Below are 45,235 nucleotides of genomic sequence, written 5' to 3' on the forward strand. Positions count from 1 at the left end.
AGGAGATCCTACATATATTAGCAATATTGCCCCACTTGTATCTTTTGTAAAAAAATTTAAAAATCTATTTCCCACAAAAGATATTTGGATTTGGTCAGGCTTCACTTGGGAAGCAATTATTGAAAATCCAAGGCTTTTATCTCTTATAGAACTGTGTGATATTTTAATAGATGGAAAGTTTCTTATAGAAGAGAAAGATTTGAATCTTAAATGGCGTGGCAGTAAAAACCAAAGAGTCATCAATATAAAAAAAAGTTTAGAACTAAATAAAATCGTTAAATATATAGAATAAAAAAACTCTAGGGGGATTGTATCTCCTAGAGTTTTTTGTTCTTATTTTTTCTTTACATATTTCAAAGTATCCAAAGCTACTGCCATAACTATTATCAATCCCTTTATTATATATTGCCAATATGGGTTTACTCCAATAAAAGTCAATCCATAGTTTATTACTGTAAAAATTATAACCCCAATCAATACTCCGGGAACTGTCCCCACTCCCCCTGAAAACGAAACTCCCCCTACAACACAGGCTGCTATGGCATCCATCTCATACATATTTCCAAGGTTATTTGTAGCACTTCCAACCCTTCCAGCTTCTAACATTCCACCAAAAGCATAAAATATTCCAGACAATGTATAAACTAAAACTAATGTCTTCTTTACATTGACACCCGATACTTTTGCCGCTTCAGGATTTCCTCCCACGGCAAACAAATTTTTTCCAAAAGTTGTCTTATTCCATAGAATCCATATAAATAACACCGCTAATGCTGCATAGATTATTAAATAATTAAATCTAAATCCAGCTATTGTAAAATATCCCTGAGCAAAATTGGTGAAACTCTTTGCAAACCCCGCTATCGGTGATGCTCCCACATGGTCATAATACAGAGAGTTCGCTCCATATATTATAATCATTGAACCTAAAGTTGCAACGAACGGAGTTACACGTAAATATGCTACAACAAAGCCATTTAAAAACCCAACAAATGCTCCAATAATCCCAATTATAACTATAACAGCCGGAATTGGCAAAGTATCCAAACTTGGAAACACCTTATTTACATTAGTTACTGCTTGTAACAATGTCGCTGAAATCACAGCTGATAGTCCAACTTGTCTTCCAACCGAAAGGTCCGTTCCTTGAGTAACTATTATTCCAGCTACCCCTAAAGCTAATATAGTTCTAACTGATGATTGAGTCAATATATTTCTCATATTTCTAAAACTTAAAAAAGCCGGTTCTTTTATAATTATTCCTGCTATAAGTATCAATAATACTATATATAACGCCCCATCTAGTAGAAGCTTCTTTGTGCTCTTCCCTTTAAAAAATTCCATTTTGTCCTCCCATAACTTATAAATATAATGATGCTAGTTTTAAAATCTCTTCTTGAGTTGTGTCTTTTGTATCAACAATTCCAGCTACTTTTCCATTGCTCATAACCAATATCCTATCTGTAACACCTAGAAGTTCAGGCATTTCAGAGGATATCATAATTATCCCTTTTCCCTTATTTGCTAAATCTAGCATCAATTGATAAATTTCATATTTAGCTCCCACATCTATCCCTCTTGTTGGTTCATCTAGCATCAATATATCTGGACTTGTCAAAAGCCATCTTCCTATTATTACTTTTTGCTGATTTCCACCTGATAAATTGCCTATTGGAGTTTTTTGATTCGGTGTTTTTACCCTCATAGAGTCAATAACCCATTTTGTATCTCCATACATCTTAGATGAATTTAGAATTTTATTTTTTCCTTCATAGTTAGTCATATTGGATATCAATGAGTTAAACTCAATATTAAGCTGTGGAAAAATACCTGTCGCCCGTCTTTCCTCTGTCACCAATGCAAAACCGTTTCTTATAGCTTCTAGACTACTTTTATTTTCTATTTCTTTCCCATTCACTACTACTTTTCCACTTTCTCTCTCTCTAATTCCAAATATAGTCTCAACTATATCTGTTCTTTTAGATCCAACCAATCCCGCTACTCCTAATATCTCTCCTTTTCTCAGCTCAAAACTTACACCTTTTATAGACGGCTGATTTTTAGCTGTCAAATCCTCTACTTGTAGAATTACTTCCTGCGGAACATTTGTTTTCTCAGGAAACCTTTGAGTTAAAGACCTTCCGACCATCATGCCTATTATTTCATCAGTCGACAACCCTTCTAAGCTAGCTGTAGTAACCCATTGTCCATCTCTTAAAATAGTTATATCATCACAAATCTCTTTTATCTCTTCCATTTTATGAGATATATATACAACTCCACAACCTCTATCTGTAAGTTTTTTGATAATCTTAAAAAGATGTCCAACTTCCTTTTCTGTCAAAGAGGATGTAGGCTCATCCATCACTATTATTTTAGAATTATATGAAAATGCCTTCGCTATCTCGACCATTTGCATTTGTGATACAGATAATGTCGAAACCTTAGCTTTTGGATCTACATCTATTTCTAACTCCTTAAATATTTTCTTTGTATCTTCATACATCTTTTTATGATCTACAAATATTCCCTTTAAAGGATATCTCCCTAACCAAATATTATCCATTACTGTTCTTTGTAAAACTTGGTTTAACTCTTGATGGACCATTGATACTCCATTTTCCAAAGCATCCTTAGCTGAAATAAAATTAACTTCTTTTCCATCTAAAAAAATTTTTCCTTCATCTTTTGAATAGATTCCAAATAAACACTTCATCAAAGTTGACTTTCCTGCACCGTTTTCTCCCATCAAAGCATGAACTGTTTGAGGTCTTATTTTTAAATTCACTTTATCAAGAGCTTTTACTCCAGGAAAAGACTTTGATACTTCTATCATCTCTAGTAAATATTTCTCCATATCCACTCCTTAAAATCTAAATATTTTATAAAGAAAGGGAGGCATATACCTCCCCTGCATACTACTTTTTAAAATCTTTTAAGTTTTCTTTATCCACTCCTACATAAGGTACTCTCAATATTTTATCTTTTAATTCCCATTTAGTTCCCTCTGTCGGTTTTTTTCCTTCAGCTAAATTCTTTGCAATTTCATATGTTGCTTGCCCTTGATTCATTCCATCATTAAGTACTGTTCCAGCAATATCCCCATTTTCGACCATAACTAGAACTTCAGCTAAAGCATCTACTCCAAACACAGGTGTTTTTGCTCTACCGTTAGCTTTCAATGCTTCAACAGCCCCCATAGCCATTCCATCATTATTTGCAATTACAACTTCTATTTTTTCTCCATTTGGACCTGATAACCATGCTTCTATTTTATCTTTTGCCATTGCAGCATCCCACATTGCAGTATCCATATGTAACTCTTGTGTTTTTATTCCTTTTTCATTTAAAGTTTCTATTACATAAGTTGTTCTAGCTTCTGCATCTGGATGTCCAGGCTCTCCCTTTAAAAGAACGTACTGTATCACTCCATCTTTATTTAAATCCCAAGCTGGATTTGCCTTCCAATGTTTTGCAATCACTTCTCCTTGAATAACCCCTGACTCTTTAGAATCAGTTCCAACATAGTACGCTTTATCATAGCTTTCCATATCCGCTTTAGATGGTTCTTTATTATAAAATACAACTGGAATATTTTCAGCTTTAGCTTTTTGAATAACTGTTGAAGCTGCTGCTGGGTCAACTAAGTTAATTGCTAGTGCATCCACACCTTTTGCAATTAGAACATCTACTTGGTCATTTTGTTTAGATTGGTCATTTTGTGAATCATTCATTAAAACTTCGACATTTTTATCTTTTTTTGCAACTTCCTCAATTTTTTGTCTAACTGTTGACATAAAATTGTCATCATAACGATAAACTGTCACTCCAATTTTTGTTGGTGCCGCTGATGCCATTGTCGTAAGAGCTAATGCTCCCAGTAAAACTGAAACTTTTTTCATAAATTCCCTCCGCGATTGTAATTATATGAAACATAATGTTGATTATACATCATAATTGAATCCAATGTCAAGCATATAAAGAAAACTAAAAAAGAAGTTTTTTTCCTAAGTAAAAAAACTTCCTCTTTTCGATTATTTTTGTCTTGACTTTTATTTTTTTATATGATATATTCAATTCAGAAAGTGTATCTGTAGCTCAGTTGGATAGAGCAACTCCCTCCTAAGGAGTAGGTCATGAGTTCGACTCTCGTCAGGTACACCATATGTGTTTATTATAAGTCATACATTGATACTTACTACATGGGTAGTAAGTATTTTTTTTTAACCTTTTCCAATTCCATTTTTAATCTCTCTATATGATTAAAGTCTGTCCCACAACATCCGCCAACAATATCAACTACCCCTAATTTTAATAGACTACTGATATCTTTTACAAATTTTTCTATATCTCCATTAGAATTTGGATGAAAAGAGACTTTTAAGTTCGTTTCCTTTTTCATTTTTTCCAATATATCCACAACTTTTTCTGTTAGTTCACTGCAATTAATACCAATAGATACGACACAATCATCTAAAAACTTTGTATATACATCTTGAAGTTTTTCTCCAGAATAAAGTTTTCCTTCTCCATCAACTGCAAACGAAATCATCACAGGTTTTACTAACTTCTTCTTTTTTAGTTGTGTTTTGAGTAATTTTAAGCTTTCTAACCCCTTATCTAAATTATAGATAGTTTCAATCATGACCATATCTATATCACTATCCAAAATTCCATCTATCTGATCCCTATCCGGTAAACAAAAAGTTCCAATACTTTTCTTATTATATTTATCAGCGACAGCTTTACAAATTTTCCCCCCTAAAAATGCATATTCATAAGCCCACACCTCATTTTCACCATAGCTTCTCAAAGCCTCTTTAGAACAGTTAAAAGTATTAGCTTTTAAACAATCCACTCCTGCTAACACATATTTTTCATGTATTTCATTTACTATCTCTGGTTGAGTACAATTTAATTTTTCTCTACATCTCTCTTTTATTTTATATATATTTGAAATCGTTGTTCCCATAGCACCATCTAGTAATATCACTCTCATAACACCTCCATCCAATATACTTTTATTATACATCAGGAGAATTCAAAAGTAAAAAGAGTATTTGGTTTAGATGTTAAAATCTTAATCAATTTGATATCTGAATAAGAACTTATAAATGTGACTTTAGATATATTTTTTAAATTGAATACAGTTTGATTTATTTTTATATTTCTGATATAAACACGTTTTTTTTCTAAAAAAGCTACTTTTAAAGTTGTCATGGTTCCCCCTTTTCTTCCTGTCTCTAAAATTAACAGCTCCTCTGCCAAATAAGCTTGAAGTCTATTTCTTTGAAGGAGATATACACCTTTTATTTTCAAACTGGGCGGTATTTCAGATACAATTGTCCCTCCGTTCCCCAAAATTTCCTTTGCTAAATCCATATGTTCTTTTGGATATATTTCACTCCCCAATCCTTGCCCTAGTACAGCTATATTTTTTATACCATATTTTAACGTGATTTTATGCCCAATGAAATCACATCCTAAAGCTAAGCCACTTATGTTGTACTTTAAATCAGCTTTCATATTTTTAACTAGCTCTTCTGTAAACTCCTCTATTCCCTGACTTTCTGGTTTTCTTGTTCCTACTATACAAATTGATTTTTCTAAGTTATCTTCATCTAACTCTCTTCCTTTGTAATACAGCACAAAGGGAGGGATTTTATATTTTCTCAACTTTTTAGGATAATTAGAGCAAAAATAAGTAATAAATTTTATTTCATTTTTCTCCATTACCTCCTTCTCTTTTTCAATCTGTTTTCTTAAATTCTGTAATAATCTAAAATCTCCAAAAAAATTTTTAATTTTTTCTTTTTCCATCCCATCTTTTAAAGTTCCTATAACCTCTAATACTTCATTATAATTCTCATTTAATATATTTACTCCCAATTCGCTAGATTTTTTGAAAATCCTAAATAAATATTCAGGTGAAAAAGCTAAAACCTCTATTTTCCCGATATCTATAACCATAGAACCTATCATTGACCATAAAATCATATCATCTTTTGAGTACATAATTTTTCTCACCTCATATCTTTTCTATTTATAAAAATAACTACTAAAAATTTTATTTTAACCTTTTTATTTATTTTATTTTTTTCTTTACATTCTATTTTATTTCATGTATACTTAACTAACAATTTAAAAAGAGGTTAGTTCATTTATATGTTTTGAGCCTAAGGCCGATGGCGATGACGACATGTTCCTATGAATTAAGTATTACGAAGCTGCCATAGTAATACGCTTAATAAGATAAGTTCTCAATTCAGGCATACTTTTTTTAAGTATGTTTTTTTATTTGGCAGAAATTTTATAATTTCTGGAGGTGCTTTATGGCAATATTAAAATTTGGGATTTATTCTTTTATAGGACTTTTAGCGTTTTTAACTCCTATTACAATTGGTGGTGAATCATCTATTATAATGAGCCATCTAAAAAACTTTGTTCTAAATAATTTTTCAAACTGGGTTAATTTCTTAATAATATTTTGCTCAGTTGTCACTATTTTTGGAACGATAATTGGTTTTATCAAAAAAGATTTAAAAAAACAGTATTTAAATGATCTATTTGTCACAGATACGTTAAGCACTGTTTTAAGAATTAGTGGCTCTTTAATGTTTATTTTAATTTCATTTGGACTTGCGCCAGAATTTTTAAGCAATGAAAATACTGGTGGACTGATGGCAGGAGATATGATTCCTCCTCTTATGGTAACTTTTTTTATAGGAGTCATCTTAATGCCACTTCTTACATCTTTTGGTTTGGTTGAATTTATTGGAACTCTAATTGCTCCAATTATGAGAAAAGTCTTTAAAGTTCCCGGATATGCTGCTATAGACGCCCTTGCCTCTTTTCTTGGAGACGGAACTATCGGAATTGTAGTTACTGATCAGCAATATCAAAAAGGGTATTACACTCAAAGAGAAGCTGCTATTATTGCAACATCATTTTCAATTGTGGGAATATCTTTTGCCGCTGTTGTCGCTGATTTATTGAAGTTTTCTAAAATATTTTGGATATTTTATGGAACTATTGCTTTTTCAACGGTTGTCGCTGGATTTATAATCGCTAGATTACCATTGAAAAAATTTAAAAATGAATATTATGATGATAATAAAGTTGATGATAGTGGGGCTAAAAGTTTCGCGGAGGCTCTCCACCTCGCAACTACTACAGCTGGTAAAGCTTCTGAAAAAGAGATTATTGTAGATTCTCTTTTTAAAGTTTTAGTTATCTACGTAACTTTTATACCGGTTATAATGTGCGTTGGGTCTATTGGTTTAATTATTGCAGAAAATACAAATTTCTTTAATATTTTATCTATGCCTTTAATGCCTATTTTAAAAGGTTTGGGGTTCACACATGATGTGGCATCACAAATGGCACCTGCAATGATTGTTGGCTTCTCCGATATGTATCTGCCCGCTCTATTTATTGAAAATACAACAAGTGAGGTAGCTAGATTTATAGTCGGAACACTTTCTTTTGCACAATTAATATTTTTGAGTGAGACTGGTATGATACTTGTCAATTCAAAAATGGGATTCTCTATATTAGATGTTATTAAATTCTTTATTTTAAGAACTGTTATTACATTCCCTATTATTTACTCAATTGCGATAATACTTGTTAAATTTGGGGTTTTAAGCTATTAAAATTGTGAACTACCACCGCCCTAATAGAGGGCGGGGCTTCGTGGGAAGTTCTGACTCATGTCGGATATAATTAATCACGCTCTACGGATAGTTCCTACCCTGATATATATTTTAATAGGACAGTAGACTTCTACCAATTAAAGTTGAATTTTGGAGAGGGTTATTGTAAATTAATTGGAGATAATGAAAGAGTTGTATTTATTAGAGAAAAATATAAAATAGATTATCCTATACTGCCTTATAAGGACAAATTAAATCATATTGCTTTTGATGGTCCGTTTTATAATTATTTGAAAAATCTATACTCTTGTAATTAATAAAGTCCTTTGGTATACTTAAAGAAATAATTATAACAAAGAGGAGGAGTTAACTATGTTAAAAAAAGATTTATATTCTCATAGAAGTGAGATTTTAGAAATTTGTGAACATGAAGGTATAAAAAAACTTATGCTTTTTGGTTCTACTGCTAGAGAAGAAAGTAGTTCAATAAGTGATATTGATTTTTTAGTGGAGTTTAAAACAAATAAAAGTCTATTTAAAATAATAGCTCTTAAACATAAGCTTGAAGATCTTTTGCAAAATGATGTAGATTTACTTACTCCAGATTCATTAAGTCCTTATTTTAAAAATGATGTTTTGAAGGAGGCAGAAGTATTCTATGAAGCATAGAGATGACTTAGTATATGTTGAACATATGATTGACTCAATAGAGAGTGTATATAAATTTATTGGAGATAAAACTTTTAAAGAATTTAAAGATGACGATTTAGTTATAAGTGGTGTTATAAGGAAATTAGAAATTTTAGGAGAAGCTAGTAGCAAAGTTTCTGATAACATTAAGTTGAAATATCCTAATATAGAATGGCGAATTTTAAAAGATTTTAGAAATTATCTTATTCACCAATATTTTGGAGTTGATGTAACTACAGTATGGGAAGCTATTCAAATGGATATACCTATTTTGAAAGAAAAGCTTTTAGAACTTAAAAAAGTTCTAGTTCAAGAAAAAAATAATTAAATGGAGGAGTTATGGATACAGCTAACTTTATTATGAGTTTTTTTAAGATTTAATGAGTTTAATAAAATTTTATCATTAGAAGAATTCTGGACAAAAGTTTCTTCACCTCCCGAATGGAGAAAAGAGTTAAAAATAGAAACTCCTATATTTTAGTTTTAAATGACAAGAAAAGCTCTTGTCATTTTTTTATTTAACCATAACATTGAATCCCAATTTATTACCTACATTTTATTTCATTTATCAACTTATCATTGTCGTCCATGTTTTTGTGGCAATGCTCTTGATGAAGAACTTTGTGCGTGTACTCCATACGATATGAGAAGATATTCAAAAAAACTTTCTGGTCCAATAATTGACAGAATTGATTTATATATAGAAATCTATAAACTTAATGATAGAGAGATTTTGGATGAGGAACGAGGTGACACCTCTAAAGATATTAGAACTAGAGTGGTTAAAGCTAGGGAAATACAAAATCTTCGTTTTACTGATAAACTCAATCGTGATATGCACAACAGTGAAATTGAAAAATACTGTGTTTTGAATACTGATGAAAGAGTTTTCGCTGACGCGAAAGAACTACATGGAATGAGATATACACAATACAGAGGGTTAGCGAAAGTAAAAATGGAGCTCACTCTCAAATTTACGTGTATGAATTTAAAAAATTAGCAATGTGGAAGTTTAGAAAAGACTTCTTCAATGCTAATTTTTTTTAAAGTAACTATAAATTCATAAAAATAAAAAATGGCTATCGAATAATAAATATCTGATAGCCATTTGTCTACAGTCTGACGGATTTTTAAAAATCCGTTTTTTTATTTCTATACAAATCCCTTAGCCATCCATCTTTTAGTTTTCCAACGCCATAGCATTGCAAACCCTCTTATCCATTCATCCATTCCATTAGCTATCCAAACTCCAACTAAGGCCCATTCCATTCTTATTCCTAATAACCATGACAACGGTGCTGCCACTCCTAACATAACAATACATCCCATCATCATAGGAAATTTTATATCTCCCGCCGCATGAAGAGCATTTATAACAACTATATTAAATGTTCTACCCGTTTCTATGAAGATCAACCACGGAAAAACTTTTGCTGTTGCTTTCACAACTTCCATATCTTTAGTGAATAACTCCATTATTTGAAATCTAAAAAAATAAACTATAATAGAAACTATTGCCGCTGCTACAAAAGACAATGTCAAGCTTTTTAAACATTGACTATAAGCTTTTTCTTTATCTCTCGCCCCAACAAGCTGTCCAACCTGTATAGCAGTTCCATGTCCTAAAGCAATTGAAAAAATCATAATGAAAGAGGAGATTAATGCCAAGTATGTTCTCGCTGTAATCTCTATTGTTCCCATTGTATTTACCATGGCTAGAATTATAACCTGTGTTAAACTCCAAGTTAAATGTTCTCCTGCTGTAGGAATTCCAATAGATAAAATTTGTTTAACTCTTTCGTATGTGAACTTTTTCAAATCTTTAACAACTTTAAATTTACAATAATTTGTCATTACAAGAAGCGAGATTATTGCTCCTATAAATCTTGAAAAAACAGTGGATAGCCCTACACCTGTCACTCCCAAAATAGGTGCTCCTAACCAACCAAAAATAAACATTCCATTACCTAAAATATTTAACAAATTGATACCTACATTTACAAATAACATAGGTTTTGTATTTCCATAGCTTTTTAAAATTGCTCCATTTGTAAGCGATATCGCTTGAAAAATGCAAAGTCCTCCCACCAATTTGAAATAGTTCATACCAATCTCTCTAAGATTTGGTGGCAACTTTATCTTTATCAAAATCCATTCCCATGCAACGAAGTATATTAAGCCCAAAACTGTACCAATAACTACATTCATTACTAAAGACGCCGCTATTACCTCTTTTGTAGATCTATGGTTTTTTGCACCTACATACTGCGACATAAGAATGGTGGTTCCCAGACAAATAAAGCTCAAAATCGTATTTTGAATTAATAAAACCTGACTCATTCCTCCAACTGCACCAACAGCTTTATCGCTAAATCTCCCTAGCATTATGGTGTCAACATTTCCTACCACAGTAACTAATAACAGCTCTAAAAATATTGGAATTGTTATTGAAAATAATGATTTTTTTTGTTCTAACATTTATGTCCACTCCTATTGTGATTTATATTTAATATTTTGTATCTTTTCATTATACTATACCTTTAGCTCTGTGTAAATTTTTTATTGATTTTTAATGTATCATAATGTATAATTTAGTGTATATTAAAAATATTGCTATTGATAAAGGAGAATCTATGTTAAAAAAATTGATTGTCAGTATGCTCATTTTTTTTCTTTATTCATCTTTTTCATTCTCTATTGATAGGGACTTTCATATCCCGCATGAAATTAAATATAAAACTATTGAAGTAAAAACATTGAAAGATTTAGAGAATAAACCCAATGAAAATCATGTTTACTCTTTAGATGGATTAGACTTGAAAAAACTAAGCATACGTAGTAGAAAAGAAGTTTTTATCTCAATGCTTCTACCAAGCATTGAAATTGTCAACAAAGAAATTGATAGAGATATATCTATCATAAATATCTTATCTAAAAAAAATTCTCATACCCCTGAAGAGAAAAAAGAGTTAGATAGAATTTTTAACTCCTATAAGGTTTCAGCGTATAATTGGTCTGAACTAAAAAAAAGAATGATTAAATACCCAACTTCACTTATTCTTTCGCAAGCAGCTATCGAAAGTGGTTGGGGAACATCTAAGGTTTTTAAAGAAAAAAATAATCTTTTTGGTATGAATGCCTATAAGCACACAAATCGTACTTACAAAGAGTATGACTCTATTAAAGACTCCGTTAAAGATTTTGTTCTAACTCTTTCTAGAGTTAATACCTATAAATCGCTTAGAAGTAAAATTCATGCCGGTGAACCGCCGGAAAAAATCGCTCATGGTTTGATTGGTTATTCTGAATTAAAAGACGCATATATAAAGAAAGTGCAAACAATGTTAAGACACAATAATTTTCAAAAATATGACAATATATAAAAAGTCTGTGTAATTGCAGACTTTTTTTAATCTATTAAACAGTCTAGATGAATAGTAACACTTTTAACCAACAGAAAATCCTCTTTTATAGAGTTTTCTAAATCATCTGATATCTTATGAGCACTGTATACAGTCATATCTTTAGGCACTCTTATATGTAACTCTAAAAATATTTTATCCCCTGATTTTCTCATCATAACATCATGAACATTTTTTATGTCAGTATTTTCATATATATATTTTTTCAATCTATCAATAAATTCCATATCCTGCTTGTCCAAAATAGTATCAGTAGTCTCCAATATTACGCTCACACCCTCTTTAAATATCAACACAGCTACCAATATACTTATCAACAAATCGAATATTGGACTCACATAGATAGATAATAAAATTCCTAAAGCTACACCCAATGATGCAAATATATCGTTTCTACTATCCCTAGCATCTGCTATCAAAGCACTATTTTCAGTCTCTACTCCCACTCTTATCTTCTGTTTATACATAAAGTACTTTACAACAGACGAAAATAATGCCAAATAGACTGTTAACATCTCCGGAATCTCCCTTTTCTCTCCAGAAAAAAGAATCTCCATTCCACCCTTACCTAGTTCAAAAGCTGTAAGTATCATAAAAATTCCTATTATTACTCCAATCACACTCTCTATTTTTTCATGACCAAATGGATGCGATTCATCCTCTGGAATATTACTAAAATGAATCCCCAATAGAATACCACTTGATGTTACAACATCTGAAAGTGAATTAAATCCATCTGTTAATAGAGCTCTTGATCGACCTATATATCCAAATCCAATTTTTGTAACAGCTAATACTATATTCCAAAATATCGAAGCTACTACAGTTTTTTGTCCCTCTTTTTTTCTAAAATCCTTATTTTCCACACCCTCTATGGCAAACTTTCCATCCTCTTTCTTTTTAAATCCTATCTTTACTAAAAAATCCGAAATTGTATCTGCATTATCAACAATTAAACTTCCTTTTCTTATTTTTTTATTGATAACAAAAAGTAATAAATTTGTTCCATAGGATTTGAATCTCTCACTTTTTTTTACAAAAATTCTTTTTAACTCATAGTTATTTAAATCTTTCTCTAACAAAATATACGCTATTATTTCATTTTTATTTTCTATAGTATAGTATAGCCCCATCTCATTCAAAATAAAGTCGTTATCTAACTTTTGAAACTCTTCAAATCTACTCTTCACATCTTCATATATATAACTCTTATACATATCTCCTCCCCACAATAGCCTTTAAATAATTATATATAAAAAAGTCCTCTTTTACAAGTATAGGTGATTCTTTATTTTTTAGTTTAATTTTTAAAGGAAATTATAAATCTTTTTGTAAATCTGAATAGAAAATATTTTTTTGGAGGATACTTAAAACTATGATAAATTATAAAACTTTTTTTCTAAAACTACTAAACAGTATCAAAAATCTCAAAAATATCAGAAATCTCAATGACTTAAAAAAACAACAAATAAGAACTCTCTCTTTGATACTTTCAATCTTATTTACAGCTTGGGAGCTCTATAATTCAAATACAATAAATTCATCTAGAAAGTTTATCATCAGTAGCTTTATAATGGTGATATCAATGTTTTTTATTATATATCCATTTGCATACTTCTTTAGACCTAAATTAAAAAATTTTTTAAGTACTCACATATTTTTCTCCATTTTTTTAATTTTATATTTTATTGTACTAATCCCAATCTTAGGTGGAATTGACTACATATTTTTAAATATATTCCTAGATAGTTTTATTATTAAATTTTTGCATATTATCTCTATTCTAGTCTCTATGTCCCTAATAGTTATTATTGTATCTAGGCAATTTATCATGCTTATAAATAAAAAAAGACAAATTAGAGGTCTGGATATCCTTACAACATTTTTAACTTACATAACATTGGGATTAGCTTTTGGTTCTTTCTACTATATTTTAAATCTAATAGCACAAAATAATCTTTTTATTGGTGTGAATAAACCCTCTACATTTAATTTCGAAAATTTTTTAAATCATCTTTACATTAGCTTAGGAAGCCTTACAACAGTGGGTTCTGGAAGTATATCTCCGCTCAATGCGTACATACGATTACTTTGTGTTTTGGAAACTATCTTAGGTATTTTTTTAACAAGCTTTTCCCTCGGTTTTATTTTCTCTGCTCTTGGAAGCACAGTGCCATCGCCTCCTACTCAAGAAAATACCCCTGCTAGTACTGAAGTTTCTGTAAAAAGTCCCTCTGTATTTTCTAAATTCATAGATTTTCTAAGAGAACTAAAATCAGACTTAAATGAAGCTGAGAACTCAACGACAAATCAACCAAATCAATAGAAATATATTTAAAAGTAAAAAAATATGGGTATAAAATGTAAAATATTTTATACCCATTTATCTATTTATTATAAGGTACATCTTTAACATCATGGTGTGACTTATATCCCACTTTAAACATTTTTATCTCCCCTAATTTCATTTTCTTAAAAAATTATTTGCTAATTAAATAAACAGAATGCTGATTATAAATACTTAATTTAATTTTGTCAATTTAATTCATCAAATATTCATATATTAGCTCTTCAAAAAACAGTATTGTATTTCCAAAAAAATCATTTTTTTCTAAATTTCTATCATCTAATATATTGCTATTTTTTATTACGAAATTCAATTCAGCTAGACTTTCCATGCTACTGCTTTTTACTCCTGTCAACACTATTACAGGCACTTCTTTCCCCTTAGCTTTTTGGCAGAGATTTAATATCGCAGCTGTCTCTCCTGATTTTGAAACTACTATCAACAGAGGCTTTTCATCATAATCCCTCTCCACGTTCTCCATATACTCTGACATCATAGAAAAATATCCAAGTACCATTAACTTATCAGATATATATTTTGCAATTGGATTTGAAAATCCCACTCCATGAACAAAAATTGGCTTATTTTTCCCCTCTTTTAAAAGATTTCTAAACTTTATACCTTTTTGCGATGAAAAATCTAAACAATAATTTTCTGTAATACTTTTATTTTCTAAACTTGATTTTAAAGTTAGTTCCAGTCTGTATACCATATCTATAAAACCTTTATACCCTAACTTTTTAGATAGGTTCATAACCACTGAAGTTGAGGCAAAACACTCTTTTGCCACTCCTCTAACACCAATTTCCAAAGCCTTATCTATGTTGTTTACTATATAACTTAATGCTAACTCCTCCGATTCTGTTAAATTATATCTTTCCCCTAATTTATATATATCTATTTCCATTTTTTCTCCCGATTTTTTATTTTATTATACCACAACTTTTAAATACTTTTTTTCCATATTTTATGCTATATTATAAAAAGAAATTATTTAATAAATTTATGTGAGGTGTTGGTAATATGGAGCAAATTAGCTTAGAATGTGCCCTTGAAACTCTATTAGAAAAAATACAGCCTTTAAAAAATGTTGAAGAAAAATATATCTTAGATAGTTTAGGTTTTGTCTTAGCTGAAGATATATTATCCCCTTTGAATAATCCCCCATTCAATCGTTCCCCTTTAGACGGTTTCACGTTCAATAATACCGACACTATCGGAGCCACTAAAGATAACCCTATAGCCTTTAATGTTATATCTGAAATTCTTGCTGGAGATTTCTGTGACAAAAAAAATCTCTCCAAAGAAGCTTTTAGAATAATGACTGGAGCTCCTATTCCTGATGGTTGCAACTGCGTCATTAAACAGGAAGACGTAATTTTCAATGAGGAAACTAAAACTCTATATGTAGATAGAGAGCTAAAACCATTTGAAAATTTTTGTTTCTTAGGGGAAGATTTAAAAATTGATGACCTTGTTATAAAACAGGGGGAGATTATTACATATAACCACATTGGAGTATTAGCTTCTTTAGGAATCAACACCATTAAAGTTTTTAAAAAACCTAAAGTGGGAGTTTTAAGTTTGGGAAGTGAACTTACTATGCCTGGAAAAGATTTAGAAAAAGGAAAAATTTATAATAGCAATCTATTCACTATTGTTAGTAAACTGAAATATTTGGGAGTTGATGGTATTATATTCCCCCCAATGTGTGATGACTCTGTATCAGTCTCTAACTTTATATCAGAAGAACTTAAGAATATAGATTTTTTAATAACTACGGGAGGAGTTTCTGTAGGAAAAAAAGATATTATGCATGATGTGATAAAAAAGCTGGGTGCCAATAGACTTTTTTGGAAAATTAATATCCAACCCGGAACTCCCGTTCTAGCTTCTGAAAAAGATGGTAAATTAATACTTTCACTTTCTGGAAATCCTTTTGCATCTCTAGTTAATTTTGAACTTTTAGGAAGACCTGTTCTGTCTAAATTAAGTTCTAATGCTATAAAGAACACTACCCTTATAGAAGGAGTTGTTAGAGGCGGTTTTAATAAAAAATCTTCTAAAAGGCGTTTTATAAGAGGATACTTTAGAGATGGGTACATATATTTAAACGATAAAAAGCACTCTTCAGGAACAATTTCCTCTCTTATTGGAAAAAATGCTATTGTTGAAGTTCTACCAGGAACTCCGTATTTGAGTGAAGGTGATAAGGTCTCGGTGATTTTAATTGATTAAAATTAAAGATATCAATGTTCTAATTTTAGCAGGAGGTAAAGGTAGCAGAATGAACTACTGCAATAAAATTTTATTGCAGTACAATCATCAAACTTTTTTAGAACGTCTAAAAATTCTTTTTTCTGATTTTAATAACATCTATCTTTCACTAAATAGCGAACAAAATTTCCCAACAGATGGTTTTATTAGACTTGATGATGACTTTAAAGAGATTGGACCGATCTCTGGATTATATAAAGGTATTTTAGAGAGCGATTTAGATTATATTTTTACAGTTCCGTGTGATGTTCCAAATTTAACTAAAGATTTTATTGAGTATATTGCTAGTTTTGTATCTCCTTATCATGACGCATTTCTAATTAGAGATAAAGATGGATTTATCCATCCATTACTCGGCGTCTATACCAAAAAAGTTCTCCCTATCATCAAAACTGCCATTAAAAACAATGATTTTAAAATTTTAAATTTAGTGAATAAACTAGATGTTAAGTTCATAGACTTAAAATACACTATTTTTGACGATAAAAATATATTAAAAAATATAAATACTCCTGAAGATTATAGCTCTTTAGTTAAAAATAAAAAGACCAATTTTTTTGCAGTTTCTGGCATTAAAAATTCTGGAAAAACAACTTTAATCACCAAGCTCCTAAAAAAATTTACTGAAAATGGTTTCAAAGTAGGTACTATAAAGCATGATGGTCATGACTTTCAAATGGATAATCTTGACTCAGATACCGATAAACATATAAAGTCTGGAGCCTCTGGAACACTTATTTTTTCAAAAAATAAATACATGTTTTTAGAAAATTCACCTGAAAAAGATTTAGAGTTTTATTTAAAATTTTTTAAAGGTTATGATTTTATAATTTTAGAAGGTTTTAAACATAGTGATTACCCTAAAATCGAGGTTATTCGAAAAGAGATTTCTAATATTAGCCAATCCAATGAAAATAGTTTAAAGTTTTTAGTGAGCGATTTAAAATCTATTAAAAATAGAGAAAATTTAGATATTCTAGATATAGATGACATTGATAGTATCTTTAAAAAACTAATTGATGTGATATAATGTAATGAAAAAATGACCTAAATTTAATTAGGTCATTTTATTTATTTTCCTAAATACTATTAGTAAATATGTTAAGCTTACTCAGCTTTTCCTAAAACATAAAATTTATAAAATCTCCACATTGTGTAAAGAACAAATATGCTTGTAATAGTTATTGTGATATACCCTAAAAAGAAAAAACTAGGATAGAATCTTCCAAATCTAATAGCTGCTGTAGCTCCTATGGACAATGGGAATGTAAATGACGCAAAAGTCGGAGCAAATGGAAGTTTAGCACCTCTATAGGATTGTAGATACGCTACAAATGTTGCAGTAAAAGCTGCTATTGCAACCAGATTTAAAAGACTTTGATTAATTTCAAAAACACCACTTAGATATCCAGCTAAAAGTAGATTTACTGGTGCCGCAATAACAGGAATAGTAATTTTATATTTATCTTCAAATCTTAGTCTTGCTCCCCTATAAGTTATTATTGGAACAAGTATACACGTAGAAATTAAACCAATATACCAAAAAGCTCTTGCCCAAGGATTGAATCCCATAGGACCAGCCGTAACGGCAACAGTTACGATTCCCCCATAAGTTACGAACCATCCAAAATGAAATTCTAAAAGATTCCCCAATTTAATTCTATAATATGTAAATGTATACCAAATAACGAGATGCATAATAGAGGCAAAAAACCATAGTAATCTTCCAGCTTCAGGATTATACCTATGCACAAAAATCGAAATTGTTAAAAGACTCATATCTACAGATGTGATTACAGAACCATTCAAAGTATTTTGCGCATCCGCTACAAAAGCGGGAAAGCAAAAAATCATCTTTAAAACATAAGGGGTGAATAAACAAATTGAAATTATTATGGTTAAAAGAAATATCCACCAACCTATCTCAGGAGAAAATGAGTCCCAAGCAGCTCCTAAACCTACAATTCCCAGCCCGAGAGCTGAAGCACCAGATGGATATTTTGAAAGTCTTCCACCCCTATTACTATTATTATTTACAACACTGTTATTCTCCATATTTTATTCACCATCCTTAACTATTGAAATCGTTGCATATTTATAAGAGGGTTGTTTCGAGTATGGATCAAAAAGAGGGTCTGTAAGCCTGTTAGCTTCATGATAATGCATAGGTAAAAAAGCTTGCATCTCTTGAAGCGAATCATCCACTGTGACTTTTACGCTACACATTCCATTTTTTGATCGGACAATTACAACATCTTCATTTTTTACACCAAGTTTTCCAGCATCAATAGTATTGATATGAATGTGGCTCTCATGAGGATACATTTTTTCTACTATTGGAATATTTCTTGTACGAGTTAAAGTGTGCCAAAGTCCAATGCCACCACGTCCTGTTAAAAGAGTGTAAGGATATTTTTCGCAAGGTACCTCAGGATAAGCAGTAATATTTTGAAATATAAAGTTTCCTTTACCATCTGTATTATAGAAGTGATTATCTTCAAAAAGCCTTCTATTATCATCTTTTAAAATGTCACCAGTTCTAAATGGCCACTGGATTCCATGACTACCTTTTAACTTATCGTAATCTATTCCTGTAAATTCGCAAGGCATCCCTTTAGAAAGTAGTTTTAACAGATTAAAAGCGTCTTTTGGAGTTTTCCATTTATCAAGAGAAAGCTTTTCTTCAAGCCCTAGAGCTTTTCCAATATTCCATATAATTTCATAATCTGTTTTTATTCCTTCTGGAGGAGTTACCACCTGTTGAACCGCTCCAAACCTTCTCTCGGCGTTTATAAAAGTGCCCTCTTTTTCTAGAGATGATGTTGCGGGTAAGAAAATATCAGCTTGCAACGCAGTTTCAGTATCATAATAGATATCTTGTACAACCAAAAAATCTATCTTTGAATTCAAATCTTCAAAAACTTCATTGTGAGGAATTGTAACTACAGAGTTTGTAGCAACTACCCAAAGTCCTCTTATTTTTTTACTGCCAACTCCCTTGACAATCTCATCATATGGAATAGTTCCTCTAACAGGAATAAGTGAATCGTCAACTTCTAAAATTTCAGATGTAATCTTTCTATCTTCAGGAATATTGAATTTTCTCCCTGCATAAAGACACGTTTCCACACTATAAAGCCTAGAACCCATGGCATTACATTGTCCTGTTATAGAGTTTGGTCCTGATCCTATTTTCCCTATTCCACCAGTCATTAAAGAGATATTTATTATTGCTTCAGCAGTTCTTACTGCCTCATAACTTTGATTTACTCCCATTGTCCACCAAAAAGAAACATTAGTTTTAGAGTGTATCTTTTCTGCTAAATCTAAAACTTTTTGCGGATTAATCCCTGTATCTTTTTCTACATTTTCCAATGTAAATGCAGAGACAAACTTTTTAAACTCTTCAAAATTATCTGTGTAATCTTCAATAAATTTTTTATCAATATAATTTTTTTTAATAAGAACATTGGCTAAAGTGTAAAGAAGGTACATATCTGATTTAGGTTTTATTGAAAACCATTCAGTAGCTTGTTCAGCAGTTGTACATCTTCTTGGATCTATAACAACAGATTCAAGATTTGGATTTTCTTTTTTAGCTCTCCACCACGCAACAGGATGATTTTCAGCTGGATTTGCACCAATAAAAATAGCAAGATCTGTCTTCATAAGATCTTCCCATGTGTATGGTGGAGAATCAAAACCAAAAGCTTGATTATAAGCTACAACAGCTGTTGACATACACAATCTAGTATTCCCATCTCCCTCCATTCCAAGTCCAAATCTCCCCACAAGGCCCAAAAGAGCCATCTCCTCTGTTGTGATTTGACCAGTACTAAGAAATGCAAGAGATCCTCTTCCATATTTTTCATTAATTCCATTAAATTTTTCCGCAATTACCTCATATGCTTTTTCCCATGTGATTGGTTGCATTTTGCCATTTTTATCACGCATCAGTGGAGTCGTAGTTCGATATTCCATAGAATCAACAAATGCAAGATTTTTTCCTTTTATACACGCTAAACCTTTATTCACTGGATAGTTTGGGTCACCTGCACAGGATACTATCTTGTTATCATTCACAGTAAAAATAAGATTACACCCTGTTGCACAAAAACTACAGGTTGTTTGAATTTTCTCCATGACATTTTCCTCCTTATTTTTTAAACTTTAATCCAAAGGTAAGTTGATTTATATATTCATTAAAGCTTAATAACTTCCTTTAATACAAGGAAGTATTTTTTCAAATAAGTGTTGCATAGTAATCTATAAATGTGTAATCTTCCCATTTTCCTTTTATAACATTCAGAACTCTACTATTATTATATTGAATTAAAATCTCTCTATTTTTTATTAGTTTTTCTATGTCCTTTTCAAATTTCTTATTTATCTCTTCCAAAGTTTTTAAATTCAAAAATTTTATGTACTCTTTAAGTCGATAGATAGTTTCATAGTTTTGTGTCCCACCATACTCTTTTAAAATCCAATAATTTTCCAACTCTTTATCTAAGTTATAATCTAATTTTATATTTTTACTTAGAATAAAGTCTCCAATTTTATACTCCTCTTTATTTACTATATTTTTTTCTATAAACTCTCTTAGATTATCTTTTCCTCCATATCTTGTGTAGTACAAATAGCTTTGACTTATTTTTAAGTACTGTTCATTTCTATTCTTCTCCAATTCATTCTCTTGAAACATAATAAAAATAGGTAGATATACGTCTAAAATATAGCTATAAACTAGCTCTTTCCTTGTCAATAACTTATCTGCTTTTTTTCTGTAATATCTTGAATACCTTATACAGTCTTCAACTATCTCTTCTAAATTTAACCCTTCTAAATTCAAATTGAGCTGTTTGGATTTTAATATAATTTCACTCTTATAAAAATTATATACCTGTTCAAACCATCTCTGCATCCCAATAATAAATCCCGGAATATTGTTGACCAAATTAAATAAAGCAATCTCCCCAATTATTAATGTTTCTCTCCTAAATTGTTTTTTGGAATATTCTCTAATAGCCTTAATCTTTCCTTTTGTATCGTCTGTATAAAATATAATTTTATCTATATAGTACAATTTTCTAAAATCATCTATCAAAAAACTATCTAAATTAACATCCGTTTTTAAATTTTTTAGTAACAATATTTTATTTCTGTTTAAATAATCAATCAATGTATCTGTATAACCCCTTTGATATCTATTCCCCAATCTATAACTATTTTTGTATCTTAGATATTCTACAAAAATATCTCCATTATTTACATTTTCTAAATTTTTAAAATTTGAAATTAATATGTTTACTATTGGAGTGAAAACTCTTTGGTACCAGACTACGGCTTTTTCAAAATTTTCTTCTCCCAAAAAATATAATTCCAAAAACTTTCTAACTTCCTCTCTCAACTCTACATAATTTTCTACTTTTAAACATTCTATGTTACTTAATCCACTTTCTTTTTCAAAACTGAATCTCTCTCTTGAAAGTCTATCAATATCCTCGTTATTTTGAGAAAAAAACTCATAAACTTCTGCCTCTATCGAATGAAAATTTAGATTTTTAACAACAGAAACTCTGTGATTTCCGTCGTATACATAGTACTCTTCCCTTACTTTATATAAAGTAACAGGTGGTAAACTTCCATTTTCCAAATATTTTATATATACAGAGCTCCATCTTCCCTTGGATTCCTCCCTCAAAGGGTTAAAATCTTTATCAAAATCCTGAGCTTTTTCAACAGTTCCAACAATTTTTCCAAGTGGAACCTCTTTCACTCCCAAATAAATCCTATTGGAAAGTTGGTTTTCTCTCTCTACTGTTTTGAATTCTTTTATTTTCCTACTTTCTCTATCAAAAAAATTAAACCTAGTTTTTCTCAGAACTTTTTTAAAAGCCGATTCCGCTTCCTCTCTATCTATATCAAACTTCATTTTTCCTCCTTAAGAAAAATCTAAATCCAAAACTTTATAACCAAACACATTTATTATTTTTGTGTTCTCAAATTGTGCCTCTTGAACCTCATGGTGATTTTTTAAATGGATATGTCCATGTAACCAGTATTTAGGTTTTAATAGATCTATTGCTTTCCTATAGCTCTTAAATCCTTTATGTATTGGATCAAATCCCTCATTTATCCCCCCTACAGGAGAGTGACTAATAACTAAATCAACCGTTTTAAACATTGTTTTTACATAACTTTTCATAACCATAAAGAAAACATCTTTTTCACTGTATTGATGGGGTCCCATTGAATATTTCGGACTTCCATCAAATCCTACAATTTTTATTCCTTTTACCGTACAATTCTCTCCTGAGTCAATATTTTTACAAAAACTTATATCATGATCTCTCGCGTATACGTGATTACCATTTACGTAGACTAACTCTTTATTTAAAATGGTAAAAAGGTAATCTAAATACCTATTGCTCACATCCCCACAAGATACTATCAACTCTATATCTTTAAACATCTCTTTTAAAACTTCAGGAGAATATCTCTCCAGTATTGCTTCATCACTGACTGCAAGTATTTTCATCTTTTTCAACTCCTAATCTTTAATAGACAAAAGCTACCATAATTATTATCTTACGGTAGCTTCTACTTATATTAAATTTTTTGAGGGGCTATTTTCCAAATCTCCTTTGCATATTCATCAATTGTTCTATCCGACGAAAACTTACCACCATTTGAAATATTTATCCAAGCTTTCTTTCCCCAACTTTCTCGATCTGAATACTCTTTATTTATTTTTTCCTGTGTTTTTCTAAACTCTTCAAAATCTTGTAATACAAAGTATTGGTCTGCTTTATGCCAAGATGCTCCTTTTAATAATGAATCATATATCTCTTTATAAACTCCTGTCTCCTCATCATCTAAAGATTCATCAATTAAGGCATCTACAACTCTTTTTAATCCTTGAGTACTTTGATAAGGCACGTATGGATTGTACCCCTCTCTTTTCATTTTCTCTATCTCCTCAACCTGCAATCCAAATATATAGTTATTCTCCTCTCCAGCTTCTTCTACAATCTCTACGTTGGCTCCATCTAAAGTTCCAAATGTCACTGCTCCATTTATCATAAATTTCATATTTCCAGTTCCAGAAGCTTCTTTTCCTGCCGTAGAAATTTGTTCTGAAACATCTGCCGCTGGAAATAATAACTCTGCTGTTGTCACATTATAATTCTCGATAAAAATTACTTTTATCATATCTTTTATCTCTTTATCGTTATTGATAAGATTTGCAACCTCATTTATCAATCTAATAGTACCCTTAGCTCTCATATATCCCGGCGCAGACTTTGCACCAAATATATATGTCACTGGATAAATCTTCATACTTGGATTCTCTTTTAACCTATAATATAAATCTAAGATGTGAAAAATATTTAGAAGTTGTCTTTTATATTCATGTAATCTTTTTATTTGAATATCAAAAATTGAATTTGGATTAATTTTTATTCCTTGAGCTTCTTCTATGTATTTAGCTAATTGTCTCTTTTTTTCAGATTTTATACTTAAAAATCTTTCTATGACATTTCTATCTGCTGAATATTTCTCTAAGTTTTTCATTTGAGAAAAATCTGTAATCCACCTGTCTCCTATAAGATCAGTTATTAATTTTGACAGTTCTGGATTACACTGTAATAACCATCTTCTTTGAGTTATACCATTTGTTTTATTCAAAAATCTTTCTGGAAATAATTCATACCATTCTTTTAACTCTATATGTTTTAAAATGTCTGTATGTAATGCTGCCACACCATTTGTTGCAAAAGATCCATATATTGCAAGCCATGCCATATGTATAAGATCTCCTTGTATTATTGACATTCGCTCTCTTCTACTCTTATCTACTGGAAACCTCTCTTCCAATAAATTTAAAAATTGAAAATGTATTCTCTCTGTTATTTGAAATATTCTCGGTACCACCTCTTCATAAAGTCCAATCCACCATTTCTCTAAAGCTTCTGATAGTATTGTATGATTTGTATAAGCAAATGTTTTTTCAACTATTTTCCAAGCATCCTTCCACAACAAATCTTCTACATCACATAAAATTCTCATAAGCTCCGGTATAGCTATAACTGGATGAGTGTCATTCAGTTGTATGGCTGCAAACTCTGGTAATTTTTCAAAATTTGTTCCGTGTAATCTTTTAAATTTTCTTACTATATCCTGTAATGATGCTGAAGTAAAAAAGTATTGTTGTTTTAGCCTAAGTTTTTTCCCCTCATTTGTAGAGTCATTTGGATACAAAATTCTAGATATATTTTCTGCCTCATTGACCTCTTTTAAAGCTTTTTCATACTCTTGATTATTAAATGCCTCCAAATTCAACTCATCTACAGACTTTGCTTCCCAAAGTCTAAGTGTATTTACATTTCTAGTTCCATAACCTATAATCGGCATATCGTATGGGACAGCTCTAACTTTGCTATCTCCAAATTCAACTATAACTTCATCAAAAGGCCTACAAATAGTCCATACATCTCCATACTTTAACCATGTTTCAGGAGTTTCAATTTGAAAACCATCAACTATTTTTTGTTTAAAAATTCCATTTTTATATTTTATTCCATACCCTTGTCCCGGTAAATCCAAAGTAACTAAAGAGTCCATAAAACAAGCTGCTAATCTTCCTAGTCCCCCATTACCAAGCCCTGCGTCCTCTTCTGCATTTTCAATAGTATTTATATCAAATCCTATCTCTTTTAGTATGCTTTCTACCTCTTTTTCTATCCCTAAATTGATGAGATTATTTCCCAACGCTCTTCCCATTAAAAACTCTGCCGAGAAATAAAACGCTTGCTTACTCTTTTCATATCTTTTTCTAGTTTCTAACCAATTTCCAGATATGCTTTCAATTAAAGCCTTACTCAATCCCTGATAGATTTCAAAAGAGTTTGCTTCATCAATACTTTTATTAAATAAAACTTCTATCTGTTTTTCTATTCTACTCTTTAAAAGTTCTTTTTCAATTAACATCTTTTCATTCTCCTCACTTAGTTTTCATTTAATTTTTTCATAAGTTGCTGAATCTCTAACTCTTTTTTCTCTAATTCTGCTTTTAATCTAGCTTTCTCTTTCAACTGTTTAATTATTTCATCCTTACTGCTAAGTTCATTATTTAATTTTTCATTTTCATTTTTTATACTCTTTAACTGATTTGTATTTACAGAATTGAATTCCACCATTTTTTTATCAGATTTCTCTTGCAATAACTTCTTCACTTCTTTCGATTCAAAACTATCTCCTATATAGATATGTGGTGTTATAATAGGTCCTTTTTTTGAATCTAAATTTATTGGGACAATTACCTGTGCATAATCTTTTATCATATTTTCATTTGTAAATAATGACGAATTTATAAAAATATCTTGTGAAGTCGTAGAATTTCCAAATAATATTTTTAAATTATCCACTGGAACTAAATTAGCCTCTGTTATTTCTCCCGGTCTTAATCCAAAATCTAAAGCTTTTGTATAAAATCCTTTATCTTTATCTTTCATATTAAATAACCTTTGTTCTTTACCATTAAATCCAATATATTTGGCGTCTGACCAATTTACAAAGATAACATCTTTAGATGTATTTTTTATCGATATCTTTATCTCTTGCTTATTGAAACTTACATCCATAATAAATTTATCCGATACAATTTTATTTCCTTCTAAATTTAAAGGATAATCTCTTAAAGTTGTATCCTTAACCCCATATATTTTAGCTATTTTTTCCATTGCTATAGAATTTTCCGCTTTATTTGGTGTTACTGTACACCCCGTTATCATAAGTGTTGACAATAATGCTCCTAAAAAAAATAGATTTTTCATTTAACTCCCCTCTTTCTTTAAAAATCTAAAGTTATTATTTTATTCATATCCTTTCCAAATCTATTCTCCAATTTCATCAGATGGATATCATTTTTTATATGCTCTCTTACAATATTAACCAAAAGCTTATTCTCTGAATACGTTCCACAAAATTCTCCCTCATAATTACTTGCAATTATTGCTGCAAATGAATCTACAGCTATCATTATTCTTTTTTCAGAATCAGTTATATTTAGATTAAAACTATCTCTTATATAAGTTTCTGCCCCTAAACTCATGTAATCCATCTTATTAAAACTGAATAATATAATTCTAACGCCTCTTTCTTTAAGTTTTTTAAAATCTTTTTCAAATTCAAATAAATCCAAATTTGTATTTATATACACAATTTTTTCCGCTCTTTTCAATATATTTCTAAACCTATCTCTTATATCCTCAAAAGAATTCAAATTATAAAATTGTTTTTGTTTTCCATTCACTTCTACTTTGTTTAATTCATCTTTTAAAAATTTTGTAGCACTGTTTACTTCTTTTTTATAGTTCTCAAAAAGCTCTGTTAAATCAATAGCTTCATATAAAGTTATCTCCTTATCCAGATATGAATTAATATACCCTTCTTTTGTAGAATATCCAAGTTTTGATAAACTGTCGTTCTCGGATATCCAAGAGCTTTTGCAATTTGCGAACCATTGGCACCCGGATTTTTTATCAATTCTAAAAAAACTTCCGCTTCTTTTCTTCCAAAACCAACCTTTTCTAAATTTTTTAAAATTTTTTCATTTTCTATCAAAATATCCTCCTACTCCTTAACTCCTCCAACAGTCAATCCGCCCACAAGATATCTTGATAGACTAATAAATAGTATTATAACTGGTACGCTCGTTATCAGCGCAGCTGCTGAATATGTCCCCCACTCTGCACTAAAAGCTCCTTGGAGATTAACTAATCCAACTGGTAAAGTTAATTTTTCTGTTGATGTTAAAATTATTCTCGCTATCACGAACTCAGACCAAGCCGTCATAAATGAAAACAATGACGTTATCGCAAGAGCTGGTGTCGAAATAGGTAACACTATTTTATACATAACTTGCCATACTTTGCAACCATCAATATATGCACTTTCCTCTAAAGATTTCGGAATTGTATCAAAATATCCTTTTAACATCCACACAGAAAAAGGAACCGATACTGCCACATAAGGCACTAGTAACCCTAAAAAGCTATTCACCAATCTTAATTTTACTAATATTATAAACATAGGTAGTAGCAACATTGGCGCTGGAAACATCTGAGTTATTAAAAATGTCATCATTCCTACTTTTCTTCCCCAAAAAGAAAATCTAGAAAATGCGTATCCCGCTGTTATCGATATAAAAACTCCTATTACCGCCGTTAATGTTGAAACAACTAGAGAGTTTTTTAACCAAATTAGAAGATCCGTTTCAAATATTGCTCGTTTGAAGTTCTCCAATGTAGCATCCTCTGGTATTATTTTTAAACTTGTAGAAAAAAGTTGATCTCCCGGTCTAAGTGCTACTGATAAAACATTCAATAACGGATAGAGAGTTATCAAAGAAAAAATTATCAATATAACATAGATTCCAACGATTTTTTTCCAACTATCATTTTTTTCAAAATGAATGTTTTTTTCAATCATCTTGATTCCTCCTTAAAAATATTACTTTTTCTCACATATATCAGAGAAAATACAAGTAAAAATACAAATATCAGCACTGAATACGCTGCTGCAAACCCATATCTATAGAAATTGAATGCTAGTCTATAAACATCTGTAACCAAAATCTGGGTTTCTTTATTTCCATATCCACCTGCTAGAATAATTATTACATTTAACATATTAAATGTCCAAATTGTTCCTAAAATTATTGCTGGTGTCAATGTTGGTTTTAAAAGAGGTAGCGTTATATCTTTAAATTTATTCCAAGCACTAGCTCCATCTATATCTGCTGCCTCGTATAACTCTGAAGAAATCGATTGTAGCCCTCCCAGTGTTATCATCATCATAAAGGGAAATCCCAACCATATATTTGTTATTATCGCTGCATAAAAAGTCAGTTTGGGATCACTTAACCAAGGTAAATTCTCTATTCCAAACCAACCTAGCATCAAATTTATAGCTCCAAAATTTTGATTAAACATACCTTTCCAAGTAAGAGCTGCTATATATTGAGGCATTGCCCAAGGGATTATAAGAAAAACTCTCAAAATTGATTTTCCGGGAAGTTTTCTATTTAATAGTATCGCTAAAAATAATCCAATAGTCACATGAAAAAATACGTTTACAAAAGTCCAAATTATAGTTCTAATAAAAGTTGCTAATACCTCTGGATCTTGAAACACTCTAATATAATTTTGTAATCCAACAAAACCAGGATTTTTAAACGTTCTCAAACTCATATTTGTTAAAGACAACCAAAACCCATAACCTAAAGGATAAAATACCATTATTGCCATCACTATAAAAGCTGGTGCTATAAATAAATAGGGTGTATTTTTTCCTATTAGTCTTCCTTTTCCGCTCATAACCGTCTCCTTTAATTTTAGAGGTTGGATAAATCCAACCTCTAGATTTATTACTCACCTTTTATTATTTTAATACCCTCTACTGCGTCTCTTTGCATTTTTTTCGCCGCATCCTCTGGAGTCATTTTACCATTTAAAACAGCTTCTAAATTAGGTCTCATAGCATCCCAAATAGCTCTCATCTCAGGCACAACTGGCATTGGAACTGTATACTTTATTGTTTCGATTGAATCTTGCATCAATTTATCATTTTTAACTTTCGGTAACTCTCTCGCAGCCTCTATACCTGGTGCTTGAGATTGATTTAATGCTATCTCAGCATTTATTTCTGGTGTAAATATATAATCAAAGAACTTATTTAAAGCTTCTTTTTTATTATCTGGTGTATTCTCTGAAAGTGAATATCCTTTAGAAGCATTTGTAAACAGTGCATAACCTTTTGTAGAAGGTATTGGCATTGGAGCAACCCCTAGGTTTATCCCTGCATCTTCATACTCTTTCCAAGACCAAGCCCCATTTAATATCATTGCTGCTTTTCCCTGTTTAAATAGTTGTGACGCTATATCATAATCCATTCCCGCTTCGCCTAAATCATATTTACTTCTGATATCTCTCACAAAAGTTAAAGCCTCTATCATAGCTTTATTATCTAAAGTAGGATTGCTATTACTGTCGAATATCTCTCCTCCAAATCCATTATAAAAACCTACAAACCAAAACGGTTCTTTCTCATTATATAAAAATCCATATTTGGAATTGGCTTTGTCCTTTGAATCTACGGCTCTATTTGATTTTGCTATTTTTAAAAACTCCTCCCAAGTTTTAGGTGCATTTGGAACTAGCTTTTTGTTATATAAAAGAGCTATCTGATTTCCCAAAAACTCTGGTAAAAGATATAACTGGTTATCATACATACCACTTTTCAAAGCGCCTTCATTAAATTGCTTTATTAAATCTTTTGATACAACTTTGTCTATAGGTTTAATTAAATCTGAAACCATAAAAATTCCAATATTATCATTTGGTCCATAAACTATATCTGGTCCTTGTCCAGCTAAAGAGGCATTTTGAAATTGAGTTCGCAAATCCTCATTGGAATAGTGAACTACATTTACTTTTACATCAGGATTTTTTTTCATGAATTCATCAACTATTTTTATATAGGCAGGTCTTACCGCTGGTTCCATCTGTTCCCATAAAGTTATTTCAGTTGTTTTAGCTAAAGATATTGTTGAAAATAAGGTTCCTGCTACTAATAGTAACATTGGTTTTTTTAAAATATTTGTCATCTTACCCTCCTTAAATTTTGTTGTACTTTAAATACAACATAATTATTACCCTATTTTTTTTAAATAGTCAATACTTTTTTTATTTTTAATTGTACTATTTTTTATTTTTATGTTATTTTTAAGAAATTTTAGTTTTATTATTGACAAACAAGAAAAAATGTTATAAATATATTATCATAAATGTTGTACCAAATTTACAACAAATAAAAAACAAAGCAGGGGGAGTAAAACTATGAAAATCAACAAACTTCTTACACTTTTATCTTGTATTATCTTAGCTGGTACAGTTGGGGAAAAAACTTTTGCTAAAGAGGTTGTTCAAACTCCTGAAGTTGTTACAAATTCTTATGATGTATCAGCTTTAGAAGATAGAATTGCTAAATTAGAGTACAATCAAGAACATCCGAGTTTTGAATTTCACGGATATGGTAGATCTGGATTTCTTTTAAATACAAATAATGATTTAAAAAAAGGCAAAGTTTTTAATAAAAATGGCGTTGGTAGACTTGGAAATGAGAGTGACACTTATATCGAAGCTGAACTTGTTAAAAACTTCTACCTTGATAACGGTTCTTGGTCTAAATGGCATATCATGTTTGCTAAAGGAACTGACGATTATAATGACTGGAATGAAAATGTAGCTCTTAGACAAGCCTATGCTGAGATGGGAAATCTTCCAATATTTTCAGGTGCTTTCAAGGAATCTGTTATTTGGGCTGGTAAAAGATTCTATAACAGAAGAGATATTCATATAACAGATTTCTATTTCGCTGACTATTCAGGAACTGGAGCTGGAATCGATAATATCAAAATAGGGGAGGGAATGTTAGATTTAGGTATCATTGCTAGAGATTACGATAGCTATGATTCAGTTGGTCCAGTTAGCAACTCTGCTAAAGAGGATGGATTAAATGTTGTAAACCTACTTGCCAGATATGATATTGGTTCTTGGGAATTTGATTTAGGAGCTGCTTTTTCCAAAGACAATGAAAATAGAACTATAAATAATGGAAATGGAAACTATAGTACATACAGTGCTGCTGACTATGGATTACAATTGGGAGTATTCTATAACACGCCTGGATACTATTGGAGTGGAAAAGGTTTCTCTAAACTTTTTGCTCAAGTTGGATATGGACTTAATGCTGGGGATGGATTAGGAACTGCTGGAAGAGGTGCTGAAAATAATTTGGATGATGCTTTTTCAGCTAGAATTGGTACTTTTGGAGTTTTACCAATCAATAAAGATTGGGATTTATTTACAACAATTGTTGCACAGCACAATAAAAATAGCAAATTTAATTACAATGCAGGTCTTTTAGATCCTCAAGGAGATTCTTACTCTGTGGATGTTGATGGACTAAAGTCAACTTGGCTTAGTGTAGTGGCTAGACCAGTTTATAAAATTAATGAAAACTTCGAACTTCAATTTGAAGCTGGATATTACTATGTAACAGAGGAAAAAACTAGTGGTAATGATGTCAATGGTAACCTATACAAACTTACATTTGCACCAACATTTAAGTTAAATTCGAACGATTTCTGGGCTAGACCTGAAATCAGAACATTTGTTACTTGGGCTGGTTGGGACAATAACTATCAAAAATCTTTCCAATCTGATTTAAACTCTTATAGTGGAAAAAATGGAATAAATGTTGGAGTTCAAGCCGAAGTTTGGTTCTAATTTAATCCTTATATGTTTGTAATTCCCTTTTGAGGCACCTTCCTCCTGTTGGTGCCTCGTTATATATTAAATCGAAGTGAGGTATTTTTATGAAAAAAAAATCAAGTGGTATACTTCTACATATAACATCATTACCTGGAAAGTATGGAATTGGTGACTTTGGAGAGTGTGCCTATGAGTTTGTTGATTTTCTAACAGCTAGTCACCAAAAATATTGGCAGATTCTTCCCATGGGAATAACCGGTTATGGTGACTCACCCTACCAGTCCTTCTCCTCTTTTGCAGGTAATCCATACTTCATAAACTTAGAAGAGTTTATTAAATTGGAAGTTTTGAACACTGGCGATTTAAAAACTCTCGCAGAATTAAATATTAATCCTAACATACAATACGATAAATTATATATTGAGCGATATCTAGTTTTAAAAAAAGCTTTTTCAAACTTCAAAAATAAGTACTCTCTAAATGCTTTAGAAAATTTTAAAAATAAAAATATCTGGTGGCTTGAAAATTATGCTCTTTATATGGCTATTAAAAATAAATTTAATGGAATCTCTTGGCTAAACTGGCCCAAAAATTATAGACTTAGAGATAGAGATACGTTAAAAAAAGCTAAGCTGGAGCTAAAATCTGAAATTGAATTTCATATCTTTTTGCAATACTTTTTTTATAAGCAATGGAAAGAATTAAAAAATTATGCAAACAGCAACAATATAAAGATTATAGGAGATATCCCTATCTTTATTGCTACCGATAGTGCTGATACTTGGGAAAATCCAAAAATGTTCTGTTTTGACAAAAAACTTCAACCTAAAAAAGTTGCTGGTTGTCCTCCAGACGCCTTTAGTGCTGATGGTCAACTTTGGGGAAATGTCCTATATAATTGGAAATATATTGAAGATAACAATTTTAAATGGTGGATTAAAAGAATTAAAAGCTGTTTCAAACTTTATGATACTGTCAGAATCGACCATTTTCGAGGCTTTGAATCTTTTTGGGCTATTCCTGCTAAAGCTAAAACTGCTAGATTTGGGAAATGGGAAAACGGTCCCGGTATAAAACTTTTTAATGCAATTAAAAAGTCTCTAGGTAATTTAGATATTATCGCAGAGGATTTAGGTTTTTTAACCCCAAAAGTTCATAGACTTTTAAAGGAATCTGGTTTTCCTGGGATGAAAATATTGGAATTCGCTTTTGATTCAAGAGAGGAAAGTGATTATCTGCCCCATAAATATCCTAAAAAAAGTGTTGCGTATACTGGAACTCATGACAACCAAACTATTGTTGGTTGGTACAGCACCATCAACACCAAAGATAAGGAGTTTTGTGACAGTTATCTCAAGAAATTTCTAGCTGATAAGAGTGTCCAAGATGACTCTATAAATTGGAAGTTTATTGAAGCCCTATGGAGTTCTAACTCACAACTTGCTATAGCTCCCATGCAAGATTTTTTAGGCTTAGATGATTCCAGTAGAATGAACACACCTTCCACTTTAGGAGATAACTGGAAATGGAGAGTTGAAAAAACTCTTTTAACTGATGAACTCTCTGCAAGGATAGCACTTTTAACTCAAAAATATAATCGTTAAAAAATAGTAGCTCAGAAATTCTGAGCTACTTTAACCTAAAGTAAGACTAGTAATAAGTCTTACTTTTTTAATATTACATCAATATACTCATCCTTGCTGTTCATTTCTAAAATATCAAAATCAGTAAATCCAACTAAATCTATCAACTCTTTTTCTGTAAAGCAAGTATTCCACTTTCCCTCTTTAAAATAATCTTTTTCCCCAAATCTAAACGAAAGATAAAGCAATCCTTTTTCAACTAAAACTTGATAAAATTTATTTAAAACATAGTATAAATCTAACCTATCTAAATGCAAAAGTGTATCCAATGCCCAAATACCAATAAAACGCTCCCTATCTGTCAATACTCGCATGGTTTTAATTATACTCTCTTTTGCGATAGTTTCATGAACTTTGTCCCCATTTTGAGACTCCAATTTTAAATGCTCAACATTGTGACCTCTCTCTAGAAAAAAACTATTTATGACATCTCCTTTTGGTTTTAATGTTAAAATTTTTCCGTGTTTTAGTAATTTTTTTTCAAAATTATGAACATCTTCTAACTTGACACTCGTCCCATTATGCAACCGACCTCCTTATTTTTTTAACTCTCCCTAACTTTATATACAAGTCTCCTCTTATTTTTCCTTGCAATACGCATTAAAATCTCTATAAAGTTTTATGGAAGGGAGTATAGTTAAAAAATTAAGAATATCTTTTCTTTTCCTCTTATCGTGTTCTCATCTAGATTAGATATGTTGTCTATTATGCCAACTTTTAAACTTCCTGTTCCCACAAAGTTTTTTTCTGCTAGTTCTCCCGCTATTCCCATTGCGACTACTCCTCCTACTCCACTTACCAAAGGATTGTTTCCACCTCCTAAAAATGTCCCAATTAGAGAGGATATCATGCACCCTGTTCCTGTAACTAACCCCATTTTCTTATGTCCATTCATCACTTTAAAAACTGTTTGTTGGTTTCCAATATAATCAATCTCCCCAGTTATAACTACGATTGAACCAAATTTTTTAGCTGCAAGCCTCACTATTTCCTCTCCGATTTCATTTTTTTCTAAAGAATCTACACCTCTACTTAAAGAATCTATCTCTAAAAGGGTTTTTATCTCTGCCATATTCCCTTTTATCACTGCAAACTTTATCTCTTTTAATAGAGAGTCCACCATCTCCTTTCTAGCTTTTGTAGCTCCTACACCAACTGGGTCTAAGACAATTGGTTTTTTTAACCTATTAGCAATCTTTCCAACAGCTATCGCCATGTCCCTCATACTCTTGTCCATAGTTCCAATATTCAAAACTACACTTGCTGAAAAACCAATTATCTCTTCAATTTCCTCTTTACAAAATGACATTAGTGGTGAACCTCCAATAGCTAAAGTTATATTTGCACAGTCATTTATAGTAACTATATTTGTCAAATGGTAAACTAGGGGTGTATTTTCCTTCAGCTTCTTTAAAGCTAAAATTACCTCTTCCACAAGCTCCTCTTTTTCAATCTTCCTATTCAAAATCAACACCAGCCTTTCTATAAAGATCTATAAAATGTCCCACAGGTCCGACTCCCTCACCTATGGAGAAAGAGTTTTTTATTGTATCCGTTATATATTTTTTACTTTTCTCTATTGATTCGCTTACAGAATACCCTTTCCCTATGTATGAAGCAATTGTTGATGAGAGGGTACAACCTGTTCCATGAGTATTTTTTGTTTCAAACTTCTCCTCATAAAATTTAATAATTTCACCTTTTTCTGTTAGAAGTATATCCGTGGAATTCTCCTCTCTATGCCCACCTTTTATTAAAACATTCTCAACTCCCAAGTTCTTAATTTTTTTAGCTGCCAAAATCATATCCTCTTCAGATTCTATTTTCATACTTGCTAAAATTTCTGCCTCTGGAATATTCGGTGTCACAAGAATTCCTATTTTTAAAAAATCTTTTAAAGCTTCTATAGCTTCCTCTTTCAAGAGATAATAACCACTTTTTGAAACCATCACTGGATCTATAACTACATTTTTTCCTTTTACACTTCTTAGGGTATCATAAACTACCTTTATAATTTCACTACTAGATAACATACCAACTTTCACCGAACTTATATCTATATCCTCATATAAAACTTCTATCTGTCTTTTTATAATATCTAAATCTATCTCTTGTACCGCAAATACCCCTTTGCTATTCTGGGCTGTTATTGCCGTTACGACACTCATCCCATAAACACCTTGAGCACTCATAGCCTTTAAATCCCCTTGAATCCCTGCTCCACCACATGAATCAGACCCTGCTATAGTCAAAACTTTTTTCATTTTTTCCTCCTAAAATTTTTATAAAAAAAACTATCTCTAAATAGAGATAGCTAATTTACAAATTATAGTTATACTTTTAACTAAAAAATATTGTATTTTGCTACTTCCCTACGCTAGAATTAACTAGATCAGGTTCAAAGGGTCAGTTTTTTAACCTCTCAGCCTTTCGGCTCCCCTAGTAAACTTTTTTGTTTTATTTTATTTATAAAGTTTTTGCAACTTTTTGAACTTTTTCTTTAAAATCAGTAATATCTTTTATTACTTTTTTAGAATCCACAGTTTTTATTTGTTTATCCTCCACTATTAATTTTCCATTTACTATTACAGTGTCAACATTATTTGCATTAGCTGAATAAACTAAAGCTGAATATGGGTCATATATTGGATTCATATTCACTGATTTTGTCTCCACTATCACTACATCCGCTAGTTTACCAACTTCTAGACTTCCTAATTCATTCTCTCTATGGATAGCTCTCGCTCCACCTATTGTTGCCATTTCAACAGCCTTTTCCGGTGGTAATGCCGACCTGTCCTTTGTATCTAACTTATGCAGTTTTGCTACATATCCCATTTGACCAATTATATCCAAAGTATTTCCACTCATAGGTCCATCTGTCCCCAATCCAACTCTCATACCCATATCGTGCATCTTTAACGCTGGTGATATCCCTTTAGCGGATTTTATATTAGCGACCATATTATGAGCTACTCCTATATCTCTTTTTTTCATTAACTCTATATCGGTATCAGTCACAAAAATATTATGAGCTGCAATAAATCTTTCATTTAATAATCCTACAGAATCTAAATATTCAATTGGTGTCATTTTATACTCTTTTTTTATTCTATCAAACTCACCATCAGTTTCCGCTACGTGCATTGAAACAGGAACATTATATCTCTTTGAAAGCTCCTCAATTTTTAATAGCTCCTCCTTTGTTACAGTATGTGGTCCATGTGGTCCAAATCCCGGAGTTATTAACTCATCATTCTTATATTTCTCTACAAAAGCAATTGCTCTATTTAATGCTTCTCCTTTTTCCTTTCCGTCTGCTGTTGGATATTTAATTATATTTTGAGTCATAATCCCTCTCAATCCAACCTCTTTAACAGCCTGAGCAGCACTTTCTTCAAATAGATACATATCCACCATAGTGGTTACTCCTCCAAGAGCCATCTCCATAGCACCATGTTTTGCTCCTATGTAGGACATCTCAGGACTTACCATTTGTTTTTCCAAAGGAAATATATATCTGTTTAATCTATCTGGAACATCATCAGCTAATGATCTAAATACAGTCATTGAAGCGTGTGTGTGAGTATTTATCATTCCAGGCATTATAATTCCATCCTCAGCATCAATAACTTTATTAGCACTATATTTTTTTAATAAATCTTCACTTCCTACTGAAATGATTTTATTATTTTTTATAACAATAACTCCATTCTCTATAATTTCTTTTTTTTCATTCATAGTTAAAAGAGTTCCATTTTTTATTATTATACTAGCTTGTTCTTTTTTTTCAACTAAAGAACTGCAACCAACTATAAATAAACTCCCTAGTAACAATACACCTTTTAAATAGTATTTCATTAAATAATCCTCCCACATACTGTATCCCAAATATATATACACTTTTAGTGAATATTTTACGAAATGATTTTAACATATTTGAATATAAAATCAAAGTTTTTTATTTTCTTAATTTTATATATAGTATTCTATACATTAATAGTATATAATTGATACAACATATTTTTAATGGGAGGTAGTTTTATGTTAAAATTTTTAAAAGATACTGATATTGATGTTTACAATGCTATTGAAAAAGAGTTAGCTAGACAAGAAAATGGTTTAGAACTTATTGCCTCAGAAAATTTTGTTTCAGAAAGTGTAATGGAAGCTGTTGGTTCGGCTATGACTAATAAATATGCGGAAGGATATCCCAATAAACGTTATTATGGAGGATGTGACTTTGTAGATATCGTTGAAAGTTTAGCCATTGAGAGAGCAAAAGAACTTTTTGGTGCCAAATTTGCTAATGTTCAACCTCACTCTGGTTCTCAAGCTAATATGGCAGCCTATAGAAGTTTAATAGATTTAGGAGACTGTATTCTTGGAATGAGATTAGATCACGGCGGACACCTAACTCATGGCAAAAATGTCAATTTTTCTGGAAGCGATTACAGAGTTGTATCCTATAGCGTTAAAAAAGATGATGAATTAATCGACTATGAAGAGATTAGAAAATTGGCTCTAGAAAATCACCCTAAACTTATTGTTGCTGGAGCAAGTGCTTATCCTAGAACTATTGATTTTAAAAAATTTAGAGAAATAGCTGATGAAGTCGGAGCTTATCTGGTTGTTGATATGGCTCATATCGCTGGCCTCGTTGCTACCGGACTACATCCATCCCCAGTTCCGTATGCCCATATAACTACTAGTACAACACATAAAACTCTTCGAGGTCCTAGAGGTGGACTTATCTTAACAAACGATGAAGAGATTGCTAAAAAAATTGATAAAATTATATTTCCTGGTATCCAAGGTGGACCTTTAATGCACGTTATCGCTGGTAAAGCCGTAGCATTTAAAGAAGCTCTTTCTCCTGAATTTAAAAAATATCAAGAACAAGTCGTAAAAAATGCTAAAACTCTAGCAGACACTTTAATTAAAAATAAAGTTAGAGTTGTCAGTGGTGGAACTGATAACCATCTCATCCTTGTAGATCTTACAAGCTTAAACATCACTGGAAAGGACGCAGAAAAAACATTGGAAAAGGTTCATATAACTGTCAATAAAAATGGAATTCCTTATGATACAAAAAGTCCTTTTATTACAAGTGGAATTAGACTTGGTACTCCTGCCCTAACAACAAGAGGAATGAAGGAGGAGGAGATGGTTTTAATTGGAAACTTAATTGTTAAAGCTTTACAAAACAGTAATAATGTTGAAACTCTTCAAAGTATCGTCGAAGAGATTAATATTCTTTGTAAAAAATTTCCTTTGTATAAAAACAAATAGCTTAAATAACTTTTTGAAAATTTTGTTTTCTTGAATTTTTCCTAGATTTGTTTTATAATATAAGTAATATCATATGGAATGGAGAAAAATATTATGACAAAATTACCTAATTGTCCCAAGTGTAATTCAGAATACACTTATGAGGATGGAAATCTGTTTGTTTGCCCAGAGTGTGCTCACGAATGGTCAATGGAAAGTACTGAAGATAATTCAGACGATTCTTTGATTGTAAAAGATGCCAATGGTACTCTTTTAGCTGATGGAGATACTATAACTGTTATCAAAGATTTAAAAATCAAAGGAAGTTCCTCTGTCGTTAAAATTGGAACAAAAGTAAAAAATATTAGATTGGTTGAAGGGGACCACAATATTGATTGCAGAATTGATGGAATTGGAGCCATGAAACTAAAATCTGAATTTGTAAAAAAAATCTAAGGTCGTATCCCTACGACCTTATTTTTATTCTCTATTACTTTTTAATTAGAATGGTGTATTCTTTGTTGGAATAAAGTTCCTCCAAATTTTTATTTAAAATATCTTTTTGATACTTCTTTTTTACCAAAAGTAGCTGTCCCTCACTCAGTTTGTCTACATCATCTAAAGAAAGTTCTTCTACTGTATCCTTATTTATCTCATTAGAAATATTTTTAGCATCCTCAAATCTATAGCTATAAACCTTCTCAGTATTTTCCTTTAAAATCTCTATACTATCCTTCATAGTAAAATTCCTATTATAATATGGCAACAATCCAGCACAAATAATTAATATTATACAATTTATATACAATAAAACTTTATAAATTCTATCTTTTGTTCCACTCCAAGTTTTTTCAATGACTCTCAATGACATCACAACTATTCCATAATAAAGAGGTAACAAATATATATCTAATTTACCGCTTATTAAACTAAAAAATATTAGATTTGGAACAAATAAGCTAAACGCTATTTTATCGATATCTTTCCAATTTTTTCTATTCTTCCAATTTTTTAAACTTTTATAAAGTCCCAGTATAAAAAATGGAGCTATGGGTAAAGTCGTCAATGGAAGTAGTTTCAAATAGTAGTATATTGCCCTTGTATGCGTTTTAGCTTTAACGACTCTTCCCAGTGTTTCTTGCCCTACTATCAATCCAATATAATTTTTCCCCTCAGGAAAACTCAGTATCATTAAAAACCAAAGTCCCAATATAACTACTGTTATACCTAGTCCCAACAGTAGTCTCATCCTCTTCAAATAACCCAAGTTATTATCCAAATACAAATAAACTATTATTGTCAATACTGGAATAATAAAAGCTGCCCCACCTTTTACTAAAACCCCTAAAGCTATACAACCATACATATAGATACTTTTATTTAATGGTATCTCCTTTTTATCTAAATATGAGGAAAAGAAAAAATAGATACTTCCCATTATAAATGTCGTCATTAAAGTGTCCATTCTCAATACTAAGGATACTCCAAATATATATGGCAATGTTATAAAAATAGCAGTGGATACATATGCCATTTTTTCACTCCAATATAGCTTAGATAATTTGAAACCTAAAAAAGCAGTTATTCCTGCTGGAATGATATTTGCTAGTATTAAGGAAAGTGGGTAAAAATTATCTTTACTAACATATCTAACTAATCCCAATATCCAAAAATAGATGGGTGGTTTATCCGGATAAAGCTCTGTAAAATATTTGAGAATTATAAAATTTTTATTTTCTATCATTTGTCCTGTTATCACAAAATACTTTAATTCATTTCTTATATCTGGAAATCTTAAAAAAGTTATCCCTATAATCAAAGCAAAATACCCTATGAAAAATAACTTGTATCTCTCTTTATATGTATCATCTTTAAATCGCATATCGTCTCCTCAATTCCTATTTCTGCCCCACTGGATAGTACTTAAATAAAGATCTTACCTTACAATTTTTGGCATGAACATTTCTAAGGTCAAAATAAAACTCTCCCTTCATTCTCTCCTTCAGTTCTTCTAGATTAATTCCTCTAAACTGATTCCATTCAGTCACCAAAACTACAGCATCAGCCTTTTCACTAGCTTCCTCTTCATCTTTACAATACTGTATTTTATCTCTATACTTTTCCAGTCTCCACTTCGCTTCCTCTATACCTTTTGGGCAGTAGGTTTTTATTTTTGCACCGTTCTCTATTAAGCCTTTTATTATGTCTAAACTTGGAGCATCCCGAACGTCGTCTGTATCAGGCTTAAAAGATAATCCCAATATACAGATAGTTTTGTCTTCTACTCCCTCCATTTCTTTAATTATTTTGTCTATCATTTTTCTCTTCTGTTTTTCATTTGCAGATATCGCAGCAAAAACTACACTCATCTCTTCTCCATATTCTTTTCCTATTTCAACTATCGCTCTTGTATCTTTTGGAAAACACGATCCTCCATACCCTGGTCCACAGTGTAAAAACTTTGGTGATATTCTTCCATCCATCCCCATTGCTTGTGCTATTTCCTGTGTATTTGCTCCAACTTTTTCAGCTAACAATGCCATTTCATTTATAAAAGAGATTTTTACTGCCAAAAAAGCATTGGAGGCATATTTTATCATTTCAGATGTTCTTCTATTCGTGAAAACAAAAGGAGTTTTGTTGATGTACAAAACATCATATATTTTTTTCATTATTTCTAAAGCTTTTTTGCTCTCGGTTCCTATTACAACTCTATCCGGTCTTAAGCAATCATTTACCGCTTTTCCCTCTCTTAAAAACTCTGGATTTGAAACCACATCAAACTCTATATCAATTTTTCTTTTTCTCATTTCATTCTCTATTGTTTCCTCCACTAAATCCCCTGTTCCAACCGGGACAGTTGATTTATTAACTACTACTGCATATCCATCTATATTTTCCCCTATCTCTTTTGCACACTGCAACACATAGGTTAAATCTGCTGAACCATCATCTCCCGGAGGAGTTCCCACAGCTATAAAAATCACTTCCGCACCCTTTAGTGCCTCTTGCTTATTCGTTGTGAAATGTAATCTTCCTTCCAAAACATTCCTATCTAAAATCTCTTTTAATCCCGGTTCATAGATTGGAAGTATTCCATTTTTTAAATTTTCAATTTTCTTTTTATCTATATCTAAACATATGACTTTATGCCCAAACTCACTTAAAATTACACCTTGTACTAATCCAACATAACCCGTTCCTATCACAGTTATTTTCATTTTACTTTCCTCCTAAATACCATTCTACAAATTTTTCTATTCCATCATCAAATTTTGTAGTTGGTTCATATCCCAAAAGTTTTTTAGCTTTCTCTATATTTGCATAGGTTCTTTTTACATCTCCGGGCTGCATAGGTAATCTTTCTATTATCGCATCCTTACCCAAACATTTCTCTATTGTCTGCACCATTTTATTTAAAGAGATTGCATCCGATTCCCCTAGATTAATAATCTCATACACGTCTTTATGTTTCTCTAAATACTTTACTCCCTTCACTATACCGTCAATTATATCGTCAATATACGTATAATCTCTAAATGTTTCCCCATCTCCAAAAAATGGAATACCCTCATTTTTTAAAATTTTATCAACAAATTTATGTATAGCTAAATCTGGTCTCTGTCTTGGTCCATAAACTGTAAAAAATCTAAATTGTAACGTATCTATATTGTACAGATTAAAGTAAACGTGCCCAAAAACTTCGCAAGACTTTTTTGTTGCAGCATAGGGAGAAATTGCAAAATCTACTATATCTGTTTCTGTAAAAGGAACAACTTTATTATTTCCATAAACAGAACTAGATGAAGCTTGTATGAATTTCTTAATTCCATATTTTTTACAACACTCCAAAAGATTTAGATAACCACCTACGTTTACTTTTTCATATTCCAAAGGATTTTCTAGAGATGGTCTAACTCCAGCCAGTCCAGCTAAATTTATAACCATTTCAATCTTATTTTCATTAAATATCTTGTCTAAACTTTCAATATCTTTTAAATCACAATATTTTAAAGAGTAGTTACTTAAATCTACTTTTTCTAACAATGCTTCTATTTTCTTCTCTTTTGTGTTCCTTGATAAAATCTCTACAAGATATTCAATTTTATTTATGCTTTCTAAAACATTTTTAATTTTTATATCTTCCGAATAAAAATTATGAAAATTATCTACTCCAATTACACTGTGTCCTAAACTTAACAATCTCTCCACTAAATGTGACCCTATAAATCCTGCTGCCCCTGTTACGATAATTTTCATTTACTCTTCAACCCCTTTATTTTTTCTTATTAAGTATATATTTCTTGAATAAATTAACACATTTGGTGCTTGTCCCAGTATGAATACAGGATCCCTCTTATATATTGCATAAATTAATAAAAAAACACTACCCGATAAACTAAGTGTCCAAAACGAAAAAGGAATAACACTCTTTTTAGCCTTTTCACTAGCCAACCATTGTATAATAAATCTCATTGAAAAAAGTCCCTGCCCAACAAAGCCTATGACTAAAAAAATATTCCAGTTTTCTACTCCCATCATGATTATCCCTCTATTTTCCAATTCAACATTCTATTTTTCATCCACCTTACTGCGAATACATCTTTAAAAGCCTTAAATCCTCTTCCAAAAACTCTATATTTTGATTCTCCGTATAATCTATCATAGTGCCTTACTGGTACTTCCACAACTCTATATCCCATATATTTTGCCAAAGTTGGTAAAAATCTATGCATTCCATTGAATAGTTTATATGATTTAACAACCTCTCTTTTAAATAACTTTAAAGGGCATCCTGTATCTTGGATATTGTCACCTGTCACAAAATTTCTAAATCCATTGCCAACTTTTGATGCCAACTTTCTTTTAAACCCGTCTTCCCTAGTTGCTCTTTTTCCATTTACTACATCATAATCTGAAATATATTCTAGAAGTTTATAAACATCCTCTGGATCAGTTTGTAAATCTCCATCCATCATTAGAACCAAATCTCCTTGAGATTTTTGAAAACCGGCATCAATCGCTGCACTTTGTCCATTATTTTTTGTAAAATGGTAAACTTTAACATTTTTATTGATCTCTTTCAAGCTATTTAAAACCTCATAACTGCCGTCGTTGCTACCATCATTTACAAAAATAATTTCATACTCCTTAAAACCCTTTTTAAAAGCTGTTTCCACCCTTTCTGCCATAGGAATAATGTTATCTTTTTCATTGTAAACTGGTATTACTGCTGATATCTCCATTGTTGCCTCCTCTTTTTTCTTCTATTATAAAGTCAAAAAGTAAATTTTTAGTAAATTTTTTTAAAATAAATTTTTACCATTTTTTTACTTTTTTGTTTTATAATAGGTATACTACAATTAAAATATGGAGGAAAAGCCATGTCAAAAAAAAATATACTTATCATTGAAGACGATCCAAAAATTAGAAGATATTTAGAGCTAGAATTAGTTCACGAAGGATACAATATTGATTTAGCTATAGATGGAAAAGAGGGCTTAAAACTATTTAGAGAAAATGACTATTCGCTTATACTTCTTGACCTAATGCTTCCACATATGAGTGGAGAGGAAGTCTGCAAAATAATCCGAAATGAATCTAATATTCCGATTATTGTGCTAACTGCTAAGGATGAAATTTTCAGTAAAATATCTCTTTTAGATTTAGGAGCTGATGATTACATCACTAAACCTTTTATTATTGGTGAGCTTCTAGCTAGAATGAGAGTTATTTTTAGAAATAAACAAACTTTCACAGATAAAAAAATATTGAAATTTGAAAATATCTCGCTTAACTTAAATACAAAAGAAGTACTTTTAGATGATGATATAATTATTTTAACTAAAACAGAATATAATCTCCTTCATTATCTAATGATTAATAAAAATTTAGTTTTAAGCAGAGAAAATATTTTGGAAAATGTTTGGGGCTACGATTACTTTGGAGATGGAAAAATTATTGATATGTATATAAAAGCTCTTAGAAAGAAACTTGATCCTGATAGTAAGTATATTAAAACTGTTCGTGGATTTGGCTACTCTTTAAAAAAGGAGGATTAAATTGAAAACACTTTCGGCTACTTTAAAAAAAAGTTATTTTCAACTTATCTGTCTCTTTACTATTGTTTTAGTTTTATCACTATCTATCACTGGAAAATATCTAATTAACTCCTCTAAACAATATTTAAGAAATGCTATGGGGTTTCTCAAATATGAAATTTTAGAAGAAGTTAACTCAAAATCTATAGAGATTTTTACCGGTGATTTAGTCAATAGACTTTTTAAAGTTGAAAATCCATCCCTTGATGATTTAGAAATAACAATAAAATATAAAAATTTAATATATACGGAAAACACAAATCATAAACTTTTAGAAGCTGCCACTGAAGATAAAGTCAAAAATGTTCATTGGTATGACTACATGGTTTTAAAAAATGATTTAATTAATAAAGATGAAGAAGTTTATACCGTCATTCTTGTAAAAAATTTAAGAGAAGAGAAGAATTTTTTCTTCGATATGATTTACATATTTTTGTCGGGATTATCTATCTGTATAATCATATCTATATTTGCTTTCACAAGATTGTTGA

General features: G+C 30.9%; 43 protein-coding genes, 1 tRNA gene, 1 pseudogene and 1 riboswitch. Of the genes and pseudogenes, 17 read left to right on the forward strand and 28 right to left on the reverse strand.

Annotation, left to right across the window (positions count from 1 at the left end):
- Nucleotides 1-292 (forward strand): 4Fe-4S cluster-binding domain-containing protein (locus ACWI69_RS06125; RefSeq protein WP_448820966.1); only part of this gene is annotated, 292 nt, incomplete at its 5' end.
- Nucleotides 293-333: 41 nt separating this feature from the next.
- Here ACWI69_RS06125 and mglC read toward each other — a convergent pair.
- The 3 genes from mglC to mglB are packed head-to-tail and all read right to left on the reverse strand — an operon-like array spanning nt 334 to nt 3,902.
- Complete coding sequence (gene mglC / locus ACWI69_RS06130) at nt 334-1,344, reverse strand: galactose/methyl galactoside ABC transporter permease MglC (RefSeq protein ID WP_448820967.1); 1,011 nt, start codon at nt 1,342-1,344, stop codon at nt 334-336.
- Between the two features lie 16 nt (nt 1,345-1,360).
- A complete protein-coding gene (gene mglA / locus ACWI69_RS06135; RefSeq protein WP_448820968.1) occupies nt 1,361-2,863 on the reverse strand; it encodes a galactose/methyl galactoside ABC transporter ATP-binding protein MglA in 1,503 nt (500 codons plus the stop codon).
- A gap of 55 nt (nt 2,864-2,918) precedes the next feature.
- Entirely contained in the window at nt 2,919-3,902 is a 984-nt protein-coding gene (gene mglB / locus ACWI69_RS06140; protein WP_448820969.1) for a galactose/glucose ABC transporter substrate-binding protein MglB, read from the reverse strand.
- 185 nt (nt 3,903-4,087) lie between these two features.
- Between mglB and ACWI69_RS06145 the strand changes: the two genes are divergently transcribed.
- Nucleotides 4,088-4,164: transfer RNA gene (locus tag ACWI69_RS06145), tRNA-Arg, on the forward strand.
- Between the two features lie 34 nt (nt 4,165-4,198).
- Here the strand turns inward: ACWI69_RS06145 and ACWI69_RS06150 are convergent.
- Entirely contained in the window at nt 4,199-4,999 is an 801-nt protein-coding gene (locus ACWI69_RS06150; RefSeq protein ID WP_448820970.1) for a homocysteine S-methyltransferase family protein, read from the reverse strand.
- A gap of 32 nt (nt 5,000-5,031) precedes the next feature.
- Nucleotides 5,032-6,015: a DNA-processing protein DprA gene (locus tag ACWI69_RS06155; protein ID WP_448820971.1), complete on the reverse strand. Its 984-nt coding sequence runs from the start codon at nt 6,013-6,015 to the stop codon at nt 5,032-5,034.
- A gap of 317 nt (nt 6,016-6,332) precedes the next feature.
- Here ACWI69_RS06155 and ACWI69_RS06160 point away from each other — a divergent pair, with 317 nt between their 5' ends.
- From ACWI69_RS06160 to ACWI69_RS06180, 5 genes and pseudogenes are all read left to right on the forward strand, one after another.
- A complete protein-coding gene (locus ACWI69_RS06160; protein WP_448820972.1) occupies nt 6,333-7,655 on the forward strand; it encodes a YjiH family protein in 1,323 nt (440 codons plus the stop codon).
- Between the two features lie 372 nt (nt 7,656-8,027).
- Nucleotides 8,028-8,324, forward strand: coding sequence for a nucleotidyltransferase family protein (locus ACWI69_RS06165; RefSeq protein ID WP_448820973.1), 297 nt, complete (start codon nt 8,028-8,030; stop codon nt 8,322-8,324).
- A complete protein-coding gene (locus ACWI69_RS06170; protein ID WP_448820974.1) occupies nt 8,314-8,673 on the forward strand; it encodes a HepT-like ribonuclease domain-containing protein in 360 nt (119 codons plus the stop codon). Before ACWI69_RS06165 ends, ACWI69_RS06170 begins: the two co-directional genes overlap by 11 nt.
- Nucleotides 8,674-8,832: 159 nt before the next feature.
- Nucleotides 8,833-9,060: pseudogene (locus ACWI69_RS06175) on the forward strand (ATP-binding protein); the annotation flags it as partial.
- 18 nt (nt 9,061-9,078) lie between these two features.
- On the forward strand, nt 9,079-9,345 hold the full coding sequence (locus ACWI69_RS06180; protein WP_448821008.1) for a magnesium chelatase subunit ChlI family protein: 267 nt from the start codon (nt 9,079-9,081) through the stop codon (nt 9,343-9,345).
- A 152-nt stretch (nt 9,346-9,497) separates the two neighbouring features.
- Here ACWI69_RS06180 and ACWI69_RS06185 read toward each other — a convergent pair whose 3' ends face one another.
- Nucleotides 9,498-10,823, reverse strand: a complete 1,326-nt coding sequence (locus ACWI69_RS06185; RefSeq protein ID WP_448820975.1) for an MATE family efflux transporter — start codon at nt 10,821-10,823, stop codon at nt 9,498-9,500.
- 155 nt (nt 10,824-10,978) lie between these two features.
- Between ACWI69_RS06185 and ACWI69_RS06190 the strand changes: the two genes are divergently transcribed.
- Nucleotides 10,979-11,728 carry a glucosaminidase domain-containing protein gene (locus tag ACWI69_RS06190; RefSeq protein ID WP_448820976.1) on the forward strand — a complete coding sequence of 250 codons (750 nt, stop codon included), beginning with the start codon at nt 10,979-10,981 and terminating at the stop codon, nt 11,726-11,728.
- Between the two features lie 26 nt (nt 11,729-11,754).
- Here the strand turns inward: ACWI69_RS06190 and ACWI69_RS06195 are convergent, their stop codons facing one another.
- Nucleotides 11,755-12,984, reverse strand: a complete 1,230-nt coding sequence (locus ACWI69_RS06195) for a cation diffusion facilitator family transporter (RefSeq protein ID WP_448820977.1) — start codon at nt 12,982-12,984, stop codon at nt 11,755-11,757.
- 158 nt (nt 12,985-13,142) lie between these two features.
- On the opposite strand from ACWI69_RS06195, the gene ACWI69_RS06200 reads away from it, so the two are divergent.
- A complete protein-coding gene (locus ACWI69_RS06200) occupies nt 13,143-14,093 on the forward strand; it encodes an ion channel (protein ID WP_448820978.1) in 951 nt (316 codons plus the stop codon).
- Between the two features lie 214 nt (nt 14,094-14,307).
- Here the strand turns inward: ACWI69_RS06200 and ACWI69_RS06205 are convergent, their stop codons facing one another.
- Nucleotides 14,308-15,021 carry a MurR/RpiR family transcriptional regulator gene (locus ACWI69_RS06205; protein WP_448820979.1) on the reverse strand — a complete coding sequence of 238 codons (714 nt, stop codon included), beginning with the start codon at nt 15,019-15,021 and terminating at the stop codon, nt 14,308-14,310.
- Between the two features lie 116 nt (nt 15,022-15,137).
- On the opposite strand from ACWI69_RS06205, the gene ACWI69_RS06210 reads away from it, so the two are divergent.
- On the forward strand, nt 15,138-16,352 hold the full coding sequence (locus ACWI69_RS06210) for a molybdopterin molybdotransferase MoeA (RefSeq protein WP_448820980.1): 1,215 nt from the start codon (nt 15,138-15,140) through the stop codon (nt 16,350-16,352).
- Nucleotides 16,345-17,421 carry a molybdopterin-guanine dinucleotide biosynthesis protein B gene (mobB, locus tag ACWI69_RS06215; protein WP_448820981.1) on the forward strand — a complete coding sequence of 359 codons (1,077 nt, stop codon included), beginning with the start codon at nt 16,345-16,347 and terminating at the stop codon, nt 17,419-17,421. The genes ACWI69_RS06210 and mobB overlap by 8 nt, the downstream gene beginning before the upstream one ends.
- Before the next feature lie 77 nt (nt 17,422-17,498).
- On the opposite strand, the gene ACWI69_RS06220 is transcribed toward mobB, so the two are convergent.
- The 11 genes from ACWI69_RS06220 to ACWI69_RS06270 form a co-directional block, all read right to left on the reverse strand.
- Entirely contained in the window at nt 17,499-18,446 is a 948-nt protein-coding gene (locus tag ACWI69_RS06220) for an SLAC1 family transporter (protein WP_448820982.1), read from the reverse strand.
- Nucleotides 18,447-18,449: 3 nt separating this feature from the next.
- Nucleotides 18,450-20,534, reverse strand: a complete 2,085-nt coding sequence (locus ACWI69_RS06225; RefSeq protein WP_448820983.1) for a molybdopterin oxidoreductase family protein — start codon at nt 20,532-20,534, stop codon at nt 18,450-18,452.
- A gap of 100 nt (nt 20,535-20,634) precedes the next feature.
- Nucleotides 20,635-22,323 (reverse strand): hypothetical protein, encoded by a 1,689-nt coding sequence (locus ACWI69_RS06230; RefSeq protein ID WP_448820984.1) that lies wholly within the window; start codon nt 22,321-22,323, stop codon nt 20,635-20,637.
- A gap of 9 nt (nt 22,324-22,332) precedes the next feature.
- Nucleotides 22,333-22,929, reverse strand: a complete 597-nt coding sequence (locus ACWI69_RS06235; RefSeq protein ID WP_448820985.1) for a metallophosphoesterase family protein — start codon at nt 22,927-22,929, stop codon at nt 22,333-22,335.
- 71 nt (nt 22,930-23,000) lie between these two features.
- Entirely contained in the window at nt 23,001-25,382 is a 2,382-nt protein-coding gene (locus tag ACWI69_RS06240) for a glycogen/starch/alpha-glucan phosphorylase (RefSeq protein WP_448820986.1), read from the reverse strand.
- A gap of 17 nt (nt 25,383-25,399) precedes the next feature.
- A complete protein-coding gene (locus tag ACWI69_RS06245; protein WP_448820987.1) occupies nt 25,400-26,227 on the reverse strand; it encodes a hypothetical protein in 828 nt (275 codons plus the stop codon).
- Between the two features lie 17 nt (nt 26,228-26,244).
- Nucleotides 26,245-26,706, reverse strand: a complete 462-nt coding sequence (locus tag ACWI69_RS06250; protein WP_448820988.1) for a TrmB family transcriptional regulator sugar-binding domain-containing protein — start codon at nt 26,704-26,706, stop codon at nt 26,245-26,247.
- A 101-nt stretch (nt 26,707-26,807) separates the two neighbouring features.
- A complete protein-coding gene (locus ACWI69_RS06255; protein ID WP_448820989.1) occupies nt 26,808-27,017 on the reverse strand; it encodes a helix-turn-helix domain-containing protein in 210 nt (69 codons plus the stop codon).
- A 9-nt stretch (nt 27,018-27,026) separates the two neighbouring features.
- Entirely contained in the window at nt 27,027-27,884 is an 858-nt protein-coding gene (locus ACWI69_RS06260) for a sugar ABC transporter permease (RefSeq protein WP_448820990.1), read from the reverse strand.
- Nucleotides 27,881-28,771, reverse strand: coding sequence for a carbohydrate ABC transporter permease (locus tag ACWI69_RS06265; protein ID WP_448820991.1), 891 nt, complete (start codon nt 28,769-28,771; stop codon nt 27,881-27,883). The genes ACWI69_RS06260 and ACWI69_RS06265 overlap by 4 nt, the downstream gene beginning before the upstream one ends.
- A gap of 50 nt (nt 28,772-28,821) precedes the next feature.
- Complete coding sequence (locus tag ACWI69_RS06270; RefSeq protein WP_448820992.1) at nt 28,822-30,060, reverse strand: sugar ABC transporter substrate-binding protein; 1,239 nt, start codon at nt 30,058-30,060, stop codon at nt 28,822-28,824.
- Between the two features lie 232 nt (nt 30,061-30,292).
- Here ACWI69_RS06270 and ACWI69_RS06275 point away from each other — a divergent pair, with 232 nt between their 5' ends.
- Entirely contained in the window at nt 30,293-31,744 is a 1,452-nt protein-coding gene (locus ACWI69_RS06275) for a carbohydrate porin (RefSeq protein ID WP_448820993.1), read from the forward strand.
- 89 nt (nt 31,745-31,833) lie between these two features.
- Nucleotides 31,834-33,333, forward strand: coding sequence for a 4-alpha-glucanotransferase (gene malQ, locus ACWI69_RS06280; protein ID WP_448820994.1), 1,500 nt, complete (start codon nt 31,834-31,836; stop codon nt 33,331-33,333).
- Between the two features lie 59 nt (nt 33,334-33,392).
- Here malQ and ACWI69_RS06285 read toward each other — a convergent pair whose 3' ends face one another.
- From ACWI69_RS06285 to ACWI69_RS06300, 4 genes are all read right to left on the reverse strand, one after another.
- Nucleotides 33,393-33,899 carry a hypothetical protein gene (locus ACWI69_RS06285; RefSeq protein ID WP_448820995.1) on the reverse strand — a complete coding sequence of 169 codons (507 nt, stop codon included), beginning with the start codon at nt 33,897-33,899 and terminating at the stop codon, nt 33,393-33,395.
- 110 nt (nt 33,900-34,009) lie between these two features.
- A complete protein-coding gene (gene thiM / locus ACWI69_RS06290) occupies nt 34,010-34,837 on the reverse strand; it encodes a hydroxyethylthiazole kinase (protein ID WP_448820996.1) in 828 nt (275 codons plus the stop codon).
- Nucleotides 34,830-35,636 (reverse strand): bifunctional hydroxymethylpyrimidine kinase/phosphomethylpyrimidine kinase, encoded by an 807-nt coding sequence (thiD, locus tag ACWI69_RS06295; RefSeq protein WP_448820997.1) that lies wholly within the window; start codon nt 35,634-35,636, stop codon nt 34,830-34,832. Before thiD ends, thiM begins: the two co-directional genes overlap by 8 nt.
- An 88-nt stretch (nt 35,637-35,724) precedes the next feature.
- Nucleotides 35,725-35,823, reverse strand: a riboswitch (TPP riboswitch).
- 15 nt (nt 35,824-35,838) lie between these two features.
- Nucleotides 35,839-37,233 carry an amidohydrolase gene (locus tag ACWI69_RS06300; RefSeq protein WP_448820998.1) on the reverse strand — a complete coding sequence of 465 codons (1,395 nt, stop codon included), beginning with the start codon at nt 37,231-37,233 and terminating at the stop codon, nt 35,839-35,841.
- Between the two features lie 183 nt (nt 37,234-37,416).
- On the opposite strand from ACWI69_RS06300, the gene glyA reads away from it, so the two are divergent.
- Entirely contained in the window at nt 37,417-38,664 is a 1,248-nt protein-coding gene (glyA, locus tag ACWI69_RS06305; protein ID WP_448820999.1) for a serine hydroxymethyltransferase, read from the forward strand.
- 93 nt (nt 38,665-38,757) lie between these two features.
- Complete coding sequence (locus ACWI69_RS06310; RefSeq protein ID WP_448821000.1) at nt 38,758-39,099, forward strand: zinc ribbon domain-containing protein YjdM; 342 nt, start codon at nt 38,758-38,760, stop codon at nt 39,097-39,099.
- Nucleotides 39,100-39,133: 34 nt separating this feature from the next.
- On the opposite strand, the gene ACWI69_RS06315 is transcribed toward ACWI69_RS06310, so the two are convergent.
- From ACWI69_RS06315 to ACWI69_RS06335, 5 genes are read right to left on the reverse strand one after another with little or no spacing between them, the layout of a single operon-like run.
- Nucleotides 39,134-40,525: an ArnT family glycosyltransferase gene (locus tag ACWI69_RS06315; RefSeq protein WP_448821001.1), complete on the reverse strand. Its 1,392-nt coding sequence runs from the start codon at nt 40,523-40,525 to the stop codon at nt 39,134-39,136.
- A 16-nt stretch (nt 40,526-40,541) separates the two neighbouring features.
- Nucleotides 40,542-41,864 carry a UDP-glucose dehydrogenase family protein gene (locus tag ACWI69_RS06320; RefSeq protein WP_448821002.1) on the reverse strand — a complete coding sequence of 441 codons (1,323 nt, stop codon included), beginning with the start codon at nt 41,862-41,864 and terminating at the stop codon, nt 40,542-40,544.
- Between the two features lies 1 nt (nt 41,865).
- A complete protein-coding gene (locus ACWI69_RS06325; RefSeq protein ID WP_448821003.1) occupies nt 41,866-42,903 on the reverse strand; it encodes a GDP-mannose 4,6-dehydratase in 1,038 nt (345 codons plus the stop codon).
- Nucleotides 42,904-43,185, reverse strand: coding sequence for a lipid-A-disaccharide synthase N-terminal domain-containing protein (locus ACWI69_RS06330; RefSeq protein WP_448821004.1), 282 nt, complete (start codon nt 43,183-43,185; stop codon nt 42,904-42,906).
- 2 nt (nt 43,186-43,187) lie between these two features.
- Nucleotides 43,188-43,889 carry a glycosyltransferase family 2 protein gene (locus ACWI69_RS06335; protein WP_448821005.1) on the reverse strand — a complete coding sequence of 234 codons (702 nt, stop codon included), beginning with the start codon at nt 43,887-43,889 and terminating at the stop codon, nt 43,188-43,190.
- A 138-nt stretch (nt 43,890-44,027) separates the two neighbouring features.
- On the opposite strand from ACWI69_RS06335, the gene ACWI69_RS06340 reads away from it, so the two are divergent.
- Entirely contained in the window at nt 44,028-44,705 is a 678-nt protein-coding gene (locus ACWI69_RS06340) for a response regulator transcription factor (RefSeq protein WP_448821006.1), read from the forward strand.
- 1 nt (nt 44,706) lies between these two features.
- The coding region (locus ACWI69_RS06345) for a hypothetical protein (protein WP_448821007.1) at nt 44,707-45,235 on the forward strand (529 nt) is incomplete at its 3' end.

This window comes from Cetobacterium sp., assembly GCF_977044495.1.

Bases quoted from the DNA above. Each gene is read 5' to 3' on its own strand.
- mglC (WP_448820967.1), bottom strand. From the start codon at position 1,344: ATGGAATTTTTTAAAGGGAAGAGCACAAAGAAGCTTCTACTAGATGGG.
- mglB (WP_448820969.1), bottom strand. From the start codon at position 3,902: ATGAAAAAAGTTTCAGTTTTACTGGGAGCATTAGCTCTTACGACAATG.
- ACWI69_RS06150 (WP_448820970.1), bottom strand. From the start codon at position 4,999: ATGAGAGTGATATTACTAGATGGTGCTATGGGAACAACGATTTCAAAT.
- ACWI69_RS06155 (WP_448820971.1), bottom strand. From the start codon at position 6,015: ATGTACTCAAAAGATGATATGATTTTATGGTCAATGATAGGTTCTATG.
- ACWI69_RS06160 (WP_448820972.1), top strand. From the start codon at position 6,333: ATGGCAATATTAAAATTTGGGATTTATTCTTTTATAGGACTTTTAGCG.
- ACWI69_RS06165 (WP_448820973.1), top strand. From the start codon at position 8,028: ATGTTAAAAAAAGATTTATATTCTCATAGAAGTGAGATTTTAGAAATT.
- ACWI69_RS06170 (WP_448820974.1), top strand. From the start codon at position 8,314: ATGAAGCATAGAGATGACTTAGTATATGTTGAACATATGATTGACTCA.
- ACWI69_RS06185 (WP_448820975.1), bottom strand. From the start codon at position 10,823: ATGTTAGAACAAAAAAAATCATTATTTTCAATAACAATTCCAATATTT.
- ACWI69_RS06190 (WP_448820976.1), top strand. From the start codon at position 10,979: ATGTTAAAAAAATTGATTGTCAGTATGCTCATTTTTTTTCTTTATTCA.
- ACWI69_RS06195 (WP_448820977.1), bottom strand. From the start codon at position 12,984: ATGTATAAGAGTTATATATATGAAGATGTGAAGAGTAGATTTGAAGAG.
- ACWI69_RS06200 (WP_448820978.1), top strand. From the start codon at position 13,143: ATGATAAATTATAAAACTTTTTTTCTAAAACTACTAAACAGTATCAAA.
- ACWI69_RS06205 (WP_448820979.1), bottom strand. From the start codon at position 15,021: ATGGAAATAGATATATATAAATTAGGGGAAAGATATAATTTAACAGAA.
- ACWI69_RS06210 (WP_448820980.1), top strand. From the start codon at position 15,138: ATGGAGCAAATTAGCTTAGAATGTGCCCTTGAAACTCTATTAGAAAAA.
- ACWI69_RS06220 (WP_448820982.1), bottom strand. From the start codon at position 18,446: ATGGAGAATAACAGTGTTGTAAATAATAATAGTAATAGGGGTGGAAGA.
- ACWI69_RS06225 (WP_448820983.1), bottom strand. From the start codon at position 20,534: ATGGAGAAAATTCAAACAACCTGTAGTTTTTGTGCAACAGGGTGTAAT.
- ACWI69_RS06230 (WP_448820984.1), bottom strand. From the start codon at position 22,323: ATGAAGTTTGATATAGATAGAGAGGAAGCGGAATCGGCTTTTAAAAAA.
- ACWI69_RS06235 (WP_448820985.1), bottom strand. From the start codon at position 22,929: ATGAAAATACTTGCAGTCAGTGATGAAGCAATACTGGAGAGATATTCT.
- ACWI69_RS06240 (WP_448820986.1), bottom strand. From the start codon at position 25,382: ATGTTAATTGAAAAAGAACTTTTAAAGAGTAGAATAGAAAAACAGATA.
- ACWI69_RS06245 (WP_448820987.1), bottom strand. From the start codon at position 26,227: ATGAAAAATCTATTTTTTTTAGGAGCATTATTGTCAACACTTATGATA.
- ACWI69_RS06260 (WP_448820990.1), bottom strand. From the start codon at position 27,884: ATGATTGAAAAAAACATTCATTTTGAAAAAAATGATAGTTGGAAAAAA.
- ACWI69_RS06265 (WP_448820991.1), bottom strand. From the start codon at position 28,771: ATGAGCGGAAAAGGAAGACTAATAGGAAAAAATACACCCTATTTATTT.
- ACWI69_RS06270 (WP_448820992.1), bottom strand. From the start codon at position 30,060: ATGACAAATATTTTAAAAAAACCAATGTTACTATTAGTAGCAGGAACC.
- ACWI69_RS06275 (WP_448820993.1), top strand. From the start codon at position 30,293: ATGAAAATCAACAAACTTCTTACACTTTTATCTTGTATTATCTTAGCT.
- malQ (WP_448820994.1), top strand. From the start codon at position 31,834: ATGAAAAAAAAATCAAGTGGTATACTTCTACATATAACATCATTACCT.
- thiD (WP_448820997.1), bottom strand. From the start codon at position 35,636: ATGAAAAAAGTTTTGACTATAGCAGGGTCTGATTCATGTGGTGGAGCA.
- ACWI69_RS06300 (WP_448820998.1), bottom strand. From the start codon at position 37,233: ATGAAATACTATTTAAAAGGTGTATTGTTACTAGGGAGTTTATTTATA.
- glyA (WP_448820999.1), top strand. From the start codon at position 37,417: ATGTTAAAATTTTTAAAAGATACTGATATTGATGTTTACAATGCTATT.
- ACWI69_RS06310 (WP_448821000.1), top strand. From the start codon at position 38,758: ATGACAAAATTACCTAATTGTCCCAAGTGTAATTCAGAATACACTTAT.
- ACWI69_RS06315 (WP_448821001.1), bottom strand. From the start codon at position 40,525: ATGCGATTTAAAGATGATACATATAAAGAGAGATACAAGTTATTTTTC.
- ACWI69_RS06320 (WP_448821002.1), bottom strand. From the start codon at position 41,864: ATGAAAATAACTGTGATAGGAACGGGTTATGTTGGATTAGTACAAGGT.
- ACWI69_RS06325 (WP_448821003.1), bottom strand. From the start codon at position 42,903: ATGAAAATTATCGTAACAGGGGCAGCAGGATTTATAGGGTCACATTTA.
- ACWI69_RS06330 (WP_448821004.1), bottom strand. From the start codon at position 43,185: ATGATGGGAGTAGAAAACTGGAATATTTTTTTAGTCATAGGCTTTGTT.
- ACWI69_RS06335 (WP_448821005.1), bottom strand. From the start codon at position 43,889: ATGGAGATATCAGCAGTAATACCAGTTTACAATGAAAAAGATAACATT.
- ACWI69_RS06340 (WP_448821006.1), top strand. From the start codon at position 44,028: ATGTCAAAAAAAAATATACTTATCATTGAAGACGATCCAAAAATTAGA.